The 57,671-nt window shown below is 47.7% G+C and carries 50 protein-coding genes and 1 pseudogene (2 of these 51 cut by a window edge); 15 read left to right on the top strand and 36 right to left on the bottom strand.

The window, feature by feature from the left end; genetic code table 11:
* Positions 1–1,019, top strand: the 3' portion of a protein-coding gene (locus B5E53_RS00720; RefSeq protein ID WP_087311768.1) for an AI-2E family transporter. It extends 166 nt beyond the left edge of the window; 1,019 of the gene's 1,185 nt are visible here — the last part of the coding sequence; its start codon lies off the left edge, out of view; its stop codon occupies positions 1,017–1,019.
* Positions 1,020–1,179: 160 nt separating this feature from the next.
* Here B5E53_RS00720 and B5E53_RS00715 read toward each other — a convergent pair.
* Positions 1,180–3,353: pseudogene (locus tag B5E53_RS00715) on the bottom strand (heavy metal translocating P-type ATPase); the annotation flags it as partial.
* Between B5E53_RS00715 and B5E53_RS00710 the strand changes: the two are divergent.
* From B5E53_RS00710 to B5E53_RS00675, 7 genes are all read left to right on the top strand, one after another.
* Positions 3,263–4,063, top strand: a complete 801-nt coding sequence (locus B5E53_RS00710) for an Abi family protein (protein ID WP_242963461.1) — start codon at positions 3,263–3,265, stop codon at positions 4,061–4,063. The pseudogene B5E53_RS00715 and the gene B5E53_RS00710 sit on opposite strands and share 91 nt — an antisense overlap.
* A gap of 268 nt (positions 4,064–4,331) precedes the next feature.
* Positions 4,332–4,877, top strand: a complete 546-nt coding sequence (locus B5E53_RS00705; RefSeq protein WP_087311767.1) for an RNA polymerase sigma factor — start codon at positions 4,332–4,334, stop codon at positions 4,875–4,877.
* Positions 4,878–5,702: a DUF4367 domain-containing protein gene (locus B5E53_RS00700; RefSeq protein WP_087311765.1), complete on the top strand. Its 825-nt coding sequence runs from the start codon at positions 4,878–4,880 to the stop codon at positions 5,700–5,702. It abuts the gene before it with no gap.
* 267 nt (positions 5,703–5,969) lie between these two features.
* Positions 5,970–6,302 (top strand): hypothetical protein, encoded by a 333-nt coding sequence (locus B5E53_RS00695; protein ID WP_087311763.1) that lies wholly within the window; start codon positions 5,970–5,972, stop codon positions 6,300–6,302.
* A gap of 152 nt (positions 6,303–6,454) precedes the next feature.
* Entirely contained in the window at positions 6,455–7,729 is a 1,275-nt protein-coding gene (locus B5E53_RS00690; RefSeq protein ID WP_087311761.1) for a hypothetical protein, read from the top strand.
* A gap of 69 nt (positions 7,730–7,798) precedes the next feature.
* Positions 7,799–8,137, top strand: coding sequence for a hypothetical protein (locus B5E53_RS00685; RefSeq protein ID WP_087311759.1), 339 nt, complete (start codon positions 7,799–7,801; stop codon positions 8,135–8,137).
* 747 nt (positions 8,138–8,884) lie between these two features.
* Positions 8,885–12,364, top strand: coding sequence for a pyruvate carboxylase (locus B5E53_RS00675; protein WP_087311757.1), 3,480 nt, complete (start codon positions 8,885–8,887; stop codon positions 12,362–12,364).
* Between the two features lie 283 nt (positions 12,365–12,647).
* Here the strand turns inward: B5E53_RS00675 and B5E53_RS00670 are convergent, their stop codons facing one another.
* Complete coding sequence (locus B5E53_RS00670) at positions 12,648–13,151, bottom strand: hypothetical protein (protein ID WP_087311755.1); 504 nt, start codon at positions 13,149–13,151, stop codon at positions 12,648–12,650.
* A gap of 282 nt (positions 13,152–13,433) precedes the next feature.
* Between B5E53_RS00670 and B5E53_RS00665 the strand changes: the two genes are divergently transcribed.
* Both B5E53_RS00665 and B5E53_RS00660 read left to right on the top strand, forming a co-directional pair.
* The gene (locus tag B5E53_RS00665) at positions 13,434–14,201 is read left to right on the top strand and encodes a hypothetical protein (RefSeq protein WP_087311753.1); all 768 of its coding nucleotides are present in this window, start codon (positions 13,434–13,436) and stop codon (positions 14,199–14,201) included.
* A gap of 98 nt (positions 14,202–14,299) precedes the next feature.
* Positions 14,300–15,376 carry an electron transfer flavoprotein subunit alpha/FixB family protein gene (locus tag B5E53_RS00660; RefSeq protein WP_087311751.1) on the top strand — a complete coding sequence of 359 codons (1,077 nt, stop codon included), beginning with the start codon at positions 14,300–14,302 and terminating at the stop codon, positions 15,374–15,376.
* Between the two features lie 26 nt (positions 15,377–15,402).
* Here the strand turns inward: B5E53_RS00660 and B5E53_RS00655 are convergent, their stop codons facing one another.
* The 3 genes from B5E53_RS00655 to B5E53_RS00645 form a co-directional block, all read right to left on the bottom strand.
* Positions 15,403–15,936, bottom strand: coding sequence for a methylated-DNA--[protein]-cysteine S-methyltransferase (locus tag B5E53_RS00655; protein WP_087311749.1), 534 nt, complete (start codon positions 15,934–15,936; stop codon positions 15,403–15,405).
* A gap of 297 nt (positions 15,937–16,233) precedes the next feature.
* Positions 16,234–17,781 carry a CoA-transferase gene (locus B5E53_RS00650; RefSeq protein ID WP_087311748.1) on the bottom strand — a complete coding sequence of 516 codons (1,548 nt, stop codon included), beginning with the start codon at positions 17,779–17,781 and terminating at the stop codon, positions 16,234–16,236.
* 98 nt (positions 17,782–17,879) lie between these two features.
* Positions 17,880–18,656: an enoyl-CoA hydratase-related protein gene (locus B5E53_RS00645; RefSeq protein WP_087311746.1), complete on the bottom strand. Its 777-nt coding sequence runs from the start codon at positions 18,654–18,656 to the stop codon at positions 17,880–17,882.
* Between the two features lie 425 nt (positions 18,657–19,081).
* Here B5E53_RS00645 and B5E53_RS00640 point away from each other — a divergent pair, with 425 nt between their 5' ends.
* Complete coding sequence (locus B5E53_RS00640; RefSeq protein ID WP_087311744.1) at positions 19,082–20,224, top strand: acyl-CoA dehydrogenase family protein; 1,143 nt, start codon at positions 19,082–19,084, stop codon at positions 20,222–20,224.
* A gap of 781 nt (positions 20,225–21,005) precedes the next feature.
* Positions 21,006–21,425 (top strand): MarR family transcriptional regulator, encoded by a 420-nt coding sequence (locus B5E53_RS00635; protein ID WP_087311742.1) that lies wholly within the window; start codon positions 21,006–21,008, stop codon positions 21,423–21,425.
* Positions 21,426–21,595: 170 nt separating this feature from the next.
* Here the strand turns inward: B5E53_RS00635 and B5E53_RS00630 are convergent, their stop codons facing one another.
* The 3 genes from B5E53_RS00630 to B5E53_RS00620 all read right to left on the bottom strand — a co-directional run bounded on the left by B5E53_RS00630 (position 21,596) and on the right by B5E53_RS00620 (position 25,115).
* Positions 21,596–22,480 (bottom strand): SH3 domain-containing protein, encoded by an 885-nt coding sequence (locus tag B5E53_RS00630; RefSeq protein WP_087311740.1) that lies wholly within the window; start codon positions 22,478–22,480, stop codon positions 21,596–21,598.
* Entirely contained in the window at positions 22,477–24,504 is a 2,028-nt protein-coding gene (locus B5E53_RS00625) for a hypothetical protein (RefSeq protein ID WP_087311738.1), read from the bottom strand. The genes B5E53_RS00630 and B5E53_RS00625 overlap by 4 nt, the downstream gene beginning before the upstream one ends.
* Before the next feature lie 215 nt (positions 24,505–24,719).
* Complete coding sequence (locus B5E53_RS00620) at positions 24,720–25,115, bottom strand: FHA domain-containing protein (RefSeq protein WP_242963474.1); 396 nt, start codon at positions 25,113–25,115, stop codon at positions 24,720–24,722.
* Positions 25,116–25,350: 235 nt separating this feature from the next.
* Between B5E53_RS00620 and B5E53_RS00615 the strand changes: the two genes are divergently transcribed.
* Positions 25,351–25,584: a helix-turn-helix transcriptional regulator gene (locus tag B5E53_RS00615; RefSeq protein WP_343215567.1), complete on the top strand. Its 234-nt coding sequence runs from the start codon at positions 25,351–25,353 to the stop codon at positions 25,582–25,584.
* Positions 25,585–25,623: 39 nt separating this feature from the next.
* On the opposite strand, the gene B5E53_RS00610 is transcribed toward B5E53_RS00615, so the two are convergent.
* The 14 genes from B5E53_RS00610 to B5E53_RS00540 form a co-directional block, all read right to left on the bottom strand.
* The gene (locus B5E53_RS00610) at positions 25,624–25,851 is read right to left on the bottom strand and encodes a hypothetical protein (RefSeq protein ID WP_087311734.1); all 228 of its coding nucleotides are present in this window, start codon (positions 25,849–25,851) and stop codon (positions 25,624–25,626) included.
* A 529-nt stretch (positions 25,852–26,380) separates the two neighbouring features.
* A complete protein-coding gene (locus B5E53_RS00600; RefSeq protein WP_087311730.1) occupies positions 26,381–27,391 on the bottom strand; it encodes a GGGtGRT protein in 1,011 nt (336 codons plus the stop codon).
* Positions 27,392–27,408: 17 nt separating this feature from the next.
* On the bottom strand, positions 27,409–28,113 hold the full coding sequence (locus B5E53_RS00595) for a hypothetical protein (protein WP_087311728.1): 705 nt from the start codon (positions 28,111–28,113) through the stop codon (positions 27,409–27,411).
* 267 nt (positions 28,114–28,380) lie between these two features.
* Complete coding sequence (locus B5E53_RS00590) at positions 28,381–29,415, bottom strand: hypothetical protein (RefSeq protein ID WP_140401415.1); 1,035 nt, start codon at positions 29,413–29,415, stop codon at positions 28,381–28,383.
* 60 nt (positions 29,416–29,475) lie between these two features.
* Positions 29,476–30,150, bottom strand: coding sequence for a UDP-N-acetylglucosamine pyrophosphorylase (locus B5E53_RS00585; protein ID WP_087311724.1), 675 nt, complete (start codon positions 30,148–30,150; stop codon positions 29,476–29,478).
* 81 nt (positions 30,151–30,231) lie between these two features.
* A complete protein-coding gene (locus tag B5E53_RS19615) occupies positions 30,232–32,511 on the bottom strand; it encodes a type IA DNA topoisomerase (protein WP_242963460.1) in 2,280 nt (759 codons plus the stop codon).
* Between the two features lie 119 nt (positions 32,512–32,630).
* A complete protein-coding gene (locus B5E53_RS00575) occupies positions 32,631–34,034 on the bottom strand; it encodes an APC family permease (protein WP_087311722.1) in 1,404 nt (467 codons plus the stop codon).
* A gap of 32 nt (positions 34,035–34,066) precedes the next feature.
* Complete coding sequence (locus B5E53_RS00570) at positions 34,067–34,414, bottom strand: P-II family nitrogen regulator (protein WP_087311720.1); 348 nt, start codon at positions 34,412–34,414, stop codon at positions 34,067–34,069.
* A 17-nt stretch (positions 34,415–34,431) separates the two neighbouring features.
* Complete coding sequence (locus tag B5E53_RS00565; RefSeq protein ID WP_087311718.1) at positions 34,432–35,256, bottom strand: helix-turn-helix domain-containing protein; 825 nt, start codon at positions 35,254–35,256, stop codon at positions 34,432–34,434.
* 37 nt (positions 35,257–35,293) lie between these two features.
* Positions 35,294–36,412 carry a tyramine oxidase subunit B gene (locus tag B5E53_RS00560; protein ID WP_087312195.1) on the bottom strand — a complete coding sequence of 373 codons (1,119 nt, stop codon included), beginning with the start codon at positions 36,410–36,412 and terminating at the stop codon, positions 35,294–35,296.
* A 100-nt stretch (positions 36,413–36,512) separates the two neighbouring features.
* Complete coding sequence (locus tag B5E53_RS00555) at positions 36,513–37,640, bottom strand: FAD-binding oxidoreductase (RefSeq protein WP_087311716.1); 1,128 nt, start codon at positions 37,638–37,640, stop codon at positions 36,513–36,515.
* Entirely contained in the window at positions 37,633–37,965 is a 333-nt protein-coding gene (locus tag B5E53_RS00550; protein ID WP_087311714.1) for a (2Fe-2S)-binding protein, read from the bottom strand. Before B5E53_RS00550 ends, B5E53_RS00555 begins: the two co-directional genes overlap by 8 nt.
* Before the next feature lie 46 nt (positions 37,966–38,011).
* A complete protein-coding gene (locus tag B5E53_RS00545) occupies positions 38,012–39,589 on the bottom strand; it encodes an FAD-dependent oxidoreductase (protein WP_087312193.1) in 1,578 nt (525 codons plus the stop codon).
* 8 nt (positions 39,590–39,597) lie between these two features.
* A complete protein-coding gene (locus B5E53_RS00540; protein WP_087311712.1) occupies positions 39,598–39,936 on the bottom strand; it encodes a (2Fe-2S)-binding protein in 339 nt (112 codons plus the stop codon).
* 216 nt (positions 39,937–40,152) lie between these two features.
* On the opposite strand from B5E53_RS00540, the gene B5E53_RS00535 reads away from it, so the two are divergent.
* Together B5E53_RS00535 and B5E53_RS00530 are read left to right on the top strand one after the other, a co-directional pair.
* Positions 40,153–40,794, top strand: coding sequence for a lactate utilization protein (locus tag B5E53_RS00535; protein WP_087311710.1), 642 nt, complete (start codon positions 40,153–40,155; stop codon positions 40,792–40,794).
* 97 nt (positions 40,795–40,891) lie between these two features.
* Complete coding sequence (locus tag B5E53_RS00530; RefSeq protein WP_087311708.1) at positions 40,892–41,755, top strand: serine hydrolase; 864 nt, start codon at positions 40,892–40,894, stop codon at positions 41,753–41,755.
* A gap of 151 nt (positions 41,756–41,906) precedes the next feature.
* On the opposite strand, the gene B5E53_RS00525 is transcribed toward B5E53_RS00530, so the two are convergent.
* The 14 genes from B5E53_RS00525 to B5E53_RS00460 all read right to left on the bottom strand — a co-directional run.
* A complete protein-coding gene (locus tag B5E53_RS00525) occupies positions 41,907–42,701 on the bottom strand; it encodes a type II CAAX endopeptidase family protein (protein ID WP_087311706.1) in 795 nt (264 codons plus the stop codon).
* A 6-nt stretch (positions 42,702–42,707) separates the two neighbouring features.
* Positions 42,708–42,902 carry a helix-turn-helix transcriptional regulator gene (locus tag B5E53_RS00520; RefSeq protein ID WP_087311704.1) on the bottom strand — a complete coding sequence of 65 codons (195 nt, stop codon included), beginning with the start codon at positions 42,900–42,902 and terminating at the stop codon, positions 42,708–42,710.
* Positions 42,902–43,219 (bottom strand): hypothetical protein, encoded by a 318-nt coding sequence (locus B5E53_RS00515; RefSeq protein ID WP_087311702.1) that lies wholly within the window; start codon positions 43,217–43,219, stop codon positions 42,902–42,904. The genes B5E53_RS00520 and B5E53_RS00515 overlap by 1 nt, the downstream gene beginning before the upstream one ends.
* 184 nt (positions 43,220–43,403) lie before the next feature.
* Positions 43,404–44,387, bottom strand: a complete 984-nt coding sequence (locus tag B5E53_RS00510) for an Rpn family recombination-promoting nuclease/putative transposase (RefSeq protein ID WP_242963459.1) — start codon at positions 44,385–44,387, stop codon at positions 43,404–43,406.
* 953 nt (positions 44,388–45,340) lie between these two features.
* The gene (gene glyA, locus B5E53_RS00505; protein ID WP_087311700.1) at positions 45,341–46,585 is read right to left on the bottom strand and encodes a serine hydroxymethyltransferase; all 1,245 of its coding nucleotides are present in this window, start codon (positions 46,583–46,585) and stop codon (positions 45,341–45,343) included.
* 93 nt (positions 46,586–46,678) lie between these two features.
* Positions 46,679–48,046: a DNA repair protein RadA gene (gene radA, locus B5E53_RS00500; protein WP_087311698.1), complete on the bottom strand. Its 1,368-nt coding sequence runs from the start codon at positions 48,044–48,046 to the stop codon at positions 46,679–46,681.
* An 80-nt stretch (positions 48,047–48,126) separates the two neighbouring features.
* Positions 48,127–48,540 carry an endosialidase gene (locus tag B5E53_RS00495; RefSeq protein WP_087311696.1) on the bottom strand — a complete coding sequence of 138 codons (414 nt, stop codon included), beginning with the start codon at positions 48,538–48,540 and terminating at the stop codon, positions 48,127–48,129.
* Between the two features lie 308 nt (positions 48,541–48,848).
* Positions 48,849–51,290, bottom strand: coding sequence for an ATP-dependent Clp protease ATP-binding subunit (locus tag B5E53_RS00490; protein ID WP_087311694.1), 2,442 nt, complete (start codon positions 51,288–51,290; stop codon positions 48,849–48,851).
* 16 nt (positions 51,291–51,306) lie between these two features.
* Entirely contained in the window at positions 51,307–51,684 is a 378-nt protein-coding gene (locus tag B5E53_RS00485; RefSeq protein WP_087311692.1) for a GntR family transcriptional regulator, read from the bottom strand.
* Between the two features lie 291 nt (positions 51,685–51,975).
* Entirely contained in the window at positions 51,976–52,479 is a 504-nt protein-coding gene (locus tag B5E53_RS00480) for a CinA family protein (protein ID WP_087311690.1), read from the bottom strand.
* A 2-nt stretch (positions 52,480–52,481) separates the two neighbouring features.
* Entirely contained in the window at positions 52,482–53,045 is a 564-nt protein-coding gene (pgsA, locus tag B5E53_RS00475; protein ID WP_087312191.1) for a CDP-diacylglycerol--glycerol-3-phosphate 3-phosphatidyltransferase, read from the bottom strand.
* Entirely contained in the window at positions 53,029–54,396 is a 1,368-nt protein-coding gene (rimO, locus tag B5E53_RS00470; RefSeq protein ID WP_087311688.1) for a 30S ribosomal protein S12 methylthiotransferase RimO, read from the bottom strand. Before rimO ends, pgsA begins: the two co-directional genes overlap by 17 nt.
* Entirely contained in the window at positions 54,397–55,245 is an 849-nt protein-coding gene (gene folD, locus B5E53_RS00465; protein ID WP_087311686.1) for a bifunctional methylenetetrahydrofolate dehydrogenase/methenyltetrahydrofolate cyclohydrolase FolD, read from the bottom strand. It lies immediately after the preceding gene.
* A 155-nt stretch (positions 55,246–55,400) separates the two neighbouring features.
* Positions 55,401–57,671: the 3' portion of a DNA translocase FtsK gene (locus B5E53_RS00460; protein WP_087311684.1), read on the bottom strand. It continues 948 nt past the right edge of the window; 2,271 of the gene's 3,219 nt are visible here — the last part of the coding sequence; the start codon falls outside the window, past its right edge; the stop codon is at positions 55,401–55,403.

The raw sequence follows: 57,671 nt of genomic DNA, 5'->3' as shown, positions 1-57,671 counted from the left end.
TGAGAGGATTCGAGAAGCTTTATACCCGGCTTTTTAAAAAATTCAATGTAAAGCCCAAAAACGGTCCCCTGGTCATGCTCAGTCTGTTGTCCACGCTGGCCTGTATCGTGCTTATCGTGATGCTGGTTTCCACCATGGTGATCCCTCAGCTGATCACCTCTGTCCGGAGCGTGTATCTGACCATACAGGCAAGGAGTCCGCAGTGGCTGGCCTTTTTATCGGAATACGGCATCGATACCACCTGGATCACCCAGCAGCTTTCCTCTTTCAGCTTAAGCCAGATCAACATTGAACACATCGTGCAGAGTGTGCTGGCCGGCGCGGGGAACTTCTTAAATTCTGCCCTGGGAATCGCTTCCTCCACCATCAGCGTGATCATCAATTGTTTCTTTGCTCTGGTAATCGCTCTTTACATATTACTGAGCAAAAAGACTCTGGGAAGACAGTGCAAGAAGCTTCTCTATGTCCACCTGAGCACACCCATTGCCGACAAAATCTATTACGTAGCCAGCCTGATCAGCAAAACCTATTCCCGTTTTCTGTCAGGACAGTGTATTGAAGCAATCATTCTCGGAGTTTTGATTTTTATTTCTTTTTCCATTTTCAGGATTCCATATGCCATCCTGATTGCCGTACTGACGGGAGTACTTTCATTCATCCCTTACATCGGCGCCTTCTGCGCCTGCTTCATCGGCGCGCTTCTGGTTCTGATGGTCAATCCGCTGCAGGCGCTTTTGAGCATCATTGTTTACCAGGTGGTACAGTTCATTGAGAACCAGTTCATCTACCCTCACGTGGTGGGCGGTTCTGTGGGACTTGCTCCCCTGTGGACACTGGTGGCTGTCCTGATCGGCGGCAATCTCTTCGGTGTTCTCGGCATGGTATTCTTCATCCCTCTGGTGGCTGTTCTTTACCAGCTTGTAAAAGAGTACACTAACAAAAAACAGGCATTGCAGCAGACCGCTGCGGCAGCTTCGGCCGCGTCAAAAGAAACAAAGGCAGATGCAGAAGCCAAATAAAACGAATCGATACCAACAAAAGATGCCATGCATGTTGATAGTTTCATGCATGGCATCTTTTTGTTCATTTTGATATGTCATTCACTGCTTCCACGTGACCCAGCCGCGTCCCTTTTTCGGGGTTCTCATTTCTTTTGGATATGAGCCGCAGCCACAGCCTTTATTCGATTCCCACTACTTCGTAGCCGGCGTCTTCCACTGCCTTTCTCAGAACTTCTTTATCCATGTCTGCCTTTACGCCGTCGATGGCGTTTAACGCCTTCTCAACCGCTGCTTTACAGTGTCCGCATGCCATTCCTTCGATTTTCATTGTCAACATTATGTTATCCTCCTTATGATTTTTATTAGATGCACTCTGATTTTCCTGCGTCAGGGTGCCGTCTTTTTGATGATTATCATCTGCCGGACGGGTATCTTGCGCCCGGTCGATGTCCGCTTGGCCGTCTTCTCTCACTGTGATCTCCGCTTCCGGGAGAACTGTCACGTCCTGCGCGGTCTCTGCCGCGGCGGACGCTTTAAATCTGCGGAGCCGCAGGGCGTTGGTCACCACAAATACGCTGCTTAAGCTCATGGCCGCCGCCCCGATCATCGGGTTCAGCTTCAAACCGAAAGCTGTGTAGAACACGCCGACCGCCACCGGAATACCCAGTGTATTATAGAAAAACGCCCAGAACAGGTTCTGCTTAATATTGCGGATGACCGCCTTGCTGAGCCGGATGGCCGTCACCACATCAAGCAGATCGTTCTTCATGAGCACCACGTCCGCACTCTCGATGGCCACGTCAGTTCCTGCCCCGATAGCAAGACCCACATCCGCCCGCGCGAGAGCCGGTGCGTCGTTGATACCGTCGCCGATCATGGCAACCGTCTTTCCCTCCTGCTGGAGAGCGGCGATCTCTCTTTCTTTATCCTGCGGCAGAACTTCCGCGATCACCTTGTCGATATCCAGCTGCCGGCGAATGGCCTCGGCAGTTCTCCGGTTGTCTCCGGTGAGCATGACAACCTCAATACCCATGGCTTTTAATTCTTTTACCGCCGCATGGCTGGTCGGCTTCACCACGTCGGCCACGGAGATAATGCCAAGAATCTCCTTCTCTTCGGCAAAAAGCATCGGCGTCTTGCCCTCATCCGCCAGCTTATCAAGACGTTTCTCATAATATCCGAGAGGGATCTGTTTTTCCTCCATGAGCCGCTGATTACCGGCATAATACATACGCCCGCCAATCCGGCCTTCCACACCTTTGCCAGGTATGGAACGGAAATCCTCCACCTTCGCCGGCTGCGCCTGCTGTTTTCCGGTAAACTCCATGATGGCCTCCGCCAGCGGATGCTCGCTTCCCATCTCAAGTCCCGCCGCCACGGCCAGAAACTTATCAAGAGCCATGTTGGTCTCCACGTTCGTCACCACCGGCTTGCCCTGGGTGATGGTGCCGGTCTTATCCATGACCACGCACTGAATATTGTGGGCGGTCTCCAGCGCCTCGCCGGACTTTAACAGAATACCATTTTCCGCGCCTTTTCCGGTTCCCATCATGATCGCCACCGGCGTCGCCAGTCCCAGCGCACACGGACAGGAGATCACCAGCACGCTGATGGCGCAGGACAGCGCAAATTCAAACGTCGCTCCGGAAATCATCCATGCCGCCGCCGTCAGGATGGCAATGGCGATGACCGCCGGCACAAAGATACCGGAAATCTTGTCGGCAATCTTCGCGATCGGCGCCTTACTTGAGCTGGCTTCCTCCACCAGCCGGATAATCTGAGAAAATGTCGTATCCTCTCCCACTCTGGTCGCCTTAAACCGAATAAATCCCGTTTTATTCATGGTGGCGGCGATGACCGTATCGTTCACCTGCTTGTGCACCGGAATACTTTCTCCGGTGATGGCCGCCTCGTCAATACTGGTACTTCCCTCAATGATGAAGCCGTCCACCGGGATGCTTGCGCCCGGACGCACCGCCAGGATGTCGCCGGTACGCACTTCCTCCACCGGGACCTCCACCTCTTTTCCGTCTCTCTCCACAAAGGCGGTCTTCGGCGCCAGATCAAGAAGCTTAGTGATGGCCTCGCTGGTCTTTCCCTTGGAGCGGGTCTCCAGATATTTACCCACGGTAATGAGGGCGAGAATCATGGCCGCCGACTCAAAATACAGGTCATGATAATACCGATGTACCAGCTCCATATCGCCCTGTCCCAGTCCGTAACTCATCCGGTAAATGGCAAAGATACCCCGTATATGAGCGATGCGGAGGAACCAATGGCGATCAGGCTGTCCATGTTCGGCGCCAGATGAAATAGTGTCTGAAACCCTTTGGTATAATACTTCCTGTTCACTATTTCGTGTTCCATTAACCAAAAAATATAAAGAAGGTACTACATTTAACGAAATTGTAGCTCTTTATGAATTTGATTCTAATTTACGAGAACTGTTTTTTAAATATCTTTTACAAATCGAACGTCATATGCGTTCTTTAATGTCTTATTACTTTTCAGAAAAATACGGTGAAACACAAGATGCATACCTAAATGCACATAATTATAATAACAGCCAACGAAATCATAGAATCATTTCCCGTTTAATTTCTACTTTGCAACGAGCAGTAAATACAACAGACTATGTATATATAAATTATTACCGTTCAAACTACAACAATATCCCTTTGTGGGTGTTAAGCAATGTACTTACTTTTGGAAATCTGCCAAAAATGTATAAGGTTTTTCCTCAAACCCTACGTTCTAAAATTTGTAAAAACTTTGACTATGTCAATCAGCGCCAGATGGAGCAATTTCTATCCGTCCTGACAAAATTCAGAAACGTATGCGCTCATGGCGAACGCCTTTTTACCTACCGTACAATTGACAACATATCCGATCTTCCATTACACCAGAAGATGTCAATTCCAAAACGGGGAATTCAATATGTGTATGGCAAAAATGATCTTTTTGCCGTTGTGATTGCCTTTCGCTATCTTCTGTCCACAGAAGACTTTTCTGCATTTAAACAAAAGCTGACTATAGAAATTACAAATGTAACAAAAAACTGATACATATTACAGAAAATGAATTATTGGAACACATGGGATTTCCAGAAAACTGGAAAAATATCTCATAAAGATCCCCTTCCGCCATTTCACCCGGCAAATGCACTTCTGAAAGTCTCTCTCATTATAAAAAATAAAATTTATTAAAAAAATTTGTCACACTTCGCCCCTTTTTTCGGTTTATATATATAAAGGGAATTATTTAGAGGATTCTATCCGTCAACAGCGCTGTTTTACACTTACACACGACTTGAATCATAAAGGAGCTCTAATGATAAATTACATACAATTACTGGATACAGCGGAAGAAAGAGATTTCTTCGTATCACTCTACGAAATGTATTCGCAGCCTCTGTACCGCGCCGCCCTCGCCATCTTAAAGGACAGCGCCGCCGCAGAGGATATGGTACAGGAAACCTTTCTGACTCTTATCGATCACATAGACCGGGTCACACACAGGAATCCTGTAAAGACCTGGAATTACCTGCTGACCATCCTGCGCCATCTCTGCTTTGACGCACGCAATGAAAAAAGTCCGGAACTGCCTTCCAATATGGAGACAGACCATGCGCGGACTGCCTCCGACGCAGATATCGAGAACGACTACATGAAGCAGGAACTGGGGGCGCTTCTCCGGGATCTCATCCTGGAGATGGACTACCCGTATCAGGACGTTATCTTTCTGCAGTATTTTCATAACATGAACAGCAGAGAGATCGGCGACGCCTTGCATCTGAAACCTGAAAATGTGCGCCAGATCGCCCGGCGGGCCAGAGAACAGCTCAGGAAGAAACTGACCGAAAGGGGATACGTATAAATGAGTAAAGAATTATTGACAGATGAAATCCTGCGGCAGGCCGTCCGCATGGCCGCCGAAAAAAATTATCAGGATGCTGTGGAAGACGCCCGGCTTCATCCGCATACCTTCCGTCCGGACTTCCACAAAAAGATGCGTCCGCTCTTAAAGGAAACTGCTCTTTTCACCGGACATACGGACACCGGACGCAGCTCCCGGAGCGGCGGACAGTCCAACTCTTTCCTGCGGCAGCTGCACGCCCGAAAACCGCGAGCCAGCTCTCTCCACCTGCGCCGCCGCTACCTCGCCGTCGCCTCCCTCCTCATGATCTTTGTCTCCGCCGCAGCCCTTGCCAGCGAGACGGTACGAAACGGCCTCCGCCAGCTGCGCCTCCAGTTTTTCTCCGACAATGTCACCGTGGAGGCAGCGCCGGAGACTGACGCCGGCCAGACCGCCGACGGACAGACGAAATCCACCGCCACGGGAGAATTCCATGCGTATAAATGGAAGGAGGTGCCGGAGGGGTATGAAGTGGTGTATGAGGAGGAAGATACGGAATTTAAAATATATCAAGTTGACTACGAAAATAGTTCCGGCGGATTCATCCACTATGTACAAAGTGATGCTCAAACATGGCAAACAACAATATCTTACGATGCGAAAAAAGGATATAAGCAAATTATTGAACTAAATAATGGATTAGAAGCTTATTCTATATCAGACGGCAGAAATAATACTATCTTTTATGAAAAGAACGGATATTTATTCGAGTTTATGTCCGATCAGCCAGAAGAAATGATTTTAGATTATATAGATATTTCCGGCATTTTAGAATACGAATATTAGATCATCCTGATCATTTTATACACCGTCACCGTAGGAAGCGAGACGGTAACCGGTAAAACTCCAGCTAAAACAGCCTGAAAAGACAGGTTGTCCATACACGAATACCTATAATGGGAAGGCGGTGATTCCATTGGGCTAAATAAAAAATCCCCATAAAACCAAAAGACACCACTCTTCTGCCGGAAACGGCAGCCGGAATTATGAGGATATTTTAAGTATAACACGATTTATAACAAAAAAACTGTCAAAATCGGGGACGCTCTCTCCATGGCCGATGGATTCCAGACACAGGAAGCCAATGCCAAAATCGAACCGCAGGCGCCAGCAGGGATTACCTATGATACAGATGGGATTGTTTCAGGAAGCTGGGGCAGCGGCAACCATAAGAATACAGTATCAGTTCTTGGCAGTTCAGCCGAAATGAGGGTTGCTGCTTTAGCTGCAAGTAAAACAGATGCATACTATGGTTCAACAAAAACAGTTGACGGATACGAATGTCGCCCGCTTCATGGTGTCTATAATTATGTGGCAAATCTACATTTTTTATATGAAGCAGCAAAGGGCGCAACCAGTACACAGCCAAGTAATAAAGATAAGTAAAAGGTGATTTTACTGACTGGTCCAAATGTAAAACACGGGTAACAGCCAACGTTATTGAATTTAGAGACATAAAATGTTAGATAAATATTATTATTAAATATTGAAATTATCATAATAAAAATTTCGGGAGATAAGAACAAGGAGGGATTTTTATGAGGAAACATATAAAAAACTTTATTTTTACCACGCTGGCCTGCACGTTTCTGCTGGGAGCAGGCATGTCCGCACGGGCGGCGTCGAAGGTGGCGATCAATGACGAGAACTTTGCCTGGGTGGTAAAGGATTGTGCAGAGGAAGCGGATACTAATAAGGACGGATATCTGTCTGAAAAAGAGGCTTCAAAGGTCAAAAAACTTTGGTTTAACCCAGCCTTTAATGTCGAATCCTTTAAAGGAATCGAGTATTTCACTGACGTAGAAAAGTTTGTTTATAAGGCAAATATCGTGGATGAAGAAAGTAACGATTACATCGTCTATGAGGAAAGTACGGCGCCTGTGGTCGATTTAAGCGGTTTTAAAAAATTAAAGAGTGTATATATTCGCAGCGACACAGACCATCTGAGGACGGTCAACCTTCAGGGCTGCACCAATCTGAGGGAGGTAAGGATCGAAGGGAGGCGCGACGGCTGTGTCGATACCCTGAATCTGGACGGCTGTACCAATCTGCGCAGCATTGAACTGTCATCGCTTTTTATAACGAAATTGAATCTCTCTGGTTTTAAGCATTTAACAGAAGTATATATAGGCGATGATTTCAAAGAAAAATTAGAAACTCTCAATTTAAAAAAGTGTTCCAACTTGAAAACTGTTTCGGTATGGAGTGACCATTTAACAAAATTAAAATTAAAAGGAGATGGGAAGCTGGAGAGTCTGAACGTGACAGCTGCTTCACTCACTCATTTAGATCTCACCAGCAATACCCAATTGAAAGATTTGCATCTTGGTCGTGGAACGAAGGTGACTTCCCTTGATCTCAGCCACAATGCAAGGCTGGAGACCATGGGATGTTACCAGACAGCGCTCACGGCGCTGGATTTCAGCCATAATAAAAATCTGGTGAAGGTAGATTGCCATAACAATAAAAATATCGCATCGATCAATGTAAAAGGATGTAAAAAATTAAGAAGTCTCCGCTTTGACAACACTAAAGTGAAAAAAATCAATGTGAAGACGAACACAGACCTGCGGAATCTGCGCTGTGAAAATACGCCTCTGACCAAGTTAGATGTAAAGAAGAATACAAATCTGCAGAGCCTTCGCTGTGACAATACGGGAATCAGTAAACTGAATCTTAAAAATAACAAAAAACTGAAAAAGCTGGTCTGCCCAGAGACAAATATCCGTAAGCTGGATTTATCCAAAACGAAGATCAAAAAGCCATCCGCTCTGGAATGTGACCCGGATGTTACGGTTATCTATGCCAAGTAGCCAGTTGTTGCGGGTACATCTGGCCGAACGCCAGGTGTGCCCGCTTTGTACACGAGGGGAGGCATTACAATGAACAAAAAAGGAATCACAACATTTTTCAGCCGCACATTTTTTGCAGCGGTGCTTCTTGGCCTGTGCCTGTCATTTTCTTTGAAGGTAAATGCACAGAAAGAGGTAATGATCGACGGTGCGAAGTATTATCTGGAGGATTATGGAACGGCAGAGGCTTCCATTGACATGGTAACAACAGAAGACATTCCATCTGGCACCGATTATTCAGAAGTCACTGTCCATAATCAGATTGTTTATAACGGGAAAACGTACAAAGTGACCAACTTTGAATGTGATCCTCCGGAGGATACTTTGGATTATATAATTGATCCATATCAGCCAATGCTTCATTTGTAATCTCAACCATATATTGTTTCATATCAATGATTCTCTCTAAATTTTGCAAACGCTTCCTCTGCATTTTGTACTCTTCCTGCAGCTATATCATTGTAACCTCTTTCCAATTTTTGATGGACTTCTTCTTCTGTCATGGCATCTGCATGAATCGATAATGGCGCTTTTGGTAAAGAAACCGAAAATCAGATATACACCAACAAAGACGGCGTGCCAAAGTTTTCTTTTCTCACCGGCATCCCCTCTTTCATTTCCTGCTATTTCTTTAAGAATTATATATTCTTTATTTCTTCACTTTCCTGTATATTTCCGGATACAGGAGTAATTTTTTGAATTATTTTATATTCAACGCTTCATTTTTATCTTATTCGCTGATTATTAGTTTCATTTTATCTCATTTTATGTTTCAAATGATATTCTTTTATAATTATACTGCATATTTTTGTTTTACACTTGCTTTTTCTCTGTGCGCCATATATACTGGTCCCAACACGACAATACGAAATTTACTTTCTTTTAGCAGGTTTTACGCAGGTTTTTCTTTACAATATGAATGATTCAGAGCATTTTCCTGCATTTATGAAGTCTCTTGTGAGTGACTTCTCATTTTTACGAAGGATTTTCTTCAATGATCGGAACGGACGGTAAATGCACAGAAAACGTCACATAATAAAAGGACAGAAATCAAAAGATATCATAATAGAAAAATAGCAAAAAACAACAGAAATCATTAGAAAAGGAGAAACAGTTATGGCGCAGTATTCAATACGAAAATTCAGAAAAGTCATGGTTGCCAACCGCGGTGAGATCGCCATCCGCATTTTCCGCGCGTTGAATGAGCTGGGCATCACCACCGTTGCCATCTTTTCCAAAGAAGATAAATATGCTCTCTTCCGCACCAAGGCCGACGAGTCCTATGAGCTGGACCCGGAAAAGGGGCCCATCGACGCATATCTTGATATCAAGCAGATCATCAAGATCGCCAAGGCAAAAAATGTGGATGCCATCCATCCGGGATACGGATTCCTGTCGGAAAATCCGGAGTTTGTGGAAGCCTGTGAAGAAAACGGCATTACGTTTATCGGCCCGTCCAAAGAGCTGATGGAACGTATGGGCGATAAGATCTCTTCCAAGCAGATGGCCATCGAGTGCGACGTTCCGATCATCCCGGGCGTGGATTACGCTTTAAAGAGCGAGAAAGCTGTGGTGGAAGCGGCCCACAAAATCGGTTATCCGGTCATGCTCAAAGCTTCCAACGGAGGCGGCGGCCGCGGTATGCGCATTGTCCGTGATGAAGAGCAGTTGATCAAAGAATACAGGGAAGCCCGGGAGGAATCCAAGAAAGCCTTCGGTGACGACAAGATCTTCCTGGAGAAGTATCTGGAACAGCCGAAGCATATCGAAGTACAGATTCTCGCCGACAATTATGGAAATGTGGTGCATCTTTTTGACCGTGACTGTTCCGTACAGCGCCGTCACCAGAAGGTGGTGGAATTCGCACCGGCCTTCACCGTGCCGGAAAGCACCAGACGGATCATTTTTGACAGCGCAGTGCGTCTTGCCGGAAAAGTGGGCTACCGCAACGCCGGCACACTGGAGTTCCTGGTGGATAAGGATAATCATCCATATTTCATTGAAATGAATCCGAGAATCCAGGTGGAACATACCGTGACGGAAATGGTGACCGGCGTCGATATCGTGCAGGCGCAGATCATGATCGCAGAGGGATTTCCGCTGAATTCCCCGGATATCGGTATTGATTCCCAGGAATCTGTCACCTGCAGCGGTTATTCTATCCAGACCCGTGTGACCACCGAGGACCCGGCCAACAACTTCCTTCCTGACACCGGCAAGATAACCGTTTACCGTTCCGGCTCCGGCTACGGCGTCCGTCTGGACGGCGGCACCTCCTACACAGGCGCGACGATTCTTCCGTATTATGACAGTCTGCTGGTTAAGGTCATCTCCCATGACCGAACGTTCAAAGGAGCCATCCGAAAATCCATCCGCGCCCTGAAAGAAATCCGTATCCGCGGCGTAAAGACCAATATTCCTTTCCTGATCAACGTGCTCAATCACGAAGTTTTTCAGGAAGGAAAATGTTACACCAACTTCATCGAGGATACGCCGGAACTGTTTGATCTCAGAGTCAGCCAGGACCGGGCCACAAAGATTCTTGAGTTCCTGGGCAACAAGATGGTCAACGTTTCCCGGCAGGAAAAGCCGTTTTTTGAGAATCGGATCCTGCCGAAATACGACGCATCGAAACCAGTGTACGGCGCCAGGGATGAATTTTTAAAACTGGGTGCCAGAGACTTTACCCAGAAGATTTTAAAAGAGAAAAAATTATATATCACTGATACAACCATGCGGGACGCTCAGCAGTCGCTGATGGCCACCAGGATGCGGACCAAAGACCTGGCCGGCGCTTCCAGAGCCGCCAACGCATTTCTTGCCAATGCATTTTCCGTGGAAGCCTGGGGCGGGGCCACCTACGACACCGCTTATCGCTTCCTAAAAGAATCTCCATGGAGAAGGCTGGAGCTTCTGCGCGAGCGGATGCCAAACACGCTGATCCAGATGCTCCTCCGGGCGTCCAACGCGGTGGGCTACAGCAACTACCCGGACAATGTGGTCAGGGAATTTATCCGCATTTCCGCGGAAAAAGGCATTGATGTTTTCCGTATTTTCGACAGCTTAAACTGGGTGGAAAATATGAAAATGCCGATCGAAGAGGCGCTGAAAACCGGCAAAATCGTCGAGGGCGCCATCTGTTACACCGGTGATATGTCCAGTCCTTCCGAGACCAAATATACTTTGGATTATTATGTGGATAAGGCAAAAGAGCTGGAGGCGCTGGGCTGTCATATCTTTACCATCAAGGACATGGCCGGACTTTTGAAACCATACGCGGCAAAGGAACTCTTTTCCACATTGAAATCCGAACTGCACATTCCGGTCAACATCCACACCCATGATTCCACCGGAAATGGCGTCAGCACCGTACTGATGGCTGCTGAGGCGGGCGTGGATATTGCCGACCTTGCCATTGAATCCATGAGTTCCTTAACCAGCCAGCCTTCTATGAACGCTGTGGTGGAAGCCCTCCGGGGACGGGAAAGGGATACCGGCCTTGACTTTGATGAATTGAACGAATTAAGCCGTTATTACGGCCGCATTCGCAAGCTCTACAAAACTTTTGAGAGCGAGATGGACGCACCGAACACAGAAATATACAAATACGAAATTCCGGGCGGCCAGTATTCCAACCTGCTGGCGCAGGTTACGGAGATGGGCGCCGCCGACAGCTTCGAGGAAATCAAGCAGCTTTACAAAGAAGCCAATGACCTCCTTGGCAACATTGTCAAAGTGACACCGTCTTCCAAAGCGGTCGGCGACTTTGCCATCTTCATGCTGAAAAATGGTCTCAACAAAGACAATATTCTGGAAAAGGGAAAGAATCTCTCCTATCCGGATTCCGTTGTGGATTATTTTAAAGGCATGATGGGGCAGCCGGACGGCGGTTTTCCAAAAGAACTCCAGTCCATTGTCTTAAAAGGACAGGAGCCGATCACCGTCCGCCCTGGTACTCTTCTTCCACCGGTGGATTTTGAAGCCATCAAAGAACACCTGAAAGAAAAGTTTGATATGTCCGCTTTCACAGACTATGAAATGGAACAGAAGGCCATCAGCTATGCCCTCTATCCGAAAGTATATGAGGACTACTGCGAACACTTTGAGGCGTACAACGACGTTTCCCGCCTGGAAAGTCATGTATATTTCTACGGCCTTGCCAAAGGCGAAGAAACCACCCTGAAAATCGGTGAGGGAAAAGAACTCCTGCTCAAATTCATCGACATGTCCGATCCGGACGAGCAGGGCGTCCGCACCCTGACCTTCGAAGTCAACGGCTCCATGCGTGAAGTCAAGATCGTGGACCACAACGAAGAAGTCAAAGCCGACCGTAAACTGAAGGCTGACAAAAACAATCCTCTTCACCTTGGTTCTTCCATCCCGGGCACCGTGGACAAGATTCTCGTGAAAGAAGGCGACCGCGTCTCCGAGAATACCCCTCTCATGACCGTCGAGGCCATGAAAATGGAGACCACCGTGGTGGCGACCATGGACGCCATCGTCGACAAGATCTACGTCTCCATCGGCGAACAGGTCAATTCCGAAGATCTGCTCATCAGCTTCCTTCCGCTGGATGCCGGAGAAGAGCGGGAATAATCTTCCCGCTGCCGGATGGATCCGGGACTTGCCCCCTAAATAAAGAGTTCTGCCAGGCAGAATTCCCGCGCCAACCGCAGACGCACATGACAAATGCCCCGGGCAGACCACTATAATTCAAGCGCGCCTCCGGCGTATCTGCCGCAAAGTGCGCGCTCCGAAAGAGTTTTCCTCTGTGCGCCTCTGCGATCCGCCAGAGGCGCAGCTTTCAGCAGCGGGTGACAATCCCCAGCTGAAAGTTGTTGGTCTGCCCGGGACATGGTATTTTAAGTTACACCACTTCTTACTGCTCCACTCTCTTCTCACGAAGATTTCCCTCATATTTCCCGTCCACGCAGGTTCCCGCATAGTCGTAGCGCAGCCCGTCATAGTAGGCGTTGATCTTCGGATTATCGATGGCGCAGTCCAGCCGCAGATACTCTTTTCCTCTGGCAGCCGCCAGCTTCTCACAGCAGTCAACCATCACTTTTCCGGCGCCCTTTTCTCCGAGTCTTGTGGCCAGATGATGGACATAGTAGGCTGCCGGCCCCTGCTTTGCCTGCCAGCGGGCATCCTCTTCATAAAGAACAGCCACGCTCGCCACCAGTCCTGTGTCTTTTCGTTTTAAAACATAAAGATTGCCGTTGCTGACCGCTTTTTTATAGTAGGATTCCGGGTAACAGTCCCAGTAATCCGTCACGTTCCACTGCTTTATACCCACCTGATCCATCCAGTGGATTCTTTCATCTATAATATCGTATACCTGCGGGAGATCTGTCAGCTCTCCCGGCTTAAATTCATAGTCCATATTTCTCTCCTTTCACCGTTCCCTATCATAGCACAAATCCTTTTTTTCTGATACCTTTTCCTGCCATGTTTTTATCCGGCGAATCTTTCTTTACAAGGTTTTTGACGGCCAAATGCATTTTTCTTCCTGTTTTTTTCTGTTTTTGTTTTCTCTGTCAAACTATTTTTGGATTGCTGCTCTCTTCTTTCAATATGATCGAAGTGATCCCATTTTATTTTATCGCATAAATAGTTTGCATACAAATTATTGTTGTGCTATTATTGAAAAAAGAGGTGAAAAACTATGACTATTCTCGTTATTTTAAAAGAATTCCTTCCGGACTTTCTGACCGGCCAGGAAGAACGCACACATTTGTGCGAAAGTGATAAACAGGTACTGATCGAGGCCCTTCATCTCCGCGATGAGATTTCCGGACAGGTGACGGTCCTCGCCCACGGTTCCATGGACCGCGAAGATATTTTATCAGAAATCTGGTCCTACGCCCCCGACCAGGTCTTCATGCTGCCCAAAAATATACCCGGTCGGGATGCCGCCTGTGAAGGCAGCGTGAATCTGATTCCCACTGCGCAGGCTCTGGCCTCTGCTGTCCGGCAGATCGGAGCTTTTGATCTGATCTTATTGGGCAGACAGGCCGTAGACGGGGACAGCATCCACATGGCCTCCCTCGTCAGCCATTATCTGGATCTCCCGCTGCTGCCCTATACCCGGGATATCTCCCGGATTTCTGACCAGAAGCTGGAAGCAGTCTGTATCGATGATCATTTCTCTTATACGGTAAATGTCTCCCTTCCGGCTGTTGTTGTTGCTCATAACGATAACGTGCCGCCCCGCTATCCGCGCATGGCCGATATCAGAAAAGCCTACGGCGGACGATGCAACACCCGGTATCTATCCGGGCAGACGAAAGCCACCGGCACTCTGACGCTGCTTCAGGAATATTCCCCGGAGCCAGAATCCAATACAGACACCATTTTTCTGTCCGGCTCCAATGACCAGGAAAAAGCGGAACAGCTGCTGGCTCTTCTGCGCTCCATGGGCTGCTGCCTCTGACAAAAGGGGAGCCATTCATTCCCGGATAAGAACCAGAAAAAATACTCTGTCATCCAGACACAACAACCATTCCCCATATAAAAGGAGTCGATATTATCATGAAGAAAAATAATCAGACCGAACGGGATTCTCGCCAGGGAATCGTCATTATCGGAGAAAAACAGAGCGAACAGCTCCACCCTGTCACAAAAGAACTGATAAAAGCCGGACAGATTCTCGCGGCCCGGTCCGGTCAATCTGTTTCCGTGCTGATTTGCAGCGACGCTGCCCCTTTTTCTGCAGCAAAAATTCTTCTCCCCATTCTTGAAGAAGAACAGCCCCCTCTGATTCTTCTTGGTTCCACTACCTTTGGACGGATTCTTGGCTCTTCCTTGTCTGCTTCCCTGGACGCAGAAATCATTATGGACGCCTCTGCACTCCGCTATGATTCCGACACAGACAGATTCCTTATCACAAAATCTTCTCCGGACGGCAGGCATCTGGCAGATTATACTTCTGCCAGCATCAAAAACAGGGAGAAACCACGGCCCATCCTCGTATCTGTCCGGCAGGGTGTTTTATCTGTCCATTCTTCGCCCGATACTTGCCTGGCCGGCAGTTCTTCTCCTGATACCTGTCTGACCGACAGCTTTTCTCCCAATGCCTGTCTGACCGGCACCGACAACGTTTCTCCGTCGGCAATTTCCGGACCATTTTCTCTGCCGGAACCTCTTTTCCGGGAACTGTCCGTCCCAATGGAACCTCGCTGTGGAAACGACAGCTCCGGAAGAGACTCTGTCACTCTGGTGCATCGCCACAAGCGTTCTTTTTCTGTTCCCATCTCAGAAGCCAAAATCATTCTCGCTCAGGGTCGGGGACTTCCCGGCAAAGAAGGGGCGGCTCTTCTGCAGAAGTTATGCGAAAAGCTCCACGGCGTTTCCGGCTGCAGCCGTCCCTGCGCGGACGCAGGCTGGCAGGAAAAATCCCACCAGATCGGACAGTCCGGTATTACGGTTCATCCCAAACTCTATCTCGCCTTTGGAATTTCAGGTGCCGTGCAGCATATGACCGGTGTAAAGGCCGACCGCCTCATCGCCGTCAATAACCGCGCCGACGCCCCTGTTTTTCAGTACAGTGATTATGGAATCGTAGGAGATGCAGAAAACATCATCCGCTGTCTTTTAGAAAAACTGTAAAACCGGGGGAAGGGACGGCCGCCTTTTTACAGCGCCGTCCCTTCCCCCGGTACAAAGAAATGTTCCAGCGATACATTTTCCAGAGACAACAGTCTTTTTTTCTTTTCGATTCCTCCGGCATAACCGGTCAGATTTCCATTACTTCCCACCACCCGGTGGCAGGGTATCAGAACTGAGATTGGATTGTGACTGACCGCACCGCCCACCGCCTGGGCGGACATATGTGAAAGTCCCCGTCTTTCCGCCACCTTTCTGGCAATCTCTCCATAAGTCATGGTTTTCCCATACGGAATTTCCCTTAAAATATTCCACACCGTCATCTGAAAATCTGTCCCCACAGGGTGCAGCGGAGGCATAAAGTCCGGCTCCCTGCCGGAAAAATAAACAGAGAGCCACTGCTTTGCCTGAATGAGAATCGGCGTCTCCTGTTCCCTGTGTTCTTGATCCAGCCGGTACGCGTAATATTTTTGATTTTCAAACCAGAGGCCAGTGATTCCCTCTTCGTCAGCCGCCAGCAGAATTTTTCCCAGCGGAGACAAATAATGGCTGATATTCTGCATAGATTTCCCTCCTCATACATTGGCAGGCAAAATATCCGGTTTTGCCCGTTTTCCCACACGTTCCTATGAATGTATTATTTTTTATTCTTTTATCATTTTCCATTATTGTATCATTATGAGAAATAAATTGACAGAAGAATTGTTTCTCTGTATCACTTTTGTCCACATACAGAAAAAATCCCTGTTTTCTTCTGAGAGCGCATCTCCCGCACTGGTCACACCCGACCCTTCCGAAAAGATATTCTCTTCTGTTAAGAAAACAGAGATTTTTATATTAAGAACGCTTGCAGGCGTCTCCTATTCCAGCCCCATCGGCTCGTCCGTGAAAATGCGGGCATCCATCAGTTTCGGTTCCCCGTCCATCTTCGGCACAAAGCCCATATGGTCAAGAATCTGTGTCTGTATGTCGATTCCCGGCGCCACTTCTGTCAGATAGACACCGTCTTCCCGCAGTTCAAACACCGCCCGTTCTGTGATATACATCACCGGCTGACCCACTTTTTTGGCGTATTTTCCACTGAAAGTGATCTGCTCCACATTTTTTACAAACTTATCCGCCCGGCCTTCCTGGTCAATGACCAGTTTTCCATCGCCGGTGGAACATTTCAAACCGCCGGCCGTGAAAGTTCCACAGAAATACACCCGTTTGGCGTTCTGTGTGATATTGACAAAACCGCCACAGCCTGCGATACGAGGGCCGAATTTGCTCACATTGATATTTCCTTCCTCATCGGCTTCCGCCAGGCCAAGAAATGCGTCGTCAATGCCGCCGCCATCATAGAAATCAAACTGTACCGGCTGATCCAGTATCGCTGACGCGTTGACAGAACCGCCGAATTTCGGGCCGCTCTGCGGAATACCGCCCACCGGACCCGCTTCCACAGTCAGGGTAAATTTATCATCAATGCCTTCTTCACAGGCAACCATGGAAATATATTCCGGAATTCCTATGCCAAGATTGACCACCGTATCTTCCTTTAATTCCATGGCCGCACGCCGGCCGATGATTTTTTTTGGAGATAACTGCGGATAAGCAAGGCTGTCTTTTGGCACCCGGTACTCTCCCGCCATGGAACCATCATACTCTGTTCCCACACACTGCGTATGATTTTCCTTATTTTTTGTGATAACCACGGCGTCCACATAAATGCCAGGAACTTTCACCAGCTTTGGATCCACATCATCCACCACTTTTTCTACCTGCACGATTACTTTTCCGCCGCTGTTTTTAGCCGCCTGGGCAATGGCTGTGGCTTCCGCCACACAGCACTCCCGCTCCATGGTGATATTACCGTGAACATCCGCATAGGTTCCGCGGATAAACACCATATCAACAGGCATCGCCTTATATAACAGACGTTCTTCCCCACAGACATTGACCACTTCCACAATGTCTTCTGTGGTGACCTCATTTAATTTTCCACCCTCTACCCGAGGATCTGCAAAAGTATACAATCCCACATGGGTGAGTGTACCTAATTTTTTTGCCGCAATATCTCTGTAAAGCTGAGACAATGTGCCCTGCGGCAGATTGTATGCTTTCACCTGATTGGCAATAATCATCTTTCCCAGTTTGGGAGCCATATTATAGTGCCCTGCAATGACTGTTGAAATCATTCCCTCATGGGCGAAATGGTCCGCACCGCTGCCATCCTGATTTCCCTGCCCTGCCGCATAAAGATACGTCAGATTCTTTGGCGACCCGGTTTCCAGAAATCTCTGCTCCAAAGCCGAAGTCAGTTCTTCCGGCAGATCACAGGCCACAAATCCGTTGGTGGAGACGGTCATGCCGTCTTCCACCATCATGGCTGCTTCTTTTGCACTTATTATCTTTACTTTTCTCATCCTATCTCCTCCCGCACATTTCCATTCATTTTCCGGCTGCCCATCCGGGCTTCCTGTCCGGCAGCAATTCTGTTCTTTTCACATGGATTTCTTCCGGATCAAAAATCTGTCAGGTTCGCCTTTCTCTTTTCAAGGAACGCTGTCATTCCTTCTTTTTTATCTGCGGTGGAGAAGGAAAGGCCAAATAAATCCGCCTCCAGAGTCAGACCGCTGGCCAAATCTGTTTCCAGACCGGTATTGATCGCTTCTTTAGCCAGAGAAATCGCATAACTTCCCTTACTCATAATCTTCTCTGCCATGGACTTACACGTATCAAGCAGTTCATCCTGCGGCACAACTTTATTGGCAAGGCCAATTCTGTATGCTTCCTGGGCGTCAATCTGATCACAGGTAAAAATAATCTCCTTCGCTCTTCCTTTTCCTACCAGACGGGCCAGACGCTGGGTTCCTCCAAATCCCGGAAGAATGCCAAGTCCCACTTCCGGCTGACCAAACTTTGCATTATCGGAAGCGATACGGATATCGCAGGCCATGGAAATCTCACAGCCGCCGCCGAGAGCATATCCATTCACTGCGGCAATCGTCACCTGCGGCATGGTCTCCAGAAGCATAAACGCCTCTTTAGCCAGCATACCCATTTTGCGTCCTTCTGCCGGAGTCGCATTGACCATCTCGGAAATATCGGCGCCTGCCACAAACGCTTTCTTTCCGGCTCCTGTCAGGATCAGCACCCGCACATCTTTTCTCGCCGCAATGTTCTCAAAACATTCTTTGAGCTCTGCGAGGGTCTCACTGTTCAAAGCGTTCAGAGACTTCTCTCTGCTGATGGTAACCACTGCGATTTCATTTTCTACCTCGACGATAATATTTTTCATTATAAAATTCTCCTTCCTTTTGGTTCTTTTATTTAGAATTGTTTTTTATCTTTTTTATGTATCCGGCCGGTATCTTATCCGCCGGGAAAATTTCTGTCATTCCAAAGATGTCCGGGAATATGTCTGAAAGATGTTATAGATTTTTAACATATAGATTTTATATAAAAATATTAATGCATTAAATATTTTATTCTTTAAATAATTAGCGTACAAATAATTGACTTTACATATAATATGCATCATAATTAACAATTTGTCAACAATATTTTGATTTTTTTTCATCAAAAAAACGAACTTTTTTATAAAAAGGGTTGACAAAACTATTTGTCTGTTATATAGTTTGCGTGCAAACTATTATACATACTAAATGAAATGCATGTTGTTAAGCACTATCACAATCACACATTTGAAAGGAGAAATGTATTATGAATTTTGAATTATCCAAAGAACATCTTGCCATTCAGGAGACAGCCCGAACATTTGCCACCAACGAACTTTTACCGGGCGTTGTAGAAAGAGATGAAGCCGGCGAATTTTCCATGGATCTCTTCCATAAAATGGGGGATCTGGGTCTCATCGGTCTTCCTTATCCGGAAGAAGTAGGAGGACAGGGCGGTGACTATCTCGGATACGCACTGGCTGTGGAGGAGATTTCCAAAGTGGACGCCTCCATGGGTATTGCCTACTCCGTCTGCACTTCTCTTTACGGCGGAAGTATCATGAATTCCGCTGCACCGGTGGAAAAGAAAAGAGAAGTTCTCCAGGATGTACTTTCCGGAAAATGCATGGGCTCTTTCGGTCTTACTGAACCAAATGCCGGATCTGATGCCGGCGGATGTATCACTGTTGCCGAGAAAGACGGCGACAGCTATATCTTAAATGGACTGAAATGCTTCAATACCAATGGACCTCTTGCAGAATATACCGCGGTTTATGCCCTGACCGAACCGGAGAAAAAATCCAAAGGACTCTCCTGCTTTGTTGTAAAGAAGGGAACTCCTGGTTTTACCGTTGGAAAAGTAGAAAATAAGATGGGAATCCGCTGCGCACAGGTTTCTGAAATGATTCTGGAAAATGTACGTGTTCCGGCCGAGAACATGATCACCGCTTCCGGCGACGGTTTCAAACTTGCCATGAAAACACTGGACGGCGGACGAATCGGCGTTGCCGCACAGGGTCTCGGCATTGCGGAAGGCGCTTTTGAAATCGCGAAAGAATATCTGAAAACAAGAGAACAGTTCGGCAAACCATTATATAAAAACCAGTATCTGGCCTTCAAAATGGCCGAACTTGCCATGGAAATCGAATCTGCCAAATGGATGCTCTATAAAGCGGCCACTGACAAAGACAGCGGCAAATCCTACACCCAGTCCGCTGCCAAAGCAAAATATCTCTGCACCAACGCAGCAATGCATGTGACCACCGAAGCGGTGCAAATGCTCGGCGGCAACGGCTACATGAAGGAATATCATGTGGAGCGGATGATGCGTGACGCCAAGATCACACAGATTTATGAAGGAACCAACGAAATCCAGAAACTGATCGTCAGCGGCGCGTTGTTCCGTTAAATTGGGATTTGTAAAAGTGGCAACCATTCTCTGATCAAACAGACAATGACGCAAGGACACATACGGATCCGCCCGGCTCGACCCTCAGTCGGACTGACCAGGGATATCTTTGTGAGATGTCTTCCCCAGTCCTCCTTCACAGCTCGCGGCCGAAAACCGTATGTGTCCAAAACGCCATCTGCCTGTTGAGAAACCTCTGTTCCACCTTTACAAAAATCCTGTACTACGCTGACAAAACAGCCGGTTATGGCTACAGATGAATCAGCGGATACCAAAATTTACGGTCATGTCTGTCTGGCATGAATGCACCTGCCGAGCAGGCCGCACAGCTAGCTCTTGTATCGGTTTGAATCAGGTATTTTTGTTATCATTGATGGACCGTTTAATAGTCAAAAACTGCCACAATCTGTTGTTTCGCCAGGGTAGCCAGGATTCTTTGTAAATCTCTATGCACGCAGACTGCATTTGGAGAAGACGAGGTATTGATATGGTTTGACGACGACTGTGAGCGCAGGCGTCTGATTTATATTGATGAAATACAGTCAGGTACCAGTCTGCCGAAGTGGAGGAGGAAAACTTTTATCAATGCCTTGTCTTCGGTAAAGCAGCCTTCTGTGGGCTGCAAAGAGATTTACAAATCCTCACCTGCCCTTGACAGTTCCAAAATCCTGTTTATAATAAATAGTATACAAATTATTAGCTGTCCGAATTCTGTGTTCTCTCGATATAATAAAGAACGACATACTGCGGACGGCAGACTAACGGGATAAGGAGAAGCATCGTGGAATTAACACATTGTATTAACTATTTATTGACAACGGCGCAGCGCAGAGTCTTTCAGGCCATGAGCGCCCGTCTGGAACCTTATGATGTCACACCGGTTCAGTATGGAGTTTTATATTATCTCTGGGAGACAGATATTCATACTCCAAGAGAAATCGCAGACAGACTTCAGCTGGAGAATTCCACTATTTCCGGCGTTCTTGAAAGAATGGAGAAAAAAAATCTGATCGAACGTCAGGTCAGTAAAAAAGACCGCCGCTACATTGAAGTAGTTCTCACCGATAAGGGGGCTTCCCTGAAAGATGATGTTCTTCGCACAGTGGAACAGTTCAACGATGACGTGATGACTGCTTTTTCCCCTGAGGAACAGGATATTTTGAAAAAATCTCTGGAAAAACTCAGTACTCCTTCCTCATAAGAAATACACAGTTTTACTTTTCTCTAAAAAACGAGAGGCTGCGGCAAAGATCTTCTGCCGGTGCAACATACATATATTTTCTCTGAAAATATTCGCAGCGCACCAAAGACAGCGAGTCCTTTGTCACAGCCTCTGTTTGTTTTTTGCCTTTTTCATGATTTCCTGCATTTTTAGTGATTCTCTTCCACCGGCGTCAGGTAATGAAGCATCACCCAGCCCTCCTGCCCTTCATATCGGATTTTTCCCCAGCCGTTTTTGAATCTTTCCACTGTCACCACAGTGTCTTCCGGCACTTTGCAAAGACTTCCGGCTCCTTCATCGGGGTCCTCCCTGAGATTGATCTCCGCTGCACTGCTTAAAGTCTCCACTCTCCAGCTTTTTACCGGATAGCTGCCCATATGATACATATTAAGCCAGAACTTACTATTGTCTGTCTGCACCAGCCCCCAGCCGTTTTTGAATTCCTGTACCGTAAATTCTGTGCCGTAAACAATACCTTCCTCTGCAATTTCCGAGGAGGACGACGGAGCCTTATACCCTTTGATTCCTTTTTCTGTCAGCGCATTTACATAGACCGTATCTCCCGGCCGGATATAACACGCATCCCCGGAAATATAATGAAGCTCTTCCAGTTTCAGCCATCCGCTCTGACCGCAGTAGGACACCCGCGCCCAGACATCCCCTTCATACTCCTGCGTCCCTGTCAGTTCACAGCATTTTCCCTCTGGCAGAAGGCCGGACGAAAAAGTTCCGCCCGCCTCCGGATAGACAGGCACCCCGTCCAGAGAATTACTCTTTAAGGTACACCAGGTGCCGGAACGGACCTGAGCGGACGCAGGCTGGGACAGGTCTGTTTCCTCCCTGCCGGAATCTCCGGTTTCGCTCTGTCCGTCCCGCTCCATCTTGTCCACATAATCACTGCCTGTTTCCCTCGGAAAATATTCTCTCTTCATATACCGGAAGGTTCCTGCCGCCACAACGACCAAAACAACAACCGCGCACAGGTCCATCAGGATTCCAAAAACTTTTTCCCCTGTTTTCTTCTCGTTCCTCATTGCTCTTTCCGCTCCGTTATCCCTGTAATCTTATACACCATATAGAAATTATTGCCGCTGCTCATGATCTCATCCACAATCTCGCTCTCCGCCTGTCGATTCTCCGGCAGACCAAGAAGAGCCGACATGTTTTTCTTTCCCTTTGTTATCAGGAACACATTATCTCTGAGAAGGAACTCTGAACCAAGGCTGTCCGTTCCCGCGGCCGCCAGCTTCTTTGTATAGAGCGGCGAATAGGCCGTCCAGCTCCCGGACATGAACCAGTTGCCCTGATGGAGATCGTCCTCCGGCCGGGACATTTTCGTGAAACTTCTCGTATCCAGAATAAACCAGCTGTCCTTATGGGCTCCGCAATATTCAAGCACTTCGGCTTTCTCTGCCGCGTACTGCAGGTGATACTGCTGTACTCCCTGTATCTTTGTCAGCCGGGCCGTCACAAGACCGCTGTTTAAAAACAGAACCAGCACTGCCACCTGCAGGATTACAGGAATATGCGTCATCCGGTTTCGTTTCCAGAAATGCAGCAGTTTACAGACAAACAACACGCCCGCACATAAGGTCAGCAGCCGAATCGTCTCCTCTACCCGCTGCGGAAATCTTCCATTCATGGCAAGATACACCCATTCCAGCCACAAAATAATGCTCATGGCGGCAATGGACAACAGTGTCCACAGATAACCGCCAGCACCCTTGATACAGGAAAGAATTACGTTCCAACGATTTGAGAAAGGAAAAGTCTTCGTTATGGACGACTCTTCCATCGCTTCTGACTGCAACGTTCTTCCTTTTTTCTCCGGCAATGTTGTATCCTGGGATACCTTCTTCGTTGGCTCCTGCAGCATTTTCACCGTCAGATATAGGGCAGTCAGAACGGACAGCGGCATCAGCAGCAGAAACGGATAGAACGACGCCTTTTTCAGACTTTCCTCCGTCTGTCTTCCCTCCAGCAGGTACTTTCCTGCCCTGGGCACCGCTTTCTCCATGCGCTCTGCCAGCGGCAGTTCTCCTTTCTGTCCTTTCACATAAAGCCATGTCTGTTCCACCCAGTCGGTGCTGAATCCGTCCACCAGGCAGTAAGTATATTTCGCCATGGCGTCTCTGCCGTTTTCGCTGATACCGGCGGCGTCATAAAACGCTTTATGTTTTTGATTATATTTGGGAAATCCCACGTAATCCTGGAGATACGCCCGGTCCTGATTATATTGGAGATAGTCCTTCCACTCCCGGGAAGAATACATCTGACCATCCCAAAAGAAGGCGACACCCAGGAAGGCGGCAAGAAATGCGCCGATAAACCACGGCTTTACCGAACGGAAAAAATGGATATGATATTTAAAAATAAGTTCCAGACAGAGAAATGGCAGCACCATGAGAAAACACTGCTTCCGCAGACACCAGGCCGACAGCAGCAATGTGCCCAGGATCAGAAGATTCCACGGCCGCCATGCCTCCTCCCGGCGCATGAGCCCGAAAAACAGCACGCCCATGCAGCCCATAAAGGCCGCCGCTGTGGAAAAAGTCATATTGGAAAAGCACGGCAGCCAGAGAAATACAAATCCTATATCATAAAGGATGCAGAGCAGGATGCGGTTATATGTAAAATACTGCAGCAACCGGAACAGCACAGCCGTCAGCGCGAACACTTCCAGCATCACGATAACCGCCACATACCAGTTTACATTCTGAAAGGTCTCTCTGCCCAGATGCAGTGCCGGATTCTTTTCATAGAGGGTTTTTATGATCCACGAAAGGGGATATCGCACAAAAATACTGTGTCCGTCCGGCGTGCCCGTATAAGAGCCATCGAGGATCTGCACGATGGTGGCGTCGTCATTGACCTCATAAGAAAACGGCACGCTGCGGCAGATGACCATCAAAAGCGGAAGAACAGACACCAGGGCCAGGAAAAGATCCAGAAACAGATTCCAGATTCTGTACCAGATAGTCTGGCGGGAAGCAAGTTTCCAGGTGCGGTATTTTTTATATGATGATGTGCATTGATTGAAAAACGCTGGAATTTTCATGACGATACCTTTTATCCTCCGTTCATTCTGTTTCTCTGCCAGCCACTTTATAAACTTAACAGCCGCCAGGATCCATCCATGTATGGCGCGCCCTGATGCGTATTCATACAGAACATGCTATTTGAAATCATCATAGTATATCACAATCAAAATGTCACTACTTTTTACAAGAATACAAAGAAAAAATTATAAAAATATGTAAATTACTTTCTTCTTTATCTGATGTGATTTTCATCCACTTTCCTTTCGCCCACCTGAAAAATTTGACTTTCTCCCAGATCAATAAGATCTCCTTCTTCCAGAACAGCGCTCTCCTCCTTCTTTAAAAGGATACCGGACGCCAGCCGGCAGACTCCCCGTTCCGATACATTCTTTACCAAATATTTTTCTGTATTCTCTTCATAAACAATAACGCAATGTTTCTCTTCAATCCCGTAACTGTCAAGAACCAGATCATTTTCCCTTCCATTTCTTCCGATTCGTATCTCATCTCCGGCATGGATCGAAAACTCTCTCCCCCTGTACTCCCCATCTATTCCGCGGATGCAGCCCAGTTTTACCGCTGCATTTTCTGTATTCTTCTCATCTATTCCTTTTTTAAAACCTGTCATCAAACACAAAGCTGCCAAAAACAGTATAAACATTCCGGACAGTATACACCATATGAACATCAATGATTCTTTCCTTTACCTCATCCAAGATTTTGTACATATATCTTAGAGTTTATAACTCTATTTGTCAATTCTAAACTGTTTTCTATTTATACTGTTTTAAAGAATTCTTTTTTGTTCAACATAAAAAAGAAAGATTTTTCTGTAAAAATATTATTATTACTCAGGCAGGGAGGTGAGAGCTATCAAATATAATGAACGTATTCGCGAAATCAGAGAGGATCATTTCCTGACACAACAGAAAATTGCTGATCTTCTCCACATCGGGCAGAGAACCTACTCAGACTATGAGAGTGGAAAAACACGGATTCCTGTGGACAGTCTTATCATTCTGGCCGAATTCTACAACGTATCTATGGATTATATTACCGGTGTCAGCAGCATAAAAAAAGAATATCCAAAAAAATAAGCAGTATTTTTTAATTTATATGAAAGATACTGCTTATTTTTAATCCCTTTTTTGTTCTGCCAAAAATTCATCCAGGCTGTGAATACTGCTCCTCAGGTGTTTTGTGACACCCAAAAGATATGTTTCAATTACATATAACATGTCTTCCATCTCCTGACTTTCTTTTGTCCTGCATCCTTCTTTCATAATTGCCGTCACGGTTTCCAACGCCTGCAATTCCGATTCCACCATCAGCATTTTATCCATAACCGCATATAAGTCTTTCATTTCCTCGTTCCCCTCTCTTTAGTACCGTCAGCTTCGCCTCTCTGTCATCCGCATGTATAACCGCTTCCTCTTTTTCCGGATATAATTATAAAATACCACATTTGAGCGTATCCGAGGATGTAAGATATGTCTTATTTACCGTCATCACAGCATTTTTACTCTTTTTTTGTGGCTGCTTCGTCACATTTCCGTAAGTTTTCTTCAGATAATCGTCATTCTTCGCTCACAGCCTGTTCACAAACCTGCTGTAGAATAAAACCATCAAATAACAGGAAGCAATTATTTGATAGATTTTTTTCATACTTTTCTCTCTTTTTATAAAAACCGGCCCGAGGGGCCGGTTTTTTTGCTGTATACCGTCATATTTTTTAAGTCTTTTAAACTCAGGCATCTTTCTATTTTTCTTTTCTGCGTTATTTTTTCTATTATATTCAAAAACCGCATCGGTCCCAGGGACCAATGCGGTTTTTTTCGTACTAAATATTTATCTGCCATCTCAACTGACAGTTTGTATGACTTATACGTTTTCTTAGAACTTACCAGCCTTAGCAGCTTCTTCTACGGAAACGGCAACAGCAACAGTAGCACCTACCATAGGGTTGTTACCCATTCCGATCAAGCCCATCATCTCAACGTGAGCCGGTACGGAGGAGGAACCTGCGAACTGTGCGTCGGAGTGCATACGTCCCATGGTATCTGTCATACCGTAGGATGCAGGACCTGCTGCCATGTTATCCGGATGAAGGGTACGTCCTGTACCACCGCCGGATGCTACGGAGAAGTATTTCTTTCCTGCTTCCAGTCTTTCTTTCTTGTAAGTACCTGCTACCGGATGCTGGAAACGAGTAGGGTTAGTGGAGTTACCTGTGATGGAAACGTCAACGTTCTCTTTCCACATGATAGCAACACCTTCACATACGTCGTTCGCGCCGTAGCAGTTAACTTTTGCACGTAAACCATCGGAGTAAGATTTGCGGAATACTTCTTTTACAGTGTTTGTGTATGGATCATATTCTGTCTCAACAAATGTGAAACCGTTGATACGGGAAATGATCTGAGCAGCGTCTTTTCCGAGACCGTTTAAGATAACACGGAGCGGTTTCTGACGTACTTTGTTCGCTTTCTCTGCGATACCGATGGCACCCTCTGCAGCTGCGAAGGACTCATGACCAGCCAGGAATGCGAAACATTCTGTATCTTCTTCCAGAAGCATTTTACCAAGGTTACCATGTCCAAGACCAACTTTTCTGTTCTCGGCAACGGATCCAGGAATACAGAAAGCCTGAAGACCTTCACCGATGGCTGCTGCTGCCTCGGAAGCCTTTTTTGCGCCCTTTTTGATAGCGATGGCTGCACCTACAGTGTAAGCCCAGCATGCATTCTCAAAACAGATCGGCTGGATGCCTTTTACCATGCCGTAAACGTCAAGACCAGCATCTTTTGTAATCTTTTCAGCTTCTTCCAGGGAAGCGATGCCGTAGCTGTTTAATACAGAATTAATCTTATCAATTCTTCTTTCATATGATTCAAATAATGCCATTATTCTTTACCTCCTGCTTAACCAATTACTTCGTCTGTTCTAGGGTCAATAATCTTGGCAGCATCTTCCACACGTCCGTACTGTCCTGCAGCCTTTTCCCAAGCTGTGTTAGGGTCGTCTCCTTTTTTGATGAAATCAGTCATCTTTCCAAGATTTACAAACTTGTAACCGATAATCAGATCGTCTTCGTCTAAGGCGATTCCTGTTACATAACCTTCTGCCATCTCAAGGTAACGAGGTCCTTTCTGAAGAGTACCATACATAGTACCAACCTGAGAACGAAGGCCCTTTCCAAGGTCTTCAAGACCAGCGCCAACCTGAAGTCCGTCTTCGGAGAATGCAGACTGAGAACGGCCGTAAACAATCTGTAAGAATAATTCACGCATTGCTGTGTTGATCGCATCACAGACAAGGTCTGTGTTCAGAGCTTCCATAACGGTAAGACCCGGAAGGATCTCGGAAGCCATAGCTGCGGAGTGTGTCATACCGGAACATCCGATGGTCTCCACCAGTGCTTCCTGGATGATACCTTCTTTGACATTAAGAGTTAACTTACAGGCACCCTGCTGAGGAGCACACCAGCCAATGCCGTGTGTAAAACCGGAAATGTCTTTTACTTCTTTGGCTTTCACCCATTTTGCTTCTTCTGGAATAGGAGCGGCTCCGTGATGTACGCCCTGAGCTACTGGACACATATTTTCGACTTCTTGTGAAATAATCATGTTATTACTCCTTTCGGTTTTAATTGATTTGTTTTTGTGATCGACTTATGTATGTAATCCCTAAGTCAAGACAAACGTCCTCACATGTAATTTATTTTCTCATAAATTACGCAATTCGTCCATAGTTTTTTTTGATTTGAGGAACATTTTTGTTTTTATTTTGTCAAAATATTGTTCTCCTATGGGAACTCTCCCGTCAAATATGAATACCTTTCGCAGAAAAAACCGGCTGCAGATCTTTATCCGCGCCGGTCTTCTTCTCAATTTTTATTCTTCTTCGTCCAGAGCGCTCACATCGCTCTCCTCTTCTATCTCGCTGGAATGGGATGGTTCTTCCGTCTCTTTCTCACTGTCCTGCTGTTTTTCCCCGATTTCCTCCTGCATTTCTTTTGCCGCCTGATCAAAGACGTCTTTTAGCTGATTCACATCTTCCTCTGAAGCTTTGTACCAGGTCTTCTTTCCATCCATATTCTGGATATTATAGAAACTGTCAAAAATGGTGAGCACCATGGTATTGCCATGATGATAAAAGGTATAGACTACCGGGGTCGGTTTTCCGGAGCCCTTCTCTTCCTTTTCCTCCTGCCGCCAGGTTCTTCGTGCCTCTTTCCGGCTGGAGCTTTCTTTTTCCATCTGATCAATGAGATTCGCTGCGGAAAACGCCGTCTCATTCTCATAAAACATCCCGTTCTTATCAATGATCAGAGCGGAATCTGCCAGACGGTGCAGCAGGCTGGAATTCGGATAACCGTTTCTGTAATGAAGAAACGCGTCGCCCAGAGCCGAAGCATTATAAACATAGTACACATTATTTGGCAGGTCGGTGAACACCACATAATTTCCGCCATATACATACACTTCATAAACGGCATTGTCCTCGTCATATAAAATGTATTCATAACCCGGACCGTATTTTTCCTCCACTTCTTCCGGAGTGTACTTTCGGGTCAGATCTGCCCGTTTTGCCAGAAGGGTCGCAAAGGTGAAGGCCGCCTCATTGTCCACAAATTCGCTGCCATCCATGTTATCCGCATAGCCCACTTCCAGCCGCACCAGACTGTCTCTGGCAATTTTGTCCAGATAATCCGCTGCACGCTCTTCATCCACTGTCGGTTCGTTATCAGCGGCTTCCTCCTGCAGCTCTTCGATCTGCCGCTCCAGTTTCTCGTTCTCCTCCTGCAGTTCTTTGTAATAGGAGGAGGAGACAACTTTCCTCTCTGAGGGCTCACAGCCGGTGAGCAGACAGAGAGTGAAAGCGCCAAACGCCGCAAACATTATTGTTTTTCTAAAAGAAATTCTCATGTCCATCTCCTGTTTTGTCTTATTTACCGGCAAATATATGATCCATCCATGATCTGTCCATTAATATTCGTCTTTCGGCACGATCTCATTGCGTTTTTTGTAAATGGAATTTGCCTCCACATATCCCCGCACACTGGAAAGCGGGTAGATATTGGTGTGACGTCCCACAACAGAACCCGGATTCAGGATGGAACCGCAGCCCACCTCCACATAGTCTCCGAGCATGGCGCCTACTTTTTTCATGCGGGTCTCAATTTTGTAATCGCCGATACGGATTTCCACCAGTTTTTTGTCAGACTTCACATTGGAGGTGATAGAACCTGCTCCCATGTGGGACTTATATCCTAAAATGGAATCTCCCACATAGTTATAATGCGGCACCTGCACCCGGTCAAAAAGAATCACATTTTTTAACTCGGTGGAATTCCCCACCACCGCTTTCTCGCCGACGATGGCGTTGCCGCGGATGAATGCACAGTGCCGGATCTCTGCTTCCGGTCCAATGATGGCTGGTCCGCCTATAAACGCCGTCGGTGCCACCGTCGCGGACTTTGCCACCCACACATGCTCTTTGATCTCGTCATACTCGTCCTTCGAAAGGAGCATTCCCACCTCCAGGATAAAATCATGGATCTTTGGCAGAATCTCCCACGGATACGTATTCTCCTCAAATAATACGGAAGCAATCGTTTTATCTAAATGTTGAAATAACGCCTGATTAGTTACTCTCTGCATACTTTTTACTGACTGGTGACCAGTCTCTCCTTTCCCACATAAAACTTAACAACTCTATTCTAACAAAGGTTCTGGCGGGAATCAATCAATAAATTCCAGCCTCCACCGGTATCTTCCTGTCTTTTCATCCTTTTCATAAAAGAAATAAGCGGAGAACTTGTTTCCTTTTTTGCTTATGCATCCCCGGAAGCCGACTTTGCCGTGTTCCAGAAGGATTTTTACCATCTCGTACGACACCTTTTTTCCCAGAGAGGTAATGAGAGAGTCATTTTTCCAGATGGCAAATTTGCAGCCCTCCCGCCAGCGGGAGCAGCCAAAGGCTTTTTCTGTCTCAATGACATCCGCCCCGCATTCCGGACATTTTCCCACCGGTCCTTCATGAAGGGGCGTGGTTCCGGCGGCTGAGCCGAAATTCTTGTCGTTTTTAATTTCCTCCACGGAAGTTTTCACAAATTCCGTGACAAAATCCAGAAACTCTTTCTTGGTGTGTTTTTTCTTCTCGATGTCAGAAAGTGTCTTTTCCAGCCTGCCGGTATACTCCAGATCAAACAACTCCCTCACCGGAAACGTTTCCACAAGCTTTGTCCCAAGTTCGGTGCAGGAAAGACTTTTCCCCTTTGCCTGGATATATCCGGCGTCCTTTAATTTTTTAATGGTCTCCGCCCGGGTGGCCGGCGTTCCGATGCTGAAACCGCTTAAGATCGCCATCATCATTTCCTGGTCATCTTTTTCCTCATACTTCCTGCCGCAGGTCTCCATGACCCGGAGCAGCGTTTTTTCTGTGTGAGGTTTCGGAGGCTTTCTCTCCACCTCGTTCACCTCCGCCTTGACCAGGGTGACCACATCTCCTTTGTTTACCTCAGGAAGCAGCACCTCCTTTGCGTCGATTCCCTCCAGAAGCTTCCAGCCCGGCTCCAGCTGGATCTTTCCCTTCGCGATAAAATGCCCCGGCAGGTCCATTCTGGCTCTCCCGGGCTGCGTCCTGCCTCTTTCAGAACTGGCAGAAGCTGTTGACCGGGACGTCCCTGCATCCGCCGTCTCCGGATTTTTTTCCGGCTGCCATTCACCGGCCGTCCCGCCGGTCTTCTCCAGCATATGGAGGGTGAGCACCGTGTCCTCCGCCACGGCCACCGGCATAAACTGGGCCAGGAACCGGGTACGGACCGCCTCATAGACAATACGCTCTGAGTCACTGAGATTTTTCGGCACCATATAAGTGGGGATAATAGCGGAATGGCTCTCCACCTTCTTGCTGTCAAAAATCCGCTTTGAAGTATGGAACTTCATCTGTTCCTGATACGGGCTTGTCTGCCTGTGAATCTCCAGCACTTTTTTGGCCTTTCCCACAAGACTTTCATCCAGCACCACGCTGGCGGTTCGCGGGTAAGTGATCAGCTTTTTCTCATATAAGTCCTGGGCGGTCTTCAGGACCCGGTCCGAAGTCCAACCCTTATATTTACTGGTGATAAATCCCTGCAGATTGGAGAGATTAAACAGATATGGAGCATATTCTTTCTTTTTTGTCACCTTTTTATCCGTAATCTCCGCCGGATGTCCTTCTATCTGTCTGCGGATCTGTTCCAGCTCCTCCGGAGAATCAAATTTTTCATTCTTCTTTACATAATATATGCCCTCGAACCTTTTCTTAGCATCAGTTTCAAAAATCCCTTTTAACTTATAATATTTTGTTACCTTAAAATCACGGATTTCTTTATCTCTGTCATAAATGATCTTCAACGTCGGCATCAGCACCCGTCCGATATTCAGAAGACGGCTGTTTTTGCCGCTGCGGCATTTGAGGGTCGCCACCGATGTGAGATTGATACCGATGAGCCAGTCGGCAATCTGTCTTCCGAATCCTGCATCCTGCAGCGGCTGCATTTCTTCGTTGGGTTTCAGACTTCCAAGCCCCCTCTGTACTTCCGCCGCCGTCCATTCATTTAAGAGGATCCGCTCCACCGGTTTCCCGGTATGTAAATAATCCAGGATCTCATCGGCGATGATCTGCCCCTCCCGGTCGTCGTCTGTGGCGGAAATAATGCTCTCCACATCCTGCCGCATGGCCAGTGATCTGATAATATTCATCTGGCGGACTACGCCGGCGTCCGGCTGATCTTTGTGTTTACCGTCGGTTTTTAATTTATAATGAAACTCCCCCGGTATGTAAGGAAACTTTTCCATCTTCCATGATTTCATTTCCGGGTCGTAATCCTTTGCGTCGTAAAGCTGCAACAGATGCCCGAAAGCCCAGGTGATTATATAATCCTGTCCCTCAAAATATCCGTTTTTGCGAACGGCATCCGTGGCATCGGCAATATTTTTGGCCACAGACGGTTTTTCTGCAAGTATTAATTTCTTCATTCACACACCTCCTGGTCTGTAAGTGTATACTATATCACATTTTGAAGGCAAATGGCATTGAAATCCAACGGAATATACCGTAAAAAAATGAGCTGCCGCATAGCGGCAGCCCACATAATTTATTTACAGATTCCTCTTCTTTTGCGAATCAGATAATACATATCATTCTCCATTGCCAGTACTTTGGGAACCGGCACACTTTTGAATACCGGCATCTTCATTTTGAATTTAATCCAGAAAACAGAATAAATTCCGAGAATCAAAAATACCAGGATCGTGATCAGCCATATGGCGTTTCTTTCCGCCGGATCTGTGGAAATATTCAGAATCATATAGGCAGTTCCAATAATGCCGATACATGGAAACAGGGGTCCCAGCGGTACTTTAAAAGAACGCGGCGCTTTAGGCAGTCGTTTTCTTAAAATCAGCACATCAATATGCGCGAATATATAGGAAACCATCCAGAATACCGAAGCCACCAGTATGAAAAAGCTGATGGCATCGGAAGAATTATTACTCAAAAAAGCAAAAATCAAAATAAGGATACTCACAAACCATACGCCGACATAAGGCACTTTTTTCTTATTTGTTTTGGCAAAGCACTGGGGCATCATATTCATCTTGGCCATTCCCTGACAGATGCTTGCCAGCCCGTTAATTCCGGAATTCTGGCTGCTGATCAACGCCAGCGCTGCCACAAAGACCATCCACAATCTTCCTGCGTTTCCCAAAAGATTTTCGCCATAGAGCATATGCGGCGCTGCGGAATTGGCCAATTCCGCCCACGGAGTGTAATTGTGAAATCCCAGCACAAGGATGGACTGGACCACACAGATGATTCCAAGTCCCAGAAACATTCCAAGGGGAACATTCCGTTTTGCGTTTCTGACTTCTTTTGATACCGGAATCACATATTCCGCGCCGATAAAAAGCCAGAATGCCACCGCTGTCATGGACACAATGGTCGGGATATCCGTCGTCATATTCATCGGCTGATTGACTTTTTCTCCGGTTCCCAGACCCAGGACACCGATAATCCCCATGATAACCATAGATGCAATCATGAGATAGGTTACCGCATCCTGTACTTTGGCAAACATATCGACACCATTTAAGTTTGCGATCAGCAGCACCACTGTGACAATGATCGTATAGGTTATGGTCGGAATCGGCAGCGGGATCACTTCCCCCAGCGCGTAAGCGAAGATAGATGCCTCCACACCGCAGGATAAAACGTTGCAGAATAAATATCCTCCTACCATGGAAATCAGCGTCGGGAACGGTCCAAGAGCTGCCAGCGTATACTGCGCCAATCCTCCTGTTGTGTTAGGCATCAGCGCATTCAATTCCGACAGGGAAGCGATGGTTGTCATATTCAACAGGCAGGCCACGATCATAGCCACGATAAAAATAACGCCCACTGTGCCGGCTCCCTGTCCAAGAGAGACCAGACAGCTGGTGGCAATTACCAGTCCCACTGATACAGATATCACACTTCCCAGTCCCAGTTTCTTTTCTTCCATATCGTTTTCACCTCTTTTTTGTCCGCCGATTTCTACAGGGCTTCTGCTCCCTCATCCCCGGTCCTTACCCGGATCACGTTATCGATCTTGTAAACGAAGATCTTACCGTCACCGATATGGCCCGTGTACAACTCCTGTTTTACCAATTCCACGATCTCATCCACCTTATCACTCTCCACCACAATGGAAATCTGCTGCTTCGGAAGTAATTCCATCTCATATCCTTCCTCCACTTCATATTCCCGGGTTCCTTTTTCAATACCGCAGCCCAGTACCTGAGTCACCGTGATCCCACGGACTCCGGCACGGCTCAACGCAGCTTTCAGATTGGTAAATTTAGACATTCCTGTAATAATTTCAACTTTTGATAATTCACTCATGATCGTTTCCTCCTCTTCTATTCCAGCATCTGAACCGGGGTTCCGGCAATAAATTTCCGGTAATCTTCCGGGGTAAAACCGGAAAACAATTTAAATTCCCGGATCATGTGCGCCTGGTCATAATATCCACATTCCAGCGCAATTTCTTCATAAGTCTTTTCTTTTTTATAATTTACATGATGCAAAGTATTCTGAAATCGAATAAATTTTTCAAAGGTTTTCGGAGAAACACCGTGGACCCGCTCAAAACTTCTTCGGATATAGCAGGCGCTGTATCCGGTTTCTTTTTCCAGGGTGCTCATATCCACGGAACCGCCGCTCTCATAAATCCTGTTGCGGACATACTCTTCCAGTCTGTTCCAGCCCTTATCCTCCTGCTTTTTCAAAGCCTTCTCTCCATAATATGTAAGAAATATCCGGGCCCAATCTTCCAGTGTATGTCCCTCCTGAATCCTGTCCGTCAGCCTGTTTCCCAGATAATTTCCATCGATTTCGATATCGGCATTGATCAGCTCTTTTATGGACAAGTCCTCCGGAAGAATACACTGTCCCGGGAAGAAACGTACACCAAAATATCGGCTGCCTGCCTCCATTGGCCACTGCTTTGCCTTGAGCACTGTTCCTCCTATGTAGGTGTGGATCTCCCTCTCGCTTATCTCAAACAGCAGATCCACACTTCCATCCGGAACCGCCTGCAGGCAATTTTCCAAATCATTTCCCAGAAAGAATTCATAGAATTGTGAAATTCCGAATGTTTTAAATCCAATTTTTTTGAAATGATCCGTGCGCACCGCCATATACGGCTGTCTCGGCTTAATTACCGGTATATTTTCCTGTTTCATGTTCTCACCCTTTTCTCCGTAAACCTGTCAGCGCAGCCTATGCCATATCCGGCACATCCCAGAGCGGAAGTTCCTGGCCGATTCCTTTTTTCAGAGCATTTTTATAAACCGTTTCTCCCCAGGCAATATCCTCCACCGGCATTCCGCCCACAGAGAAAATGATAATATCGTCCTCTGACTCCCGTCCCGGTTTTTTCCCGCTGATCACATCTGCAATATCCACAATATCCTCTTGTTTTATTTTGCCTTCATGCAGCAGATCGGTAAATTTGGAACCGATAATTCCCACCAGCTCATAACTTGGATATGGAAATTCTTCTGCCCACGCTTCGTATAATTTGTAATTATCCACCACCAGTTTGCACTGTTCGGTCAAAAATTTCTCATCAAATCTTCCGGCCGACGGCATGCAGATGAGGGCTCCTTTTTTCACCCAGTCCCCATTAATATATGGATATTCTGATTCCTTTGTTCCCGCTGTCGTCGTCATAATGATCACATCGCTGTCCCGTACGGCGTCTTCGATGGTATCACAGACCTGAATATCCTTTACCTGCGGACATTCTTTCCGGATATATTCTTTGAAATCCTCCAGAGATTTCTGACCTCTTCCTTTCACCTTCACGGTATCAATGCCCGGACAGGAACAAAGCACCGCATGGAGGGACGTTCTTCCCATGATGCCAGGTCCAATGACCGCTGCCGTTTTCGCATTTTTCCGGGCCAGATATTTTGCTCCGACTCCCGGAACAGCTCCGGTACGGTACGCGCTCACAAGGTTGGCGGACATTAACGCCAGAGGCGCTCCGGTATCTTTATCATTGAGCATCATCATTAAGATGGAACGCGGCAATCCTTTCTTTTTGTTTTCCACATTGGATCCATACCATTTCATTCCTGCCATCTGATAGTTGCCTCCCAGATAAGCCGGCATTGCCATAAAGCGGCGGTCGTCCGCATTTTCAGGCATTCCCTGGAATTTCGGATGATCCGGAAACATCAGCTGTGTTCCGTGAGAATTATGATTCATACCGCCCATGACGTAATCGCCGCGATTTAACGTAAGCAGCATATCCTCCATAACATCCACACAGTGTGCCATATCTTTCACTCCTGCTTTGATCATATCCGGTTCACTTAAATATAAAAATTTCATGTTTATCCCTCCATAAACGAAAATGGTGCCAGAAAAAAATTCTGACACCATTGCCGCACATACCATATCATATTCATTTTCGTTTGTAAAGAATTTTGTATCATATAACCGGTTTAAACCGATCATATCGAAATTCACTCAGATCAAGAGAAGGCTTTTCCTCTCTCGCCAGCTGAGCAAGAAGCATCCCCACCACTGGCGCGATTCCAAAACCATGTCCGGTAAAAGCACAGGCCAGAATCAATCCCGGCACTTCATCCACCGGACTGATAACCGGAACGCCATCATAACTGACGTCCTCATATCCGGCCCAGGTACGGACAATTTTCGCATGAGCCAGTTTCGGAATATATTTCAGGATCCCCCGGCAGGTACAGGATGCGGTGATGCTGGATGTCACCATATGTCCGTTATCCTTATTGACCGCCTCAAATCCGGAGTCTCCTCCAAAGACAAAGGACCCATGTTCTGTCTGATGGCCGTAAAAGTCCGCATCCGCCGTTCCAAGCATCTGCGCAAACATCGGCGGCTGCGCTTCTGTCACCAGCGCCTCGATCAATACGTGGCTCATGGGAATATCTATTCCGACAGTCCCGGCAATCGCCCGGCTCTCATAGCCCGCAGCCAGAATAATATGTTCTCCTTCATAGACGGTTCGTTCCGTTACCACCTGTCTGGCTCTCCCTTTTATCTTCCGGATTGCCAGCACATTTTCTTCTGTGATAAAACGTGCCCCGGCTTCTCTGGCTTTTTTATAATACCCCAGAGTTGTTTTCAGCGGATTGGCGTGTCCGTCCGTCGGACACCAGCTGGCCCCGATCACTTCCTCTGACAAATACGGATTGATTTCTCTCACCTCATCCCGGGTCAGCATGCTGACTCCCAGACCGCAGGCCGCTGCGCGGTCTGTCAGTCCCTGCAGAATTTCCAAATGCTTCTCTGTCTTGCCCAGGCGAAGATTTCCTTCTTTGTGATATTCCACATTTACACCAAGTTCTTCTGATAAAAACGGCCACATGTGTTCCACAGCATACATGGCCAGGGGAAGTTCCCTCACATCTCTTCCGGACTGCCTGACACCTCCGCCGTTTCGTCCGGAGCCTCCATTGCCGATATGAGGACTTTTTTCCAAAACAGTGACAGACACACCGCTTTTTCTCAGATAATATGCTGCGGCGCAGCCAATGACGCCTCCTCCGATAATAATAACATCTGAACATTCAGACATCTGCCTCACCTCCTTCTCTTGCCAGCACCCACATTTCCACCGGTCGCATCGGCGCTCTCGCCGTAGCCGGCTCCAAAGTGTCCGGCGAAACCTGAAGCTCTTTTGCGACAATCTGGCGGACCATCTTTGAACAGGTCTGTCCCTGACACAGCCCCATTCCCGTTCTCAAATACCGGCGTATCTCTGTGAGTGTAAACATTCCTTCATGCACCGCTTTCCGGATTTCTCCTTTTGTGATCTCCTCACACCGGCAGATAATTCTGTCGTCATCTTCTTCCTGCCGAAATTCTCTCAGTTTTCTTGTTCGATCTGACATAATTTTCATCCTCCCTGCTTTTTCACAAATAGCTCTTTCTTTGCCGGGAAGTTCTCTAATCTTTTTTATAAAATCGTACTCTCATGGCCATGTCCCCCGGTACCCGCATGGTTACAAGAGCTGTATGATCAAATGCCTTTGCTTTTTTTACCTGCACGATTTCCGCCACGCACAATTTTTTTCCATCTCTTCCGAGACCGATTCCTTTTTCTCCTTCTTCCGGATATGGAAGAAATTCATAAGGAATCGTCACTTCTGCCATTCCGTTTTCCGCATTTTCATCTACGAGAAAAATCGCTTGTCCGGAACAGGAAGCCACGCAGAGACCACAGCCAATGCATGTTCCATCCTCTTCCACCTGAGGCAGCGCTGTGATATCTTCTCCGATACGGATACAGTGTTTCGGGCAGACATCCTGACAGGGGTTGCAGGGAATATTCTGGGTACATTCCATCACCGGGTGAATACCCACTTTATGTGTGACGCCCGGGAATCGTTCGATTTCCTCATCAGCCACATATCCCTTTTTCAGAAGAGTTTCCGAAAGCGGAATGCCTTCTTCCGTTGTCTTCAGTATTTTTCCTCTGTTTTCCGGAGCAAACATTCCTTTCCGAAGGCTCCCCAGCGATTCTTCCTGTTCTTGGATCTCCTCTTCGCTTTTCTTTTCATCTTCATATCCCAGATAGGAAGCTGCGGCAATGCCAGCCATCCTTCCTTCTATCATGGCTGAGCTTGCCTCCTCAATGCCCGAGACATCTCCCACCGCATAAATACCAGGAATAGAAGTTTCTCCATTTTCTTTACAAAGAGGCGTTGTCCCGTCATGCCCCGGCCTGTCATCCATTTTACATCCGGCCATTTTTAAAAGCTGTGCCATCGGTGACAATCCCACGGCCAGGCAGATGGTATCAACATCCAGATGTTTCTCTGTACCCGGGATAAACTGGAATTTCTCATCCACTTTCGCGATCACCGCTCCGGTCACCCTGTCTGTTCCCTCCGCCTTTACAACGGTGTGGGAGAGCCAGAAAGGAACGCCGGTTCTCGCCACCTTAGCGGCGTGAACACCATACCCGCCGATACGCGGAGCGGCGTCAACCAGAGCAGCCACTTCACATCCCGCCTGCAGAAGCTGATAACTCACCACCAAGCCCACATTTCCGGTTCCCACCATCAGGATCCGGCTGCCCGGACGGATTCCGTGAAGATTCATCATTGTCTGTGCCGCCCCGGCTCCAATGACTCCCGGCAATGTCCATCCATCGAAGTGTACCATATTTTCCGCCGCGCCCGTTGCAACGATAATGGCGTCTCCTTTATAATGATACATTGCATCTCCGATCTGAACGACGATCTCTTTATCCATATACAGTCCGGTCACTGTGGCATGAAGTACCACTTCCACGCCGGCTTCTGAAGCTTCTTTTAACAATTCCTGTCCAATGACATATCCCCGGATCCTCGCTTTATGTTCCCTGGAACCAAAAAACTTATGTATCTGTTTAAATAACTGGCCTCCCGGTTTTTCATTTTCATCAAAAACAATCACAGACATTTTTCTTTTTGCAGCTTCAATCGCAGCGGATAATCCCGAGGGACCGGCTCCTATTACGATCAAATCATAACGTTTGATCATTCTGCTCACCTCCCTGTCTGTCTTTCTTCATAAGGTTGTGCTGATACACCATACTGTGTTTCCACCTTCATCCCTTCCCGCAGCGGAGTGACGCAGGTTCTTGTATTCGGCACACCGTCAACTACCATGACGCAGTCTGTACACCTTCCAATCGCACAGAAAATGCCCCGGGGTTCATGTTTCTTTTTCGTGTATCGGTGTATCTGCACTCCGGCTGCCTTTAATGCCATGGCCACCGGCTCTCCTTCCTTTCCTTCTATTTCCCTGCCATCATAGGTAAATGTAACAGTTCTTCCTTTTTTGATTTCTCCCAGAATGGGGTGTCTTTTAATCCTTGCTTCCATACACTCCCTCTTTTCACCTTAAAATAGAAAGAAGTCTGTACGACTCTGTACAGACTTCCTTGCCTTTTTCTTTATTTTGTTCAGCACGCTCTTATTCTAGCAAGACTTATGCCATATGTATTGTAAAAAACGATACCATTTTCATCCAGGTATCATTTGCAGAAATTCTTTTTTGTGCGTATAATAAAAATACCAAATCAATAAAGGAGGTATTTTATGACACCAAAAGAATCTTCTTATGCTATTCAGGCCAAACGTATTATCGGAGAAATGAAACGGAGAAATTTTGAGGCATTTTACTGTCCAACCAAAGAGGATGCTCTCGCCAAGGCCATTTCCCTCATCGAAAAAGGTTCCGTAGTGGGCAGCGGCGGCTCTGCTACCATCAAAGAAATCGGTCTGCTGGATTACGTGATGTCCCATCCGGAGGACTATACATATATCGACCGTTCTCAGGCCAAAAATGACCAGGAGGCACGGGAATATCACGCCAAAAACATCCTTTCCGATTATTATCTCATGAGCTCCAACGCGTTTACTGCCGACGGACAGCTCGTCAATATTGACGGAAACGGCAACCGCGTCAGCTGTCTCTGTTACGGCCCAAAACATGTGATCATCGTGATGAGTATGAATAAAATGTGCGCTACCGTGGAAGAAGCCTGCGACCGGATACGCCAGCACGCCTGTCCGCCAAACGCCATCCGGCTGAATCTTGACACTCCATGTGCCAAAACCGGGTTCTGCGCAGAGTGTACTTCTACTTCTTCCATCTGCGCATCCTTTGTCACCACCCGCATGTCCCGTTATCCGGACAGGATCAAAGTAATCCTTGTGGGAGAACCTCTGGGATTCTAAGATTCGTTCTGTGCGGGGAACCATCGGATTTCAAGGATTATCTTCCCGGGAGGCCCCGGGATTTTAGGATTATTATTTCAGGAAAAGAGGAACAGCATTGAACATCGAAACCTTTACAGACATTGCCGCCCCGCTGGGCGTGCTGGGCGTAAAAATCACACAAAACGACCGGCTGACCGCCGAATGGTACAGCGAGCCGGACATTCGACGCAACATTTATTCCGCCACCAAAAGTTTCACTTCCTGCGCCGTGGGATTTGCCGTTCAGGAGGGACTTCTCTCTCTGGATGAAAAACTGGTGGACGCCTTTCCGGAAGACCTTCCGGACACGGTCAGCGAGAATCTGGCCAAATCCACCGTCCGGGACCTGCTGACCATGTCTCTCGGCGAGGAGAGGCCGCAGCTTATGGCGGAGCAGAGGGTTACCTGCCCAAAAGACGACTGGGTCAAAATGTCTCTGGCCTTTCCTCTGCCCCATGAACCGGGAACTCATTTTCTCTACAGCAACGTGGGACCATATCTGGCCGGCGTCCTTGTGCAGCGCCGGTCCGGCTGCGACCTGACTTCCTACCTGACGCCGAGACTCTTTTCTCACCTTGGTATCCGGAAGCCCACCTGGGAAATGGACCCTCTCGGATATTCTTTCGGCGCCGGCGGATTGTTTTTAAGCCTGTCAGAGCTGCACAAATTCGGTCTGTTTTATCTGAATAAGGGAAAATGGAACGGCCGTCAGCTTCTTTCCCCTGCATGGATCGACGAAAGTACCAGTCAGCAGGGCGCAGGCCCATACGGCTATCTGTTCTGGCGCGGCAAATATAACTCGTACCGGGCCGACGGAAAATACTGCCAGTATTCCATGGTCTTTCCGGATCAAAACGCCGTCATTTCCATGCTCTCGGAATGCCGGGACAGCAAAACTCTGATGAACGCCATCTACGAAGAACTCTGTCCGCAGCTGTAAAATATTTGCAGCCGGTATGCAGTGCCGGCAATTCCGGTAATCATCGTCATAATTTTTGTTATGATTTAAGCTCTGTTTCGTCAGGAGCATATCCTGTACAGAACAGAGCTTTTGTGTTTGACGGGCTGATACAGCTTTCGCTGCCATTTTTTCAATGTATCATCTCCTGCATTTTTGTTTTCCGGAGCAGATAGACAGTCAGCCCCAGATAAAGTATCAGCCCCATGAGTCGTTCCGGACCATAGCCCGAGATTGTCGACACCGCATCTCCTTCTCCCATCAACTCTGTTCCCATCAAACTGACAAAATTCATCATGGCATGATATACAATCGTCACCCAGATTGTATTACACCGCATATAAATAGCCGCAAAATAACACCCTACTCCAAATGCGCCAGCCATTTGTATCACCGCCGCACTAAAAGGGACTCCCGAAAAAATATTTGACAGATGCATCACCGCAAAAATTAAGCTGGAAAATATGACCACTTTATAAATAGTTGTTCTACTTTCTTTTTTGAATGACTCTCGCAATGTATTCAAAATCACGCCCCGAAAGATAATTTCCTCTGAAAATCCTGTGAGGAACATAGAGAAAATAAAAACTAACGCTCTGGACGATTCAATTAACTGGCCTGCTGAAAAATCTGATATGAAAAATAGTATAATCATAAGCAGCAGATAAACCCCTAAAAATCCTCCTGTCGCAATCCCCTTCCAAAAGGACTCCAGAGTTCCCTTTAATACGCTTTGTCTGTGTAAATATCCCATGATCAGAATTGCAAATATTGCACATATAATCTTAGGAATCAGTTCCAGATATGGAATATTATAAACAGCAGCCAAATTTTTCAGCGCCACACCTGATATTTTAGCCACAAGCACGTAACTTACAGCAATGGTCAGACAAGAGAGTATCTTTCTTCTATTCTTATATTCAGACATAGTGCTTCAGTCCTCCAGTATAAATAATTCTTCCACTGTGGTATTTAAGAACCTTGCCAGCCTCATGGCCAGTTCCAGTGTGGGATTATATTTATTATTTTCTATGGCGTTGATGGTCTGACGGGAGACCCCCAGGGATCTGGCCAAATCTTCCTGTCGCATTCCCTTTTCTTTTCGCAGTTTACGTATATTATTCTCCATCACAATGCTCCCATTCCAATATATGCCAGCGGTATAAACAGAATAATAAAAATACCAACAGCTATTCCACATAACAGAACAATACTATTGCGTATCCATCGCTCATCATCCACACTTCGTTTATAAATCTGTTCTGAGATAAAACGTACCAACGCCTGCCCCACAAGAATATATCCCGGCAGAACCACCGAAATCTTCAGAAAAAATCCTGCAATGACCCACACACAGAGCACAATCAACATAAACTTGTAAGCGCAAACCATACTCCGAACTAAAATATCCTGTTCCATCTCATCTAAATTCTTCCTTCTTCTCATAACAGCACCTCCTTGAAATGACAAAAGTTCTTTACATTTTGATTATATCATCCTTTCAAAAAATGTCAAAAACTTTTTACTTTTCATTTTAATAAATGCAGAAAATTCCTAAAAAAAACACCGGCTGCATTAAACTCCAAAAGATTTCTCTTCCGGTGCCACTCCACAGCCGGTGCCAATAATTTTATTTATCCTGCCCTTCTTTACCGGTCTCTGTCCCATAACCGGCTTTCCTCATGTCATTGATGAATTCTTCTTCCGTCAGCCCAAGCTCCAGGGCAGCATCCAATACCTCAAGCTTTCCGCCGGCAACCAGTCGATACAAATGCATCTTTCCTATCTGTACACCACGCTCTATCCCCTGCTCGATTCCCTGCTCTATCCCCTGCTCTATCCCCTGCTCGATTCCCTGCTCTATCCCTTGCTCGATTCCTTGCTCTATGCCGCACCTTATTCCTCTCTGCTCTAATCTTTCCGCGACATCACACATAGTCATCACCCCCTCTTTCTCAAAAGATAAAATACTGGCATATCTGTTATCTCCTGTCATTACAGACAACAGCTTCAGTACTTCATCCACATGTTGAATCATACGCTTATCATCAGGTACATAATCTTCATTTTTTCTCTTTTGAACGAAAAAATTCGCCACAATGCCAAAATCACTTTCAAACATGGCCAGCTGTTCTTCCGTCAGCCACGCGATATCAAACACGTGCATGCTGTAATCGCTGACATACTTGTCCAGATCCTCCGGGATATCCAGAAGTTCTTTGACAGAACAGGGTTCGTTCCATCTTTTCTCCGTTCCAAAATACAGCACCAAAGTAATGACCGGAACAGGCTTCCTCTTTTGCAACAGCTGCCGACGGTATGCTGCTCCGTCATATCCGATGACACGAAACGGCATATTCTTTTCAATGTCTGTCTGGTTCTCTATCCCAAACAAAGCCATGTGAATCTTTTGTTTCTTCCAGTATTTGGAGACATCCCTTTCCTGCTCATGGAGAACGCCATCATCCGCTTTATACTGCGAATGAACGGCTGCCGCCGTCAGATCATCCGGATCGATCCGCTGTCTTCCTTCCAGAACAAGAACATTAACGATATCCGCAAACACATCATTGTAATCTGCAAGTATCTTTTCAGATAAATCTTTTTGTCCCATAATATCCCTCCCTTCCCAGATACCTCGTAAAACAGGAGGAAATCCTTACAAGACTTCCTGCATCGATTATAGTTTTATATTATCATAAAAAATTAAAAAATACTATACTTTTTTTCTGCAAATTTGGGATTTGTAAAGGTGGTAGCAGCTATCCGCTCGGACAGACAATGACGCAAGGGCACATACGGATTCGCCCGACTCGACCCTCAGTCGGACTGACCAGGGGGATTATTGTAAAATGACTATCTCAGTCCTCCTTCACAGCTCGCGGTCGAAAGCCGTATGTGTCCAAAACGTCATTTGCCTGTTGAGAAGCCTCTGTACCACCTTTACAAAAATCCTGAGCTACGTTGACAAAACAGCAGGTTATGGTTACAGACGAATCAACTGATACCCAAATTTATGGTTGTATCTGTCTGGTATAAACCTGCAGAGCAAACCACACAGATAGCTCTTCTGTCGGTTTGAATCAGGTATTTATAATCCAGATGATGTTGAAGACAGGGATTTGCGGCACGATAGAATCGTGATAGAAAAACGAATCAGGGAAGATCGACGACGACTGTGAGCGCAGGCGTCGATGGTAATTACCAAAAAGGAATCCGGTTACCAGCCTGCCGAAGTGGAGGAGGAGACTTCCCTGACTGCGTTTTTCTATGATACATACAAAGCCGCAAATCCCGTCTGTCTATCCATACCCGGATAATTTCAAAACATACAGATTCAAAGCGACAAATCCCAATTTAATAAGAAAAAATCCTGCAAAGCAGAATTCTCCGCCTGCGGCGGGTCGCGAAAGCGGCATCTTCCTATCCGCCGCAGTGCGATCCTCGCGGAGCGTTTTTTATTTCATAGGAGTACAATTTCCTATGAAATAAAAAAATGCTGCCACACAATTTTGTATGACAGCGTTTTTCTTCTGATATTATATTGAGACGTATACCGATATTTCTCTATTTTACTGAAGCATATACCGGATATTTCTCCGTCAGCCCTTTTACGATGGCTTTCGCTTCATCCAGTTTTCCATCGATGATGGTCAGCTTGATGGCTTCGGCAATCTGTACCATGTCATCTTCTTTGAGACCGCGGGAAGTTACCGCCGGAGTACCGATGCGGAGTCCGCTGGTCACGAACGGAGACTTCGGATCATTTGGTACGGTGTTTTTGTTACAGGTAATGTGTACAGAATCCAGTAATTTTTCCATGTCTTTTCCTGTCAGATCCATCTTGCGCAGGTCCACAAGCATCAGGTGGTTGTCGGTTCCGCCGGATACAATGTCAAATCCTCTCTCCATCAGAGCGGAAGCCAAGGTGGAAGCGTTCTTCACGATCTGTTTCTGGTATTCTTTAAATTCCGGGGACAGCGCTTCTTTGAAGCATACTGCCTTGGCAGCGATCACATGCATCAGCGGGCCGCCCTGGATTCCCGGGAATACCGCCTTGTTGAAGTTATATTTTTTATTTACTTCTTCGCTGGATAAGATCAGGCCGCCCCTTGGTCCGCGGAGCGTCTTGTGTGTGGTAGTTGTGGTCACATGCGCGTATGGAATCGGGCTCTCGTGAAGACCTGCCGCCACAAGACCAGCAATGTGGGCCATATCCACCATGAGAACTGCGCCCACTTCATCGGCAATCTCACGCATTTTTTTGAAGTCGATCTTTCTTGCGTAAGCGCTGGCGCCGGCAATGATCATTTTCGGCTTACATTCCAGAGCGATCGCTCTCACATTATCATAATCAATGAAGCCCTGGTCGTTGACACCGTACGGTACACAGTGATAGTTCTTACCGGACATGTTGACAGGACTTCCGTGGGTCAGATGTCCGCCGTGGTCAAGGTTCATACCCATGTAGGTGTCTCCCACGTTCATCACAGCAAAAAATACCGCCATATTGGCCTGGGCGCCGGAGTGCGGCTGTACATTGGCATACTCACAGCCAAACAGCTCTTTCGCTCTCTCGATGGCAAGATTCTCCACCACGTCCACATACTGGCATCCGCCGTAATATCTTTTTCCCGGATATCCTTCCGCATATTTATTGGTCAGATGGCTGCCCATGGCTGCCATCACTGCCTCGGATACGAGATTCTCGGAAGCGATCAGCTCCAGATTATCTCTCTGACGGCCAAGTTCTCCTTCCATCGCAGCGGCAACTTCCGGATCAGCAGCTTTTACATAATCAAAACTAAACATTTTTTCTCCTCCGTATCTGATAGATCAGCGAGTTTCATTAACAAAATCGCTTTCAAGTATAGCATAGGGAAAGCGCACACGCAAGTTTTCCCTTTATAATATCTCAATCACTTCCCGCACATTGGAAACTCCCAGTATCTGGATTTTATCCCGGAAACTATCCTCCAGAGACTCCTCGTTGGTCTTTGGAATAATGCAGCGGGTAAATCCCATCTTGATGGCTTCTGTAAGACGCTGTTCCACGAAACTGACGCCGCGGACCTCACCGGTAAGTCCCACCTCTCCAAAAATCATTGTTCCCGGATGAACCGGAAGATTCCGGTAACTGGAAATGACTGCGCAGATGATCCCCAGGTCAATGGCCGGCTCTCCCAGCCGCATACCGCCGGCCAGATTCACGTAGGCGTCACAACCACCCAGCTGCATACCGGCCTTTTTTTCCAGCACCGCCAGAAGCAGATTGACTCTGTTATAGTCAATCCCCACGGAGGTCCGCCGCGGCATGTTAAAACTTGTAGGCGAGACAAGAGCCTGAATCTCGATAAGCAGAGGTCTTGTCCCCTCCATGGAACAGACCACCACTGACCCGGAAGCATCCAGCGGTCTTCCGTCCAGCATCACTTTTGAAGGGTTGGATACTTCATACAGCCCTTTTTGTTTCATCTCGAAGACACCGATTTCGTTGGTGGAGCCAAACCGGTTCTTGACTCCACGGAGAATCCGGTACACCGCATTCTGCTCTCCCTCAAAATACAGCACCGTATCCACCATATGCTCCAGGGTTTTTGGTCCGGCTACCACGCCTTCCTTGGTGACATGGCCCACGATAAATACCGCGATTCCCTCTGTTTTCGCCAGCTGCATCAAAATAGAGGTTACCTCCCGCACCTGACTGACACTTCCTGCTGCCGATGTGATCTCCTCACTGGACATGGTCTGCACAGAGTCCACCACCACCATATCCGGTTTCCTTTCCCGCAGCACGGATGCCGCCACATCAATGTCTGTCTCACAGAGCAGGGAGACCTCTTTCTCAAATCCTCCCAGCCGGTCGGCCCGCATCTTGATCTGCTTTAAGGATTCCTCTCCGGAAACATATACCACATCTTTCCCGGCGTTGGCCAGATTCCGGCAGATCTGCAGAAGCAGGGTGGATTTGCCGATGCCAGGATCTCCGCCCACCAGGATGAGAGACCCCTTCACAATTCCTCCGCCCAGCACCCGGTTCAGTTCCGGGATTCCGGAATCCATCCGCTCCTCTTCCTCCATGGAAACTTCAAATAAACCGGTCAGCTTCTGGTGCGGCACTGCTCTGGCAGACCTGCCTCTGGCTGCAGGCACCGTCCGCTCTTCCACCAGGGTATTCCACTGATGGCACCCCGGACACTGCCCCATCCATTTGGCAGATTCATAGCCGCATTCTTTACAGAAAAAAACAGTTTTTGTTTTTGATTTTGCCATAAAATCCATTCTCCATTTATTATGATTTCCATAAACATAAGGAAAGAATCCCGGTACCGGGATTCTTTCCTGAAACAGCTTTATAATTTAACTACGTTGACCTTCGCGGTCTCTCCTTCGTTCATCTCAATACTGAAGTCGATCTTACCTCCCAGACTGGACTTCATCTTACCGATGTTCGTGTCATCCACAAACACCTTGTACTCTTTCTCCGGCTCCAGCTCCAGAGTGATATGTATATCATCTGCCGCTTCCACCTGGAAAGTAAGCTGACGTTCCGTCTCCTTAAAATCATGTACAGCGGAACCCGGAACAGATTCATACACTACCCCGCCATTCTTCTCCAGACGGGTAATCTCCTTAAATGTCTTCACCTTGTATACAGAATCCTGGAACTTGAAATCTGCCAGCTTGGTCTTAGCCTCCAGACTGTAGTCACCAAAACTAATACTGCCATTCTCTTCTGTTCTCAGTAATTCTTTTACGTTAGCCATAATTATCCTCCTACCTGCGGCGAAAGGTACATCCCCTCCGCCTCATTTATCCAACAGCTTTCAGTTATCCTTATTATACAGGAATTATACACTTTTGCAAATATTCATTTTCATAAGAATGTCACTATTCTGAAAATACTGTTCCCCTGCACCGGACTGTCCTTCAGAAACACAGCACTGAATTATCAGGGAAAATGCCGGTCAGCCGGCAGACAGATAATTTCCGCCGCTCCATTCGGCCTTGCCGCGCTGACTTCATTTTCCCTTCCCGGCAATCCTTCCGCGCCGGTCCGGATGCGTCGGGTCTTCTATCCTTCTATCACTACTTTACCGTCTTTCATTCCCAGAGTGACCTGGCTTCCGGCCTTGATATGTCCTAACAGGAATTCATCAGCCAGGAAGTCTTCCAGCTCATTCTGGATGGTCCGGCGCAGCGGTCTGGCGCCATACTGCGGATTATATCCCTTTTCCAGAATATAATCCTCCACCTCTTCTGTCACGGAGAGTGTGAATCCCGGTGTCTTTTGCACTCTGTCTGCCAGCTCTTTGATCAGCAGACGGACGATCTTCTTCTGCTGTTCTTTCTCCAGGGTGTGGAAGACCACAATACCGTCAATTCTGTTGAGAAATTCCGGCTTGAAAATCTGTTTGACTTCTTCCATAACACGATTCTTCATCTTCTCATGATCCTGCCCGGCATCGGAATGGGTGGTAAATCCCAGATTCTTCGGTGCCATGATCCGCTGCGCGCCCGCATTGGACGTCATGATGATCACCGTATTCTTGAAGTCAACCTTACGTCCGTTGGAGTCAGTGATCTGACCATCGTCAAGAACCTGCAGCAAAATGTTAAACACGTCGCCATGGGCTTTCTCAATCTCATCAAACAAAAGGACCGAATACGGATGTCTGCGCACCTGCTCGCTGAGCTGTCCGCCCTCTTCATATCCCACGTATCCTGGCGGAGAACCGATAAGCTTGGACACACTGTGCTTCTCCATATATTCGGACATATCAACCCGGATCATGGCATTCTCATCGCCAAAAAGCGCCTCTGCCAGTGCCTTGGAAAGCTCTGTCTTACCCACGCCGGTCGGTCCAAGGAACAGGAAAGAACCGATAGGACGCTTCGGATCCTTCATACCCACACGGCCTCTCTTGATGGCTTTTGCCAGAATACTCACCGCTTCATCCTGACCGATGACTCTCTTTTTCAGCTCTGTTTCCAGAGACAAAAGTCTCTGTGACTCGGTCTGGCTGATTCTGGTCACCGGGATCTTGGTCCAGTCAGAAACCACGGCAGCCACATCATTTTCCGAAACAGTGATATTTCTGGACTCTTTTGCCTGATCCCACTGTTCCTTCAGTTCCTGGGCCTTTGCCTGTGCCTTCTGCTGTTTGGTATTATTGAACTTGGCCCTCCGGATATTTCCTTCCATGAGAGCTTCCTCTTTTCTCTGGCTGAACTTTTTGGCCTCTTCCTCTGCCTTTTTTAAATCATCCGGCATGGTAAACAGACCGACCTTCTTTCTGGAAGCCGCCTCATCCATCACGTCGATAGCCTTGTCCGGCAAAAACCGGTCGCTGATATATCTCTTGGAAAGAGCAGCCGCTGCCTCCAGGGCCGCTGCTGTATAGCGCACATGATGGTGTTTCTCAAACTTTTCTTTCAGCCCTTTTAAGATGGCGACGGTCTCCTCCACCGTCGGCTCCTCCACCGTAACCGGCTGGAATCTCCGCTCAAAGGCTGCGTCCTTCTCTATATATTTGCGATATTCCTCGCTGGTGGTGGCTCCGATCAGTTGCAGCTCGCCTCTGGCCAGAAACGGCTTTACGATATTGGAGGCATCGATAGCCCCCTCGGCTCCTCCTGCCCCGATCATGGTATGAATCTCATCCACAAACAGCAGGATATCGCCCCTGTCCATAACTTCCTGGAGCAATCCTTTGATCCTTTCCTCGAACTCACCCCGGTATTTGGATCCCGCAATCAGTCCCGGCAGATCAAGGACCATGACCTTCTTGCCCTTAAGCATCTCCGGAACCTCTTCTCTGACAATCCACTGGGCCAGACCTTCCACAATGGCAGTCTTGCCCACGCCGGGCTCTCCCACCAGACAAGGACTGTTTTTGGTCCTGCGGCTCAGGATCTGAATGACCCTCTGCAGTTCCTTCTTCCGTCCTATGATCGGGTCCAGGCTGCCATCCTTTGCCTTCTGGGTCAGATCCTCGCAGAAAGCCTCCGTCATGGAAGACTGTCTTCTCTTCTTCTGTCCGGTCAACGCCTGGTATTCCTTCTGGGCTCTTGAAGCATCCACGCCCAGAGTCACCAGCACATCCACATAAATGCGCTTAAGATTCACGTTGAGCCCCCGCAGAAGACGGATGGCGATGCAGTCCGTCTCCTTGAGCAGTGCAAGCAGAATATGTTCACTGCCAATCTTCTCCGCGTGAAATCTTCCTGCCTCCGCCGCGCTGTTTTCAAGAATCTCCTCCGCCTTCGGGCTGTATCCGAAAAACGCTGCCTTCTCATTATCTCCCAGCGCCGCTGACTGTCCCAGCACTGCATTAAAAAACGTCTCATAAGACACGCCGTTCTCCGCCAGCACTCTGCCGGCCAGAGAATCTTCCTGGGACAACAGTCCCAGCACCAGATGCTCCGTCCCCACATACTTCTGACGGCAGGCTTTCGCGTCTTCCTCTGCCCGTTCCAGGGCACGGGACGCATATTCGTTGTATTCTCTATTCATAAAACCTCACCTTATTTCACAATAGATGAAATGTATCATACATTTCCCCGACAATTTGTTTCATTTCTTCCTTTGTAATCTCCTTGCATATGGCCTGGGCGACGATCATCTGCATATAATTGTTGATCTTTTCAAGCTCAGCCTCCTTGCGGTTCTTCTCCACAGAGACAATGGCGCCCTTTCTCCGGTCAAGCTTCAGATAGCCCTCCTCCCGGAGGATGGCATACGCTTTATTCACGGTGTGCATGTTCACTCCCAGGTCCTTCGCCAGATTCCGCACGGAAGGAAGCGAATCCCCGTCATGGAGCCTGTCCTGCGCAATCTCCATCACAATCTGGTTGCGAAGCTGTATATATATGGCTTCCGGACTGTTAAAATCTATCTCTATCAGCATGCTTTCACCCTTTCATTTTCATTTGTAAATTCAAGTACGCTGTCGGCGTACCTGCCGCCAGGTGCGCGCTCCGAAGAATCTTTCATCTGCGCGCCTCTGCGATCCGCCGGAGGCTCAACTTTCAGCAGGGGACACCCAAGCTGAAAATTGTCTGTGTTATATAGACTATATCAATTAGCTCAAAAAATCAAGAAAAAAACGCACAGAATACCGCTTTTTGTCTTCACAAAAGCAGTAATTTCCATGCGTTTGTGTCTATTCAGGGTCTTTTATCTGTCAATCCTGTATCTTTCACTCTGAAGACAAAATCTGGCAGTACAAGATATCCAGCGCCTCTCTGGCAGCCGCCTGGCGGATGGCCATCCGGTCTCCTCCATAAAAACATCGCTTGACGATCGTCTTTCCTTCCACCGTACAGCCGATATACACCAGACCCACCGGTTTTTCTTCTGTGCCGCCGTCGGGACCGGCAATGCCGGTGACCGCAATGGCCGCGTCAGCTCCCGCCGCCCGGGCTGCGCCCTCGGCCATCTCAATGGCTGTCTGACGGGATACGGCGCCATATTTCCGGAGTGTCTCCTCTTTTACTCCAAGAAGCTTCATCTTCGCCTCATTGGAATACGTAATATAGCCTTCTTTGTATACTTCTGAGATACCCGGAGCATTGACCAGCGTCCCCGCGATCAGTCCCCCTGTACAGGATTCCGCTGTGGTAACGGTCAGCTGCCTTGTTCTTAAAATTCTTTCGATCTTCTTCTCCACCGGTATCTCCACGATTCTTCGGCCTGAACTCATGGCTATTCCTCTCCTCCCTCTTTCAGGACATCAATATTCTTGGCCAGATAATCCACCAGAGACACAATGGTCAGGATTAAAGCGATGTAAACCAGAACCTGTTCGATGACAAAGGCCACCGGACCGCCAAAATCCGCGATGAGAAGGATAATAGCAAACATCTGGAAGTTCGTCTTGAACTTGCCCCAGTAGCTGGCGGCAATCACCACGCCCTTGTCGCTGGCCACCAGACGGAAACCGCTGATGACAAACTCTCTGGCAATAATAATGATGACAATCCACGCCGGCATGCTCTCCGGCCTTGTTACGATCAGACAGATAAACGCGGAGCAGGTCAGGATTTTATCTGCCAAAGGGTCCATAAACTTTCCGAAATTCGTCACGAGATTATTTTTTCTGGCAATCTGTCCGTCCAGAAAATCTGTGATACTGGCCACGCAGAACAATACCAGCGCGATCCATTTCGCATATCCATGAGGCACGATGGAGGAGTCCACCAGCATAAAAAATACAAAAAACGGAACCAGAATCATCCTGAGTATCGTCAGCTTATTCGGTAAATTCATCTTCATAAATAACATCTCCCATCAAATCATATTCGCTTGCACCCGTAATGCGCACCGGGACAATATCTCCGGAAATCATTTCCTCCTCTGAACGGACGAATACATTTCCATCTACCTTCGGCGCATCCATATAGGTCCTTCCCACATAAATATCTTCTTCGTATAAATACCCTTCGATCAGAACGGACATTTCTTTTCCCACCATGGAGGCTGCCTTTTCGGCGCTGATCTGCTGCTGCAGCTCCATGACAGCATCCCGGCGGGCTTCCTTGCACTCCTCGTCGATCTGTCCTTCCATGTCCGCCGCTTTTGTTCCCTCCTCCGGCGAGTAGGTAAATACCCCCAGCCGGTCAAAACGCATCTGCTCCACAAAATCTTTCATGCGTTCGAATTCTTCTTCTGTCTCTCCCGGGAAGCCGGTTATGAGCGTCGTCCGCAGAATGATATCAGGGATCTCCCTCCGAAGTTTCCCGATCAATTCCGTCAGCTCCGCCCGGTCTGTCTTTCTTCCCATTCGCTTCAGGATACTGTCTTCGCTGTGCTGGATCGGAATATCCAGATAATGACAGATCTTCTCTTCTTCTTTCATCACCTGAATCAGCTCATCGGTGATCTCCTCCGGATAGCAGTAAAGAATCCGGATCCAGTCAAGTCCCTCAAGTCCGCAGAGTCTGTGCAGAAGTTCCGGCAGCATCTTCTTTCCATATAGATCCATTCCGTAGACAGTTGTCTCCTGGGCGATGAGGATCAGCTCCTTTGCCCCGCCTTCCACCAGTCTTCCGGCTTCGTCCAGCAGATCTTCCATCGGAAAACTGCGGTACCGTCCCCGGATATACGGAATAACACAGTAAGTACAGCGCTTATTGCAGCCCTCCGCAATCTTTAAATAGGCAGTATAACTTCCCGTTGTCACCATCCGTTTATCGGAAAGAGACGGCGTCAGCAGATCAATGGACGGACAGCAGACCAGAGGATGTTCCTCTTCTGTCTGCGCCTCTTTCAGCAGGGCGTCAAGCACCGGCACGATCTCCGTATATCCGCTGATGCCAATGACCGCATCCACTTCCGGAAGCTCTTTTGCAATTTCGTCTTTGTATCTCTGGGCCAGACAGCCTGTGATCACCAGCGCCTTCAATCTGCCCTTTTCTTTCCAGGAAGCCATCTCAAGGATCGTCTCAATACTCTCCTCTTTGGCGTCATGGATAAAACAGCAGGTATTGATGACGATGGCGTCGGCCTCCGCTTCCTCTTCCACGATGGTATATCCGCCTTCCGCCAGAAGCCCCAACATTTTTTCGCTGTCTACCAGATTCTTGTCACATCCCAGAGAAATCATTAATACATTTTTCATTTATTCATTCATCCTCAATGCCGCTTCCACACAGTTATGCATCAGCATGGCGATGGTCATCGGACCCACACCGCCCGGAACCGGGGTAATGGCGCTTACTTTCTCAACAACACTGTCATAATCCACGTCTCCGCAGAGCTTATTGTTTTCATTGCGGTGGATTCCCACATCAATGACAACCGCTCCTTCCTTCACATAAGAAGCATCAAAAAACTTCGGTTTTCCAATGGCTGCCACCAGAATATCCGCTCTCTGGCAGATTTCCTTTAAGTTCCGGGTGTGGGAATGACAGATAGTCACTGTTCCATTCTCCCTAAGCAGAAGCATGGCCATCGGTTTACCCACAATGTTGCTCCGCCCTACAACCACGCAGTCCTTTCCCTCAATCCCGATGCCGGAACGCTTGAGAAGCTGGATGATACCCGCCGGCGTACAGGAGACAAATCCCGGTTCCCCGATGGAAAGGGCTCCCACACTCTGCGGATGAAAACCGTCCACATCTTTTTTTGGAGAAATGGCCTCAATCACCTTCTTTTCATCCATATGATCCGGAATCGGAAGCTGGACCAGAATACCGTTGACGCTGTCGTCTTTGTTCAGCTGATCGATCAGGATCAGAAGTTCTTCCTCCGTAGTCTCCTCCGGAAGCTCATAAGCTCTTGACTCTATGCCGATATAGGCACAGGCTTTCTTTTTATTTCCCACATAGACCGAGGAAGCCGGGTCATTCCCCACCTGAATCACTGCCAGACAGACAGAGATGCCGTCCTCCTTCATGCGGGCAACCTGCTCCTTCAGCTCTTCCTTGATCTCTGCGGAAATCTTCTTTCCGTCAATTCTCATTGCCATATTCTTCACTCTTTCTGTTCTGAATTTTCGTCGCCGCCTGCCCGTGCAGGCAGGATATTTTATGATACAACACTTTTATCCATTCGTAAAGGCAATTCCTGGTATAATCCACATTCACCGCCTTTTGGCTCACACACAAAGAAACATGGACTCTGCTATAAGTTCTCCTCAAAGAACGCATCCAGCTGTTCCGGAGTCATGAGGATTTTCCGCGGTTTGGTACCTTCTTCCGGACCTACAATGCCGGCATCGGCCAGCTGGTCGATGATACGGGCCGCCCGGTTGAAGCCGATTTTAAACATCCGCTGCAGCATACCGATGGTCGCCTTATCTTTCTCCATGATAAAGCGGGCTGCCGCCTCAAAATACTCATCTCTCTCGCTGGAGATGCTGCCGTTTCTGATCTTATTCTCAATCTTTTCCGTCACAGAGGTGTCATAAACCGCCACATCTTCGTTTTCCTTCAAAAATTCCACTACCCGGCTGACTTCGGCGTCCGAGACGAACGCCCCCTGTACCCGGACCGGTTTCTGATACCCGGACGGATAGAATAACATGTCTCCTTTTCCCAGAAGTTTTTCCGCCCCGTTCATGTCGATGATCGTCCGGCTGTCCACGCCGGACGACACGGAAAAGGCAATCCGTGACGGCACGTTGGCCTTGATCAGTCCTGTGATAACGTTGACAGAAGGACGCTGAGTGGCAATCACCAGATGAATCCCCGCCGCACGGGCCAGCTGGGACAATCTGACGATGGCGTCCTCCACTTCGCCAGGGGCTACCATCATCAGATCCGCCAGCTCGTCGATAATGATAACAATCTGCGGCATGCGGCTCATCTTTTCCTCATCCACCTGTCCGGATTTTATGACTTCATCTGCTTTTTTGTTATATCCTTCGATATTGCGGACGCCGGTCTCTGTAAACTTCTTGTACCGGTCTGTCATCTCGGCCACCGCCCAGTTGAGGGCTCCGGAAGCCTTCTTCGGATCTGTGACCACAGGGATCAGCAGATGCGGGATTCCGTTGTATGTACTGAGTTCCACCATCTTCGGATCGATCATGATCAATTTCACTTCAGAAGGTTTGGCCTTATAAAGGATACTCATGATCAGCGTGTTGATACAGACAGATTTTCCGGAACCGGTGGCTCCGGCGATGAGCAGATGCGGCATCTTGGCCAGATCTGCCACCACGATCTTTCCGCCGATATCCTTGCCCACGGCAAAAGCCAGCTTTGATTTAAAATTCTTAAAGATCCGGTTGTCCACCAGTTCCCGGAAATGTACGGTCATGTTCTGCTTGTTCGGCACCTCAATACCGATAGCCGCCTTTCCCGGGATCGGCGCTTCGATACGGATATCCGAGGCCGCCAGATTCAGCTTGATATCGTCGGTCAGAGATAAAATCTTGCTGACCTTCGTTCCCTGCTCCGGAAACATCTCATAGCGGGTCACCGTCGGACCACAGCTGATGTCGGTGATGGTCACCCGGACTCCGAAGCTCTCCAGAGTACTCTGGAGCTTCATGGCTGTCTCCTTCAGGGTCTTATCATAATCCGCCGGAAGTTGCTGTTTTTCTGTGACCAGCAGGCTCATCGGCGGGAAAATGTACTCTTCTTTTTTCGCCGGGCGGCGCTGCGGCACCGAAGCCGGCGCTGCGGCCGCTTTCACGTCCGCTGCTTTTTCCGGCGGTCTCTTTGCTGCTTCTGTGTTTCCTGCCTCTTGCAGCACTTCCACAGCCGCTGTATCTCCCGGTGCTTTTCCTTCTTCCGCGTCCTTCATACCTTCTGAAACCGCCGCGATTTCCATGCTTCCGGCGTCCTCCGGCATCACTTCGACTGCTTCCCCTCCGGTTTCTCCGGACGCCGGCTCTGATACCGGCATCTCCATGGCCTCGCTGTCCTCCGGGATACTCTTTATTGTATCTTCCGCTGCCGTCATCTCTTCCTCCATAAAAGACGGCTCTTCCCCGGCGTTTTCCTCCGGAATCGCATTCTCCACCGCTGTCGTTGTATTCTTCACTGCAAAATCAGTATCTTTGCTGTCATCCCAGCCATTCTCTCTGACAATGCGGCCGCTCATCTCCTCCATCTGCGGTGACTGTGAAAGCGTGATCTCTTCCGGAAGCCCCCGGGACGGACGCTCCGGCTCTTCATTGTTCACGGAGAACATTTCTTTTGGCTCCCGTCTCTTATTCTCCGAAGCGGCATTGACTGCTGCGGCATTGACAAAACCACTCCATTCTTCCTGCTCCCGGTTTTCATCGTTTCCATCCAGCGCCAGAGCAGAAAAATCCAGACTGCCGTCAAAGGCTTCCGTCTTGCCGTCCTCCGCCGTAAACGGATAAATTTCCGGATGCAGTTCTTTCAGCGAATCCTTCTTCTTCACCTCATCTTCCGGGGTGAAAAGAGGAATGTGGATCCG

Origin of the sequence: Eubacterium sp. An11, from assembly GCF_002161065.1 — a bacterium.
GTDB lineage: Bacteria > Bacillota > Clostridia > Lachnospirales > Lachnospiraceae > Anaerobutyricum > Anaerobutyricum faecale.
The sequence above is the reverse complement of the archived record's forward strand: the minus strand, read 5'-3'. Positions and strand labels throughout refer to the sequence as shown.

What these genes read in the sequence shown, in the direction of transcription:
- B5E53_RS00540 (WP_087311712.1), bottom strand. Translation starts at nt 39,936, where the DNA reads ATGGAAGCAAGGATTAAAAGACACCCCATTCTGGGAGAAATCAAAAAA.
- B5E53_RS00625 (WP_087311738.1), bottom strand. Translation starts at nt 24,504, where the DNA reads ATGAAAATTCCAGCGTTTTTCAATCAATGCACATCATCATATAAAAAA.
- B5E53_RS00565 (WP_087311718.1), bottom strand. Translation starts at nt 35,256, where the DNA reads ATGAAACAGGAAAATATACCGGTAATTAAGCCGAGACAGCCGTATATG.
- B5E53_RS00675 (WP_087311757.1), top strand. Translation starts at nt 8,885, where the DNA reads ATGGCGCAGTATTCAATACGAAAATTCAGAAAAGTCATGGTTGCCAAC.
- B5E53_RS00560 (WP_087312195.1), bottom strand. Translation starts at nt 36,412, where the DNA reads ATGAAATTTTTATATTTAAGTGAACCGGATATGATCAAAGCAGGAGTG.
- B5E53_RS00585 (WP_087311724.1), bottom strand. Translation starts at nt 30,150, where the DNA reads ATGCAGAGAGTAACTAATCAGGCGTTATTTCAACATTTAGATAAAACG.
- B5E53_RS00685 (WP_087311759.1), top strand. Translation starts at nt 7,799, where the DNA reads ATGAACAAAAAAGGAATCACAACATTTTTCAGCCGCACATTTTTTGCA.
- pgsA (WP_087312191.1), bottom strand. Translation starts at nt 53,045, where the DNA reads ATGAATTTACCGAATAAGCTGACGATACTCAGGATGATTCTGGTTCCG.
- B5E53_RS00670 (WP_087311755.1), bottom strand. Translation starts at nt 13,151, where the DNA reads ATGGACTATGAATTTAAGCCGGGAGAGCTGACAGATCTCCCGCAGGTA.
- rimO (WP_087311688.1), bottom strand. Translation starts at nt 54,396, where the DNA reads ATGAAAAATGTATTAATGATTTCTCTGGGATGTGACAAGAATCTGGTA.
- B5E53_RS00655 (WP_087311749.1), bottom strand. Translation starts at nt 15,936, where the DNA reads ATGCAGAATATCAGCCATTATTTGTCTCCGCTGGGAAAAATTCTGCTG.
- B5E53_RS00660 (WP_087311751.1), top strand. Translation starts at nt 14,300, where the DNA reads ATGAAGAAAAATAATCAGACCGAACGGGATTCTCGCCAGGGAATCGTC.
- B5E53_RS00620 (WP_242963474.1), bottom strand. Translation starts at nt 25,115, where the DNA reads ATGACAGGTTTTAAAAAAGGAATAGATGAGAAGAATACAGAAAATGCA.
- B5E53_RS00555 (WP_087311716.1), bottom strand. Translation starts at nt 37,640, where the DNA reads ATGTCTGAATGTTCAGATGTTATTATTATCGGAGGAGGCGTCATTGGC.
- B5E53_RS00640 (WP_087311744.1), top strand. Translation starts at nt 19,082, where the DNA reads ATGAATTTTGAATTATCCAAAGAACATCTTGCCATTCAGGAGACAGCC.
- B5E53_RS00480 (WP_087311690.1), bottom strand. Translation starts at nt 52,479, where the DNA reads ATGAGTTCAGGCCGAAGAATCGTGGAGATACCGGTGGAGAAGAAGATC.
- B5E53_RS00600 (WP_087311730.1), bottom strand. Translation starts at nt 27,391, where the DNA reads ATGGCATTATTTGAATCATATGAAAGAAGAATTGATAAGATTAATTCT.
- B5E53_RS00695 (WP_087311763.1), top strand. Translation starts at nt 5,970, where the DNA reads ATGGCCGATGGATTCCAGACACAGGAAGCCAATGCCAAAATCGAACCG.
- B5E53_RS00700 (WP_087311765.1), top strand. Translation starts at nt 4,878, where the DNA reads ATGAGTAAAGAATTATTGACAGATGAAATCCTGCGGCAGGCCGTCCGC.
- B5E53_RS00610 (WP_087311734.1), bottom strand. Translation starts at nt 25,851, where the DNA reads ATGAAAGACTTATATGCGGTTATGGATAAAATGCTGATGGTGGAATCG.
- B5E53_RS00520 (WP_087311704.1), bottom strand. Translation starts at nt 42,902, where the DNA reads ATGGAGAATAATATACGTAAACTGCGAAAAGAAAAGGGAATGCGACAG.
- B5E53_RS00595 (WP_087311728.1), bottom strand. Translation starts at nt 28,113, where the DNA reads ATGATTATTTCACAAGAAGTCGAAAATATGTGTCCAGTAGCTCAGGGC.
- B5E53_RS00550 (WP_087311714.1), bottom strand. Translation starts at nt 37,965, where the DNA reads ATGAAAATTATGTCAGATCGAACAAGAAAACTGAGAGAATTTCGGCAG.
- B5E53_RS00690 (WP_087311761.1), top strand. Translation starts at nt 6,455, where the DNA reads ATGAGGAAACATATAAAAAACTTTATTTTTACCACGCTGGCCTGCACG.
- B5E53_RS00665 (WP_087311753.1), top strand. Translation starts at nt 13,434, where the DNA reads ATGACTATTCTCGTTATTTTAAAAGAATTCCTTCCGGACTTTCTGACC.
- B5E53_RS00515 (WP_087311702.1), bottom strand. Translation starts at nt 43,219, where the DNA reads ATGAGAAGAAGGAAGAATTTAGATGAGATGGAACAGGATATTTTAGTT.
- radA (WP_087311698.1), bottom strand. Translation starts at nt 48,046, where the DNA reads ATGGCAAAATCAAAAACAAAAACTGTTTTTTTCTGTAAAGAATGCGGC.
- B5E53_RS00575 (WP_087311722.1), bottom strand. Translation starts at nt 34,034, where the DNA reads ATGGAAGAAAAGAAACTGGGACTGGGAAGTGTGATATCTGTATCAGTG.
- B5E53_RS00495 (WP_087311696.1), bottom strand. Translation starts at nt 48,540, where the DNA reads ATGGCTAACGTAAAAGAATTACTGAGAACAGAAGAGAATGGCAGTATT.
- B5E53_RS00710 (WP_242963461.1), top strand. Translation starts at nt 3,263, where the DNA reads ATGCGGAGGAACCAATGGCGATCAGGCTGTCCATGTTCGGCGCCAGAT.
- B5E53_RS00570 (WP_087311720.1), bottom strand. Translation starts at nt 34,414, where the DNA reads ATGAGTGAATTATCAAAAGTTGAAATTATTACAGGAATGTCTAAATTT.
- folD (WP_087311686.1), bottom strand. Translation starts at nt 55,245, where the DNA reads ATGGCAATGAGAATTGACGGAAAGAAGATTTCCGCAGAGATCAAGGAA.
- B5E53_RS00535 (WP_087311710.1), top strand. Translation starts at nt 40,153, where the DNA reads ATGACACCAAAAGAATCTTCTTATGCTATTCAGGCCAAACGTATTATC.
- B5E53_RS00645 (WP_087311746.1), bottom strand. Translation starts at nt 18,656, where the DNA reads ATGAAAAATATTATCGTCGAGGTAGAAAATGAAATCGCAGTGGTTACC.
- B5E53_RS00590 (WP_140401415.1), bottom strand. Translation starts at nt 29,415, where the DNA reads ATGAGAATTTCTTTTAGAAAAACAATAATGTTTGCGGCGTTTGGCGCT.
- B5E53_RS00510 (WP_242963459.1), bottom strand. Translation starts at nt 44,387, where the DNA reads ATGGGACAAAAAGATTTATCTGAAAAGATACTTGCAGATTACAATGAT.
- B5E53_RS19615 (WP_242963460.1), bottom strand. Translation starts at nt 32,511, where the DNA reads ATGAAGAAATTAATACTTGCAGAAAAACCGTCTGTGGCCAAAAATATT.
- B5E53_RS00485 (WP_087311692.1), bottom strand. Translation starts at nt 51,684, where the DNA reads ATGCTGATAGAGATAGATTTTAACAGTCCGGAAGCCATATATATACAG.
- B5E53_RS00650 (WP_087311748.1), bottom strand. Translation starts at nt 17,781, where the DNA reads ATGAGAAAAGTAAAGATAATAAGTGCAAAAGAAGCAGCCATGATGGTG.
- B5E53_RS00525 (WP_087311706.1), bottom strand. Translation starts at nt 42,701, where the DNA reads ATGTCTGAATATAAGAATAGAAGAAAGATACTCTCTTGTCTGACCATT.
- glyA (WP_087311700.1), bottom strand. Translation starts at nt 46,585, where the DNA reads ATGTTTAGTTTTGATTATGTAAAAGCTGCTGATCCGGAAGTTGCCGCT.
- B5E53_RS00705 (WP_087311767.1), top strand. Translation starts at nt 4,332, where the DNA reads ATGATAAATTACATACAATTACTGGATACAGCGGAAGAAAGAGATTTC.
- B5E53_RS00490 (WP_087311694.1), bottom strand. Translation starts at nt 51,290, where the DNA reads ATGAATAGAGAATACAACGAATATGCGTCCCGTGCCCTGGAACGGGCA.
- B5E53_RS00630 (WP_087311740.1), bottom strand. Translation starts at nt 22,480, where the DNA reads ATGAGGAACGAGAAGAAAACAGGGGAAAAAGTTTTTGGAATCCTGATG.